General features: G+C 40.0%; 44 protein-coding genes (2 of these 44 only partly in view). 9 read left to right on the forward strand and 35 right to left on the reverse strand.

Annotated features, from left to right (window positions below; all coding sequences use genetic code 11):
- A protein-coding gene (locus ACJVDH_RS10830; protein ID WP_443947583.1) for a lysoplasmalogenase crosses the window boundary here: on the reverse strand, window positions 1-598 show its 5' portion. Its footprint begins 80 nt before the window's first position; the window shows 598 of its 678 coding nt (coding positions 1-598); the start codon lies at window positions 596-598; its stop codon lies beyond the left edge, outside the window.
- Between the two features lie 445 nt (window positions 599-1,043).
- On the opposite strand from ACJVDH_RS10830, the gene ACJVDH_RS10835 reads away from it, so the two are divergent.
- Window positions 1,044-2,306, forward strand: coding sequence for an NUMOD4 domain-containing protein (locus ACJVDH_RS10835; RefSeq protein ID WP_443947584.1), 1,263 nt, complete (start codon window positions 1,044-1,046; stop codon window positions 2,304-2,306).
- Window positions 2,307-2,493: 187 nt separating this feature from the next.
- On the opposite strand, the gene ACJVDH_RS10840 is transcribed toward ACJVDH_RS10835, so the two are convergent.
- The 3 genes from ACJVDH_RS10840 to ACJVDH_RS10850 form a co-directional block, all read right to left on the reverse strand.
- A complete protein-coding gene (locus tag ACJVDH_RS10840) occupies window positions 2,494-3,390 on the reverse strand; it encodes a glycerophosphodiester phosphodiesterase family protein (protein ID WP_443947585.1) in 897 nt (298 codons plus the stop codon).
- A gap of 85 nt (window positions 3,391-3,475) precedes the next feature.
- Window positions 3,476-4,999 (reverse strand): RagB/SusD family nutrient uptake outer membrane protein, encoded by a 1,524-nt coding sequence (locus ACJVDH_RS10845; RefSeq protein ID WP_443947586.1) that lies wholly within the window; start codon window positions 4,997-4,999, stop codon window positions 3,476-3,478.
- Window positions 5,000-5,032: 33 nt separating this feature from the next.
- Window positions 5,033-8,302, reverse strand: a complete 3,270-nt coding sequence (locus ACJVDH_RS10850; RefSeq protein WP_443947587.1) for a SusC/RagA family TonB-linked outer membrane protein — start codon at window positions 8,300-8,302, stop codon at window positions 5,033-5,035.
- A 414-nt stretch (window positions 8,303-8,716) separates the two neighbouring features.
- On the opposite strand from ACJVDH_RS10850, the gene ACJVDH_RS10855 reads away from it, so the two are divergent.
- The 3 genes from ACJVDH_RS10855 to ACJVDH_RS10865 all read left to right on the forward strand — a co-directional run bounded on the left by ACJVDH_RS10855 (window position 8,717) and on the right by ACJVDH_RS10865 (window position 10,995).
- A complete protein-coding gene (locus ACJVDH_RS10855; RefSeq protein ID WP_443947588.1) occupies window positions 8,717-9,121 on the forward strand; it encodes a DoxX family protein in 405 nt (134 codons plus the stop codon).
- A 130-nt stretch (window positions 9,122-9,251) separates the two neighbouring features.
- A complete protein-coding gene (locus ACJVDH_RS10860; RefSeq protein ID WP_443947589.1) occupies window positions 9,252-10,496 on the forward strand; it encodes a YdcF family protein in 1,245 nt (414 codons plus the stop codon).
- 169 nt (window positions 10,497-10,665) lie between these two features.
- Window positions 10,666-10,995: an RNA recognition motif domain-containing protein gene (locus tag ACJVDH_RS10865; protein ID WP_443943422.1), complete on the forward strand. Its 330-nt coding sequence runs from the start codon at window positions 10,666-10,668 to the stop codon at window positions 10,993-10,995.
- 2 nt (window positions 10,996-10,997) lie between these two features.
- Here the strand turns inward: ACJVDH_RS10865 and ACJVDH_RS10870 are convergent, their stop codons facing one another.
- Both ACJVDH_RS10870 and ACJVDH_RS10875 read right to left on the reverse strand, forming a co-directional pair.
- On the reverse strand, window positions 10,998-11,309 hold the full coding sequence (locus tag ACJVDH_RS10870) for a hypothetical protein (protein ID WP_443943423.1): 312 nt from the start codon (window positions 11,307-11,309) through the stop codon (window positions 10,998-11,000).
- Between the two features lie 148 nt (window positions 11,310-11,457).
- On the reverse strand, window positions 11,458-13,734 hold the full coding sequence (locus tag ACJVDH_RS10875; protein ID WP_443943424.1) for a GH92 family glycosyl hydrolase: 2,277 nt from the start codon (window positions 13,732-13,734) through the stop codon (window positions 11,458-11,460).
- Window positions 13,735-13,954: 220 nt separating this feature from the next.
- Between ACJVDH_RS10875 and ACJVDH_RS10880 the strand changes: the two genes are divergently transcribed.
- Window positions 13,955-14,152 (forward strand): hypothetical protein, encoded by a 198-nt coding sequence (locus ACJVDH_RS10880; RefSeq protein WP_443943425.1) that lies wholly within the window; start codon window positions 13,955-13,957, stop codon window positions 14,150-14,152.
- A gap of 91 nt (window positions 14,153-14,243) precedes the next feature.
- Here the strand turns inward: ACJVDH_RS10880 and ACJVDH_RS10885 are convergent, their stop codons facing one another.
- The 6 genes from ACJVDH_RS10885 to ACJVDH_RS10910 all read right to left on the reverse strand — a co-directional run bounded on the left by ACJVDH_RS10885 (window position 14,244) and on the right by ACJVDH_RS10910 (window position 19,649).
- The gene (locus ACJVDH_RS10885; protein ID WP_443943426.1) at window positions 14,244-14,603 is read right to left on the reverse strand and encodes a response regulator transcription factor; all 360 of its coding nucleotides are present in this window, start codon (window positions 14,601-14,603) and stop codon (window positions 14,244-14,246) included.
- 137 nt (window positions 14,604-14,740) lie between these two features.
- Window positions 14,741-16,963: a peptidase domain-containing ABC transporter gene (locus ACJVDH_RS10890; RefSeq protein WP_443943427.1), complete on the reverse strand. Its 2,223-nt coding sequence runs from the start codon at window positions 16,961-16,963 to the stop codon at window positions 14,741-14,743.
- Window positions 16,960-18,165, reverse strand: a complete 1,206-nt coding sequence (locus ACJVDH_RS10895) for an HlyD family secretion protein (protein WP_443943428.1) — start codon at window positions 18,163-18,165, stop codon at window positions 16,960-16,962. Before ACJVDH_RS10895 ends, ACJVDH_RS10890 begins: the two co-directional genes overlap by 4 nt.
- Before the next feature lie 86 nt (window positions 18,166-18,251).
- Window positions 18,252-18,458 (reverse strand): hypothetical protein, encoded by a 207-nt coding sequence (locus tag ACJVDH_RS10900; protein ID WP_443943429.1) that lies wholly within the window; start codon window positions 18,456-18,458, stop codon window positions 18,252-18,254.
- 72 nt (window positions 18,459-18,530) lie between these two features.
- A complete protein-coding gene (locus ACJVDH_RS10905; protein WP_443943430.1) occupies window positions 18,531-18,764 on the reverse strand; it encodes a hypothetical protein in 234 nt (77 codons plus the stop codon).
- Window positions 18,765-19,007: 243 nt separating this feature from the next.
- Window positions 19,008-19,649: a response regulator gene (locus tag ACJVDH_RS10910; protein WP_443943431.1), complete on the reverse strand. Its 642-nt coding sequence runs from the start codon at window positions 19,647-19,649 to the stop codon at window positions 19,008-19,010.
- A 315-nt stretch (window positions 19,650-19,964) separates the two neighbouring features.
- Here ACJVDH_RS10910 and ACJVDH_RS10915 point away from each other — a divergent pair, with 315 nt between their 5' ends.
- Complete coding sequence (locus tag ACJVDH_RS10915; RefSeq protein WP_443943432.1) at window positions 19,965-20,471, forward strand: RNA polymerase sigma factor; 507 nt, start codon at window positions 19,965-19,967, stop codon at window positions 20,469-20,471.
- Window positions 20,472-20,528: 57 nt separating this feature from the next.
- Here ACJVDH_RS10915 and ACJVDH_RS10920 read toward each other — a convergent pair whose 3' ends face one another.
- The gene (locus ACJVDH_RS10920; RefSeq protein ID WP_443943433.1) at window positions 20,529-20,696 is read right to left on the reverse strand and encodes a hypothetical protein; all 168 of its coding nucleotides are present in this window, start codon (window positions 20,694-20,696) and stop codon (window positions 20,529-20,531) included.
- 154 nt (window positions 20,697-20,850) lie between these two features.
- Here ACJVDH_RS10920 and ACJVDH_RS10925 point away from each other — a divergent pair, with 154 nt between their 5' ends.
- Entirely contained in the window at window positions 20,851-21,282 is a 432-nt protein-coding gene (locus ACJVDH_RS10925) for a DUF1810 domain-containing protein (protein WP_443943434.1), read from the forward strand.
- Window positions 21,283-21,422: 140 nt separating this feature from the next.
- On the opposite strand, the gene ACJVDH_RS10930 is transcribed toward ACJVDH_RS10925, so the two are convergent.
- The 12 genes from ACJVDH_RS10930 to ACJVDH_RS10985 form a co-directional block, all read right to left on the reverse strand.
- Window positions 21,423-22,202: an SDR family oxidoreductase gene (locus ACJVDH_RS10930; RefSeq protein ID WP_443943435.1), complete on the reverse strand. Its 780-nt coding sequence runs from the start codon at window positions 22,200-22,202 to the stop codon at window positions 21,423-21,425.
- A gap of 3 nt (window positions 22,203-22,205) precedes the next feature.
- Window positions 22,206-22,976, reverse strand: a complete 771-nt coding sequence (xth, locus tag ACJVDH_RS10935) for an exodeoxyribonuclease III (RefSeq protein WP_443943436.1) — start codon at window positions 22,974-22,976, stop codon at window positions 22,206-22,208.
- A 234-nt stretch (window positions 22,977-23,210) separates the two neighbouring features.
- A complete protein-coding gene (locus tag ACJVDH_RS10940; protein WP_443943437.1) occupies window positions 23,211-23,672 on the reverse strand; it encodes a hypothetical protein in 462 nt (153 codons plus the stop codon).
- Between the two features lie 65 nt (window positions 23,673-23,737).
- Complete coding sequence (locus tag ACJVDH_RS10945) at window positions 23,738-24,742, reverse strand: LLM class flavin-dependent oxidoreductase (RefSeq protein ID WP_443943438.1); 1,005 nt, start codon at window positions 24,740-24,742, stop codon at window positions 23,738-23,740.
- 96 nt (window positions 24,743-24,838) lie between these two features.
- Window positions 24,839-25,498 (reverse strand): hypothetical protein, encoded by a 660-nt coding sequence (locus ACJVDH_RS10950; RefSeq protein ID WP_443943439.1) that lies wholly within the window; start codon window positions 25,496-25,498, stop codon window positions 24,839-24,841.
- Window positions 25,499-25,657: 159 nt separating this feature from the next.
- The gene (locus ACJVDH_RS10955; protein ID WP_443943440.1) at window positions 25,658-26,572 is read right to left on the reverse strand and encodes a DUF4886 domain-containing protein; all 915 of its coding nucleotides are present in this window, start codon (window positions 26,570-26,572) and stop codon (window positions 25,658-25,660) included.
- A gap of 6 nt (window positions 26,573-26,578) precedes the next feature.
- Window positions 26,579-27,724 (reverse strand): glycoside hydrolase family 88/105 protein, encoded by a 1,146-nt coding sequence (locus ACJVDH_RS10960; protein WP_443943441.1) that lies wholly within the window; start codon window positions 27,722-27,724, stop codon window positions 26,579-26,581.
- A 27-nt stretch (window positions 27,725-27,751) separates the two neighbouring features.
- Window positions 27,752-29,950, reverse strand: coding sequence for an alpha-galactosidase (locus ACJVDH_RS10965; RefSeq protein ID WP_443943442.1), 2,199 nt, complete (start codon window positions 29,948-29,950; stop codon window positions 27,752-27,754).
- 79 nt (window positions 29,951-30,029) lie between these two features.
- Window positions 30,030-30,911, reverse strand: a complete 882-nt coding sequence (locus ACJVDH_RS10970) for a glycoside hydrolase family 16 protein (protein WP_443943443.1) — start codon at window positions 30,909-30,911, stop codon at window positions 30,030-30,032.
- 13 nt (window positions 30,912-30,924) lie between these two features.
- A complete protein-coding gene (locus ACJVDH_RS10975; RefSeq protein WP_443943444.1) occupies window positions 30,925-32,037 on the reverse strand; it encodes an alginate lyase family protein in 1,113 nt (370 codons plus the stop codon).
- A 522-nt stretch (window positions 32,038-32,559) separates the two neighbouring features.
- Entirely contained in the window at window positions 32,560-33,462 is a 903-nt protein-coding gene (locus ACJVDH_RS10980; RefSeq protein WP_443943445.1) for an ATP-binding protein, read from the reverse strand.
- A 223-nt stretch (window positions 33,463-33,685) separates the two neighbouring features.
- The gene (locus ACJVDH_RS10985) at window positions 33,686-34,018 is read right to left on the reverse strand and encodes an AlbA family DNA-binding domain-containing protein (protein ID WP_443943446.1); all 333 of its coding nucleotides are present in this window, start codon (window positions 34,016-34,018) and stop codon (window positions 33,686-33,688) included.
- 283 nt (window positions 34,019-34,301) lie between these two features.
- Here ACJVDH_RS10985 and ACJVDH_RS10990 point away from each other — a divergent pair, with 283 nt between their 5' ends.
- Window positions 34,302-34,478 carry a hypothetical protein gene (locus ACJVDH_RS10990; protein WP_443943447.1) on the forward strand — a complete coding sequence of 59 codons (177 nt, stop codon included), beginning with the start codon at window positions 34,302-34,304 and terminating at the stop codon, window positions 34,476-34,478.
- 237 nt (window positions 34,479-34,715) lie between these two features.
- Window positions 34,716-35,369 carry a DUF6266 family protein gene (locus tag ACJVDH_RS10995; RefSeq protein WP_443943448.1) on the forward strand — a complete coding sequence of 218 codons (654 nt, stop codon included), beginning with the start codon at window positions 34,716-34,718 and terminating at the stop codon, window positions 35,367-35,369.
- A 66-nt stretch (window positions 35,370-35,435) separates the two neighbouring features.
- Here the strand turns inward: ACJVDH_RS10995 and ACJVDH_RS11000 are convergent, their stop codons facing one another.
- The 10 genes from ACJVDH_RS11000 to ACJVDH_RS11045 form a co-directional block, all read right to left on the reverse strand.
- The gene (locus ACJVDH_RS11000) at window positions 35,436-36,815 is read right to left on the reverse strand and encodes a glycoside hydrolase family 28 protein (protein ID WP_443943449.1); all 1,380 of its coding nucleotides are present in this window, start codon (window positions 36,813-36,815) and stop codon (window positions 35,436-35,438) included.
- Between the two features lie 1,693 nt (window positions 36,816-38,508).
- Window positions 38,509-40,248 (reverse strand): RagB/SusD family nutrient uptake outer membrane protein, encoded by a 1,740-nt coding sequence (locus ACJVDH_RS11005; RefSeq protein WP_443943450.1) that lies wholly within the window; start codon window positions 40,246-40,248, stop codon window positions 38,509-38,511.
- A 10-nt stretch (window positions 40,249-40,258) separates the two neighbouring features.
- A complete protein-coding gene (locus tag ACJVDH_RS11010; RefSeq protein ID WP_443943451.1) occupies window positions 40,259-43,366 on the reverse strand; it encodes a SusC/RagA family TonB-linked outer membrane protein in 3,108 nt (1,035 codons plus the stop codon).
- Between the two features lie 78 nt (window positions 43,367-43,444).
- Window positions 43,445-45,133, reverse strand: coding sequence for a RagB/SusD family nutrient uptake outer membrane protein (locus ACJVDH_RS11015; RefSeq protein ID WP_443943452.1), 1,689 nt, complete (start codon window positions 45,131-45,133; stop codon window positions 43,445-43,447).
- A gap of 10 nt (window positions 45,134-45,143) precedes the next feature.
- A complete protein-coding gene (locus ACJVDH_RS11020; protein WP_443943453.1) occupies window positions 45,144-47,927 on the reverse strand; it encodes a SusC/RagA family TonB-linked outer membrane protein in 2,784 nt (927 codons plus the stop codon).
- 2,692 nt (window positions 47,928-50,619) lie between these two features.
- Entirely contained in the window at window positions 50,620-52,020 is a 1,401-nt protein-coding gene (locus tag ACJVDH_RS11025) for a sialate O-acetylesterase (RefSeq protein ID WP_443943454.1), read from the reverse strand.
- Window positions 52,017-53,711: a sodium:solute symporter family protein gene (locus ACJVDH_RS11030; RefSeq protein ID WP_443943455.1), complete on the reverse strand. Its 1,695-nt coding sequence runs from the start codon at window positions 53,709-53,711 to the stop codon at window positions 52,017-52,019. The genes ACJVDH_RS11025 and ACJVDH_RS11030 overlap by 4 nt, the downstream gene beginning before the upstream one ends.
- 16 nt (window positions 53,712-53,727) lie before the next feature.
- Window positions 53,728-56,010 carry an FAD-dependent oxidoreductase gene (locus ACJVDH_RS11035; protein ID WP_443943456.1) on the reverse strand — a complete coding sequence of 761 codons (2,283 nt, stop codon included), beginning with the start codon at window positions 56,008-56,010 and terminating at the stop codon, window positions 53,728-53,730.
- 212 nt (window positions 56,011-56,222) lie between these two features.
- Window positions 56,223-57,248, reverse strand: coding sequence for a LacI family DNA-binding transcriptional regulator (locus tag ACJVDH_RS11040; RefSeq protein WP_443943457.1), 1,026 nt, complete (start codon window positions 57,246-57,248; stop codon window positions 56,223-56,225).
- 114 nt (window positions 57,249-57,362) lie between these two features.
- Window positions 57,363-57,671, reverse strand: the 3' portion of a protein-coding gene (locus ACJVDH_RS11045) for a S41 family peptidase (protein ID WP_443943458.1). It continues 981 nt past the right edge of the window; 309 of the gene's 1,290 nt are visible here — the last part of the coding sequence; the start codon falls outside the window, past its right edge — the gene reads right to left on this strand; the stop codon is at window positions 57,363-57,365.

The raw sequence follows: 57,671 nt of genomic DNA on the forward strand, positions 1-57,671 counted from the left end.
CAAGAATAAGCGTAGCTGCGTTAGGAATTACATATACAAAACTGTTTAAAGCCAAAAATGCATTTGAACACAGCAGAAAAAAAACCGCTGCCAAGGTAAATTTAAAACTAAGCAAATTTACACGTCCAAACCGGTTAACGGCCATGATTGCTAAGAATACCATCGCAATTAGATACATCAGCACCGGAAATTGAAATGGCCCTAAGTTGGGTTGCAGGTAGAAAAAGAACCCCGAACAAAATACAGCTAATGCGATGGTAATATAAAGGAAGTAAGGAATTTTAAAATCGGGGTTTGATTTGTAATCCAGGGAGAATGCGCGTATGTAGAAAACAACATTGAGAAAAAGTGCAGCTGAAGGATAAAGGAAATGATTGGGGTATACTGTTAATAATATATCTGCGATCCATGCGAAAACCAACCCGATCATGATTCGTTTATGGAAACGTCCCTTGAGTTTTGTTTCTAAAATGAGGAACGTGGCAAGTACAGGAACCGTCAGTAGTTTGGTTATTGAGCGAAGTATGGCAACGTCCATAAACTCGGCAAAGCACTGTAGAATACTTATAATCAAAAACAGTAATAGTAGGGGTTTCACTTTCATAACGGTTGACTATGTACGCGGCAAATTAAGGGATTAATCAACTAAGACGCGACACAATTTTAGCAAATGTTAAATATAGTGTTAAAATAAGTTAAAGTTTCCAGGTCAGATTTACATGCTAAGAGCAGAGGGTTTGAGCATAAAATACGGCAGTAAAAGCGTCTATTTCCAATTTTAATGATTTAAGCACGCATTTTTACCCCTGACAGGTATGTTAAATATTGAATTTTCAACAACCTATCAATTTGTTAAAAAATGTTAAACTCGTTAAATAAAGTTAAAATATTCGTGTTTTAACCACGATGTTTTGCGAATCAACCATACCATTTGTTAACAAATTCTTAAGGGCGTTAAATTAGGTTAAAACTTTGCAGGTTGAACTAAAAGTTGCGTTATATGCATACAAATTACAAGACGATTAGATTCATATAAAACGTTTATGAAAGCATATCCTTATCAAGACCTCGAATTAACAGACGGAAAAAATGAAAAATGGAAAGACATTTCCGGATTGGAAGGAATGTACCAGATATCAAATCAAGGGAGAATTAAGCGACTCCCGAGGCAGTGGCACGACAAAAACGGCCATTTGCACAGCCGTTCAGAAATGATCATTACGCAAACGCCTGCCAAAAGCTTTAATGCCTATACCGGAGATTATAAATGTTACCTCAGAGTTGCGCTTACGGTGAATGGAAAAGTTCACAACATCAGTGTTCCGCGCATGGTTTACCATACTTTTGTGGAAGAAATTGATTTAAGTGATCGCAATCTCTTCATTTTCCCTATAGATGGGGATACGATGAATGCTTCACATGACAATCTGGTAGCGGGTAATCAAAAAGATAAACAGAAAAGAATGGAAACTGCGGGAAGGCGCGGAACGCCTTTCTTGGATATTACTCCCGAAAAACGTAAAGCCACTCAGGAAAAAATCAATGCAACCCGTGCCAAAAAAAATGCGGATCGCATCAGCCGGTATTCTTTGAGTGGAAAATTACTTGAAACCTATCACAATGCTGTTATTGCAGCGAAAGTATTTAATAGCAATGCCAACCTACTTTCTAAAGCAACACGAGGAAAACCACTTACCTACAAAGGATATGTTTGGCGTAGAGGTAGCGAAAAAGAAATTAATCTAAGCCATTTGAATGGAATTTCCGGAATTTGTTATTCGCCTTTATCTAAATTCGTAAAACGAATTGGCCAGTATAATATGAATGGCGAATTGGTAAGTACTTACGGAACGGTAAAGGAAGCAGCACAGGCCTTACACCTCACCTACTCTAATCTATCAGATGCTTTAAATGATCGTCATTTAACCTGCGGTGGTTACATCTGGAGATATTCTACAAAACAAAAAATCAACTTAAAAAACCTTAAAACACATTCTGGATATACGCATTCTCCGTTATCTGCTGAAGACCGTAAAATTAGCCGATATGACTTTAATGGAATCTGGCAGCAAACTTACGATCACATTTCAGATGCATCCAGAAAAACAGGTGTAAATACAAAAAGCATTTCTATGGTTATTAAAGGAAAAGCCATTACTGCAGGTGGTTTTCTGTGGCAAAAAGGACAAAGTTTACGGATTAACCCACATAGCTTTAAAAATTTCCCAGGTTTTGACAACTCGCCATTGGGCCGATTTTATAAAAAGCGCAGATCAAACAACGCACAACCCGCAGTTGCAATTTAGCCGATTTTACAAACCTCAACCAAGAAGAAAAACAATTAAAAAAGCCCTGACATCCATCAGGGCTTTTCCTATCAACTAACCTAAACTTTTTAAATACTAACCAAATATTTAATGACACAAAGTAACAGTTGCTGCGTTACCATAATATTAAGTTGGTATTATAATTTAAAGTTTATCGTTTTACCAATCACTTATGCAGCGATTTACTTTTTAAATATTCTATGAGCTGCACAGGTCTGTCTGTTTGAAGAAAAACCGGTTTTTTATTAAGCAACCAACCCCAGGTTTCGTCTTTCTTACCCAATTCTACAGCCGTATCGTCATCATGCCCACCATTTAAAGAGGGCCATAAACTATTTAACCAAATGACTTGTTGAGTAGAAATTGTAGACAAGCTATTCAGGTTTTCTAGTGTATCTAAGTCAAAAATAGGCTGTATTACACTTCTCCTAATGTTTTCATAGCCTTTAATTAAGTCTAAAGCATTAGCGTTTTTCATGTTTACAACAACCATGATACTGGCCCTAGCAGGCAGCCCGACCAATTCCGTTGCCGGCACATTGTCGCCAATATTTACAATGGTTTGCTCTGTTGTTCCTGTCTGTTTAAGAACAGCAAAAACAAGGTCTAAATGATCGTTGCCTTTATCTACATTAATCAGGATTTTATTCTTTGCTACCTGCATCATTTCAATAAGCGTTGGAATTTGATGAGGCGTAACTCTGCCCAAACCGTTTTTTAATCTCAGCATTTTCAATTCAGCAAGCGTAAAATCGATCACCTTTCCTTTTCCATTTGTAGTGCGGTCTATGGTATTATCGTGCATGACAACCAATTGACTGTCTTTAGTCATTTTCACATCAAGCTCCATCAAATCAAAACCTTTTGCAATGCAGTTTTGCAAAGCCTGAATAGAGTTTTCTGGCGCGTTTCTCCAGTCTCCCCGATGGGAGGCCACAATAATTCCTTTGTAGTTGTGGTTGAAAATCTGATTCAGTTTTGCTGAAACCTCTTGTGCTTTTGCTTGAAAAGAAAAGGCAACAAACAAAATCATTAACGCAGATAAATTAGTTTTTTTCTTCATTTTATACTTTCAATTAATAAAAAAATGGCGGTTGAAACATCAACCGCCAGAGAAGGAATTGAACCAGGAAAAGTTCTATCCGCTTTTAGTATCCTGGATTCTGGTACATTTTTGCCGGGTCTAACTGAACTTCATCAAAAGGAATCGGGAAATACCGGTCTTTTGTGGTGAAGTTGCTTAAACGTGCATTACCAAAATTGCTTTGAGATTTTGCTTTGAAATACGCCACCAATTCTGGAGTTGTAAAAAAGCGCAACAAATCAAACCAACGGTGGTGTTCAAATGCAAGTTCTACACGTCTTTCGTGTAAAATTGCTAGTTTTAATGTTGGATATTTGCTGTTGTAGGTTGCATCAAGGCGAGCGGCAGCATACAAAGGTACACCCGCTCTGGCGCGCACCATATCTAAATATTGGATAGCAACAGCATCATTCCCTTGTTGCATATTTACCTCTGCAAGCATTAAAATAATATCTGCATAACGCATCAATACACAATTGTTGCCACCGTAACCATTTGCGGTTGCCGCTGCACTTGCGTCTCTGAATTTAGTGATAAACCAATCCAACACACGTGTATCTGCTGCGTATTTAATCGAATATGTTTTTCTCGGATCGCTGGTTTCATAATCCAGGACCAAATCCGGAGTTACATTGCCACCAACACCTGTAGGCGCTTTTAGAGAATTGATCGTTTCGCCGAAAGCCTGATTATTGGCAGCGATACTAGAGCTATAGTTGATATTGCCCTGAATATTTACAATTTCGAAAATCGTTTCAGCATTGCTCGTCTTTTTTGCTACATCAAATACATCTGCATATGGAATAGCAGATAATGTAGTAAAGGATTTCATGTTGTAACAAGCCAAAAGATACGTATTTGCATTGGCAAGATTTTCAGTTCTATTGTTGTCAAATGTGCTGGCCATTGTCAGATATACCTGACCTAACAAACCATTTATTGCCGCTTTAGAAACCCGGCCCGCATTTGCACCTGTTTGGAAGTTTGGTAAAGTACTGGTTAAGGCATCTTTCAAATCGCTTACAATTTGTGCGTAAACTGTTGCTTGTGGCTGTCTGAAAGTATTTTCTGTAACTTCTGCCGCACTGGTAAGTTGTTTAGTAACCAATGGTACATCGCCCCATTTTCTAACCAAATGAAAATAAATCATTGCACGTAAGAATTTCGCTTCGGCCATAGACTGGCCTTTTGAATCCTGACTGCTAAAGGTTACTTTATCGATATTAGACAATACAATATTACAACGCGTAATGGTTTGATAAAGGCTTAACCAGTGGCTTTTTAAGTATGTATTACTCGGCAGAATACTAAAATCATTAAACTGAAAAGGTTCGCCGGCATTAGATTGAGAATCGTTTGTACCTGTATCGTCAGATCTTTGATCGGTATATAAACCGCTGTTCTCACCAATATTGTTACTGCCACGTAACGATTCGTAAATTCCGTTTACAGCAAGCTGTACGTCTGTTGGTGAAGTGAAATACTGATCTACTGCAACTGCATTCGGATCTCTCTGATCAAGAAATTCTTTTTTGCAGGATGACAGAGTGATCACTCCGGCAAAAAAAAGAGTTATATATTTTTTCATTTTGATATTTTTAAAGGTTTGCATGCTGAGAAATTAGAAAGTTAACCTAACACCCAAATTGTATGCGCGTGCCAATGGATAGTTACCGTAATCTACGCCGGGCGATAAATTGCTTCCGCCATTGTAGTCTACTTCTGGATTGTAACCTTTGTAATCCGTTAATGTAAAAGCATTATCTACACTGCCAAAAACGCGTATATTTTCTACATGCAATTGTTTCGAAACTGCTTTCGGGAAATTATAACCCAAAGTGATGTTTGTACATCTTAAATACGATCCATCCTGAATGTAGAATGATGATAAACGTGTACTGTTACTTTGGGTACCGGCACGTGAAGGACGATAATTTAAACCGCTTCCTGGTTGTGCAGCAGAAACATATCTGTTTGCAACATCAGCATATTGATTACCAGAACCTTCAAAATTATACAAATAATAATCTTGACCGTCTAACACATCATTTCCGTAAGATCCGTTAAATGATGCACGAATATCGAAAGCTTTGTAACTCGCATTTAAAGCAAAACCGTAAGTAAAATCAGGATATGGACTACCGATAATGGTTTTATCTGCGTCATTTACTACGCCATCGCCATTGGTATCCTGAAAATATAAATCACCAACTTTAAGCGGATTAGAAGACGCAGAAGATTGCGCTACTTTACCCAATAATTCTGGTGTTACCCTACCCAGAACTTTGAAACCATAAAACATCCCGACAGGCTGGCCTTCTTGTGTGATGTGTGTACGGTAAGATCTTTCAGCACCGGAAGTTAATATAGTACTTGCTCCACCAAGGTTTAACACTTTATTTTGGTTAAAGGTAATGTTGCCACTCACGCCGAAAGTAAAATCTGCAGTGTTGATAATTTTCGCATCAGCCTGAAAATCGAAACCTTTATTTCTGATTTTGCTATCCTTTAAGTTTGTTAAGATTGATGAAGAACCCGAAATTGCCGAGATTGGCTGATTAAACAATAAGTTGTAAGACAAACTGTAATAGTAGTTAGCAATTAATGATAACCTTCCGTTAAGCAAACTGATGTCTGTACCAAAATTGTATTGCGAGGTAGATTCCCAGCCCAGGTTTTGATCTTTAAGTCCGGATGCCCAGATGGCCGTAGAAATTGCACCTGCACCAAAAACTGTTCCGCCAGGCGCATTCATGGTTTGTAATGAGTTGTAATTTCCAATGTTGTTGTTGCCGCTTAAACCCCAGCTTGCGCGAAGTTTAACACCAGAACCATTTCCTAAGAAGTTATTGTACCAATCTTCCGAAGATAAATTCCAGCCTGCAGCCACCGATGGAAAAATCCCCCATTTGTTGTTCGGCCCAAACCTAGAAGAACCATCGGTACGGTAAGATCCCGTTAAGAAATATTTACTGTCATAATTGTAGCTGAAACGACCGAAATAAGAAATCAAAGTGTTTACAGATTTTGCAGCAGACGAAAGTACAAAGTTGGCATTATCTCCGCCTTTGTCTGTAATCTCACCAATTTTATCGCTTGTAAATCCTGTTGCGGTAACTTTCAGCAAATCACTTTTGGTGTACTGAGCAGAATATCCACCCAAAAGATCAAAACTGTGTTTGCCTATTTTTTTGTTGTAGTTCAGGGTAAATTCTGCCAGTTGATCAACTTGTGTTAAGGTTTGTGCAACTGCATTTGCTGCTGCGATAGACGATGCAGAATATGGTGCATTTCCACCACCATTACTTAAACTTGTTGGGCGGTAATAGTCGTATTTTTCGCTATAATTTGTTGTTCCAAGGTTGGCTTTAAATTTCAAGCCATCTAAAATATCGTAAGTTGCAAAAGCATTATAGTAGTTGCGGTTGCCCAAACGGTTTATTTTCATTTCGTTCATGGTAGCCAAAGGATTTTCCAAGCCCTGGTATCCGTATTCATTTGCCAAGGCAGCCATTCCGTATTTAATTGGACTTCCATTAGCATCTACTGCTGGTAAATAAGGCAAGTACAACAACGCAGACATCATCGGACTGAAACGTCCCTCTCCTACTTCTTTATTGTTGTTTTGCGTAAGCGCAATGTTTGCACCAACCCTTAACCTTTTGCTCACCTGTGCATCAATGTTAGATCTGAAATTAAGTACACGTGCAGCAGTATTGGTTACAATACCATCCTGATCCTGGTAACCACCACTTACGTAATACTTAATGTCATTGTTTCCGCCAGAAAAAGACAGGTTATGGCGTTGAAAAAATGCATTGCGGTACAAAACATCTTGCCAATCGGTATCATAAGCAGGTGCTATAGCTTGCTGCGTAGAAAAATTGTAAATATCAGAAGGGATACTCACAGAAGAACCATTACCTACATTGGCAATACGTGTAGTATTGTTGTCCGAAAACATGGCATCGTTCCAGGTTTTGCCAGAGTTTACAACCAAATCTTTGTACGCGTTATTGCGGCCATCAATCATCAATTGGATGAATTGTTCGGCATTCAGTAAATCTACTTTTTTAGAAAGTTGCGTAAAACCGGATTGAACATCATATTCAAACCGTCCTTTTCCATCTTTGCCTCTTTTCGTGGTAATCATGACCACACCTCCTGCACCACGCGATCCATAAATGGCAGATGACGCGGCATCTTTAAGGATATCGATGCTTTCAATATCTTCAGGATTGATGAATACATTGTTTCCCGCCGGATAACCATCAATAACATATAAGGGATCTGAACTGGCATTGATTGATCCTACACCACGAACACGGATTTTTGTGCTGGAATATGGAGCACCTGATGTTTGAGATACCTGAACACCGGCAACTTTACCAACAATTGCCTGGCCAACGCTTGGTGAAGTCAAGTTCATTTCTGCGGCTTTAACACTACTGATAGAACCCGTTACATCAGACTTTCTAATCTTTTGGTAACCGATAGCAACAACTTCATTTAAGGAGTTACTGCTCTCTTTCATAGATACGTTAATCGTTTTACTAGTGGAGACTAAAATATCTTGGCTATCAAAACCGATATACGAAAAAGTTAAGGTAGAACCCTCAGTCACGCTAATAGAAAAGCGGCCGTTAGAATCTGTAGAAGTTGTTTTTTTGGTGGCTTTATCTTGCACGCTTACGCCAGGCAAAACCTGTCCTTTTTCGTCGGTAACACGCCCGGTAACAGTTGCCAAAACTGCACTACGGTTTATAGATATAGAAATGCCATTTGTTGTAGCCGCTAAGGCTGCAGAATTGCAAACTGCCAGTAACCCAATGGGCAAAAGCAATTTCCTGCAGGTACTTTGAATACCCGATGTTGGAAAAAATGAAATCATCTTTTTGTTCTTGATAAAGATTGAGAAATAAATAGTAAGTATGTTTTGGAAGGGATGTAGAGCTCAGTTTTACATAGGCGTTTGTTTATGGGTTAATGGTTCAATTGAGCGTTACTGACGCGGCAAAGGTATCCTGAACAGTTTAAGTCTATGTTTAACAAAAATTAACAGAACAAGAATTTTAAACGCCAAATATTAAAATTATGTTAATGCCATAAGACCAAAAAAAAGATAATAAACTTGTAATCAGGCAAATCATGGTAAATGTCATTAAAGCTGTTGATCGGTTGTACAAATAATGTCATGATCAAAGGACCACAACTGGTTGTTTAGATAAAAACCTGGTATAAATTGCATTTAGCTATGATATTCATCAGTTTTGGTTCTATCGAAAACTTTTAAAGACAAACGATTATGTTAAAAGACGATTTACCGAAGCTGATTCTACGCTTTCTGGTTGCCGGATTATTGCTGCCACACGGAATTCACAAAGTTATTACCGGGCACGGTTTTATTATCAAAACACTTAAAGAACATGGTTTGCCCACATTTTTGTGGGTTGGCGTGCCTGTAGCAGAAGTACTGGCGCCAATTTTACTCATTTTGGGCATTTTTACCAGAGCGGCCAATTTATTAATTATTGCCACGATGATGTTTGTAATCGGAATGGTATTCGGCATCCGGATTTTTGACCTAAATGACTATGGTGGTTTTAGCGGAGAAGTTATTTTATTTTACATCTTTGCCGCATTGACATCGCTCCTGCTCGGTCCAGGAAAAATCCGCATTTATCAAGGCGAGCAGAAATACCTCGTTTAATTCCTATTGTGTAGTTGCACAGCCCATGTACAACTTTTTATGCGCTACATTGAACCTGGCTTAAACCAGCGTTAACATAAGCTTAATTTTCAATTCATCTTGCAATCGCAATTTTGCCGCAAAACAATTCATGAAACAAACTGCATTTCTTTTGCTGTTTTTTGGCTTTAGTTTGGCCATTCAGGCGCAAAGAAAACCTGATCAAGCTTATCAGAAAATTAAACTTGCAAGTCCGGTACAATACAAAAATTTCTATCTCAGTTCCCTGTTTATAGAACTTCCTGAAGTGAAAGCATGGCTGAAAAAAGATACTGTTTTTAAAAAAGTACTTTTAGAGAAAAACCAAAGTATAGCAGAATCCATAAAGAATTGTGGTGCAAATGCTTCATGCTTTGCAGAAGCACTTCGATTTACACCAACCGAGCTTGATCAGATCAGTGATCAACTCCAAAAACGGTATACAAAAGAGAATGTTTTAGGAAAATTGCTATACCAACATCTTATTCCTTCGGGCACATATCAATTTTACGACAAGGGCAACGATGCTGAATTTCTGGCGCAAGCCTGGTTACAAGATGCGCGTGCAATAAACCATACGATTGGCGTATATATTGAAGGAAAGAAACCAAATTATCCTAAGATCGATTCTATTTCTTTCGATCAGAACAATAATTCTTTTGCTGAACTGGCCAGAACCTCTGCACAATTGTCTACCCTTTCATCAACAGTTTTTGTAGAGCCAAGTTTAAAATTTGCACTTGAAGCGCTTGAAATGAACGGCCGCACAGACGCTGCAGATTTTGAACCTATGGAATCTGGCGTAAACTTAATGGCCATAAAACGGATAAAAAACATCGATTGGAAAGCATTTCCTTATTCCGTAATTCTGGTACCCGGCGAAGGGCCAGAAGATAAAGATACCGAACTGAGCGCTGGCGGAATGCTACGGTGCCGACTTGCAGCCATACAGTATAAAAAAGGGATGGCTCCTTTCATTGTGGTTTCCGGTGCGCGCGTACATCCTTACAAAACAAAATATAGTGAGGCCTTTGAAATGAAGAAATTTTTGATGGCCCAATTGCACATTCCGGAAGAAGCAATCATTATGGAGCCGCATGCACGCCATACCACAACCAATTTGCGTAACTGTGTGCGGTTAATGTTTAACTACGGCATGCCGATGGACAAATCGGCTATTACTTCTACTATAAAATCACAAAGCGATTACATTACCGGAATTTTGAAAGCACGTTGTATGAAAGAACTTGGTTATTTTCCTTTTGAGAATGGCACACGCCTGAGCGAAACTGAAGCGGAGTTCTACCCCAATACAATGTCGTTACAAATTGATTTTGATGAACCTTTAGATCCCTGATCAATTTTAGTACTTACTGCGAAATTTTTTGGCGCAGTGTGCTAATATCTAAATTATTCTTAGCAAAAAACATCAGTTTTATATTTAAGATATCCACAACTCCGTATTATTCAACATTATTGGCACAAAAAACAGACATTTAATATATTGTGATCAATCAAACATCCCAATGACGAGAATTTACATTAACCAACTTTCGCCAGACATTACTGAGACTGATTTATTTACGATTTTTCAAAAATTCGGTGATGTGTTGGACATTCGGATACAACGCCATCCAAAAACAAAAAAATGTACCGGTAAAGCTTATTTAGAATTGCCAACAACAGAACAAGCTCAGAAGTGTATTCTGGCTTTACATTTAAAAACCTATAAAAACAGTATTCTGGATTTGGGTTTGAAACCACACCAAAGTGAGGTTTATTCTTTTGCAAGTGCAAGTGGGCCAGAAGAAAATGCCAGTGAAAACAGCCAGAAAAACTTAAATTTATTTGGCTAAAATTAGCGCTTGTCTATAATGTGCATTACAGATACGCGCCATGGGATGTAACCTAAATTGCCACAAATTGTAGAAACCGCATTTTCAATATCGGTTGGCACATCGTTAACAACCATGTACCTGATTTTATATTTTGCATTATAACTCAGGTAAACCACTAAATCATCTTTACGTTCGCCTTTTTCTGCAAGTTCTGCCAAATGACCATCTTGCAACTCTAATGCAGCTGCTTTTAGTCTTGCATCCATTATTTTTGTCAAACTTGCCGATTGCCCAAATTCATTTTCCAATATGGCAACTACCGTAACCGTCATGCGCCTTCAAATTTAAACGCTGATACCATCAGCTGTGTACAGAAGCAAAATTATACTAATAAATTTAGCAAGCAAATTTATCCAAAAAATTAAAGGCAAGTCGCTAATTTTGAAGGAGATATTTTTTGCTTGCTAAATCATTTTTTGCTTATTTGGAGGCATTCATTTGAAATGAAGGCGGAATAGCCTGCTCATCTGCAGCCCAATCTTTGTTCGGTTGTCTTCCCATAACCAACTCCAGTCGGCCACCTTTCATCAATTCTTCATGAGAAAACCATGATTTGTTCCAGACTTTACCATTTAGTTTTGCAGATTGGATGTATTTATTTTCAGGAGCATAATTCTGGCAATACACTTCGAAAGTTTTTCCGTTGCCAATGTCTAATTTCACTTGTTGAAAAACCGGACTTCCAATTACATACATAGGCAAACCTGGCGTAATTGGATAAAAGCCCATTTCAGAGAAAACAACGAAAGATGTTAAACCTCCGCCATCTTCATCGCCAGGAATACCCATTAAATCATTCCTGAACCATTCTTTAAGCAAATTACGTACACGTTTTTGCGTGCGCCACGGTTGGCCAGCGTAATTGTACAAGTACGGAATATGCATGGCAGGTTCGTTTCCCATAGAAAACTGGCCTACATTACCGGTATGATCACCAAATTGATGGTAAAAATCCGGGCGACCTTTACCTAGCGGCGTGCTAAACATGTTTTCCAATCCATCTACAAACGCCTGTTTTCCGCCAATTAATTTCACCAAATCGGCTACATTGTGTGGTACATCCCAACGGTATACATACCCGTTATTTTCATCATATGCTTCGCGTGCCCCAATACCGCTTGAGTAACGATAATCAAAAGGTTCAATAAATTTACCTGTAGAATCTTTCGGGTGGAAAAATTTGGTTACCGGATTAAAGACTTTACGGTAATTTAAACTTCGGTCAAGAAAATATTTTGCATCGTCTTTTTTACCCAATTGCTTTGCTATACTGCCCAGGCACCACTCATCATAAACAGTTCCTAAGGTGACAGCAACTGGTTGGCGCTTTTCCCATCCATGCACTTCCGGTACGGTTTCGGTTTCGCCTATGGCAAGTGCAGGAAAATAACCTTTATCTTTATAAAAACGATCCAACACGCCGGCTTTTTTGGCAGACCAGGGCGCAAGTGTTTTCTCTGTTATTCCGGCTTTACAAAATTCGTAAGCTTTTTCCAGATCAAAAGAGCGCAGGCCTTTATTGTACGCATCAATCACGGTGGCAACACCGTGGTTTCCGTTCATACGGCGACTATCGCCGGTTACCTCCGGAAATGTTGGCATCCAATGGTCTTTCATCTGTTCTGCCATACGCAGATAAGAATTGATCATATCGCCTTCCATCTTGGGTTCAATAATTACTCTTAGCGGATGTGTTGCACGGTACGTATCCCAAATCCAATCGTCGGTGTAAAATGGTTTTCCGTTATCGGCATGGATTTTCCCATCAAAAGCACTAAAATACTGGCCATCTTCTGATAAACAGATCATCCGTTCATATGTGCGGTAAAGCGATGTATAAAAGGTAATTTTGGCATTTTCATCTGTGCCAGAAACTATAATTTTACCTAAAGTATTGTTCCAGGTTTCTCTTCCTTTGGCTTCTACAGCGGCAAGATCGTAACCAGCAATTTCTCTTTTTAAATTCTTCTGTGCCTGCTCTGCACTGATGAAAGAAATGCCGTAACGTACTTTAATCTGTTTGGTTTTTGCCGGAAATTTCAACACAAAAAACGCATTTTTCCCTTCAAGTTCTTTGGTCTGAACATCAATTGCTTTCCCATCCAACTTTCCAATTTCCAATGCTTTTACATCTGTTTCCAGGTAAATAAATACTTTGGTATTGTTGTCAAGCTTCTGGTAACCGCTTATGGCATTTTCTGTACGCGACAAACCACCGTTGCGCGTATTTAGAATAAGATATGGGTTTTCATTTTTGCTGAATTGCAGTTCATAAATCCCGGACTGGTGCGAAGGTGCAAATTTAACGCCGATTCCATAATCATCCAGATCTACAGCGTAATAATAAGGTTTAATTGTTTCGTTATCATAACCAAAGTCAATTGTATTCTTTATACCCGAAATTTTGCCCTGATACGGACTTAAATTGAAAGCCGAGCTGCCGCGATGGCTGGTAATGATTAGCGGAAGTCCTTTAATGGTATTGCCGGTAAAATTTTCGCGTTCTGGATAAACCCTAAGCATGCTATTGGGCAAATGCACGGTTGGATAGGTTGGCACCAGCATGTGGCTGATGTTGCCGATGTAAGGGTTAACATAATCAACCGGTTGTTTTTCTTGTGCTGTGGCCGTTGTTGTTAGCGCACCACACCAGAGTAAAACTTTTAAAGCATACAAGCCTAAACTTTTCTTATTCATATTTGGGAGTATAAGTTTAAATTAAACCGACATAAATCGATTTAATTGAAACCGCAATTTAACAGATTTAAAATTAAACGTGGATGAAAAACGGAATTAAGCGGATATTTTACAATTGACGCCACCTGTCAGATTCTACATTGCAGCGCTTTTAAAAAAAATATTTTTAGTTAATCAAGTTTGACTGTGAATTTCGACCGATGTTATTATTTTTGTGGTCATGGCACAGAACAACATCAGCAAACTCTTACAAAATAAGGTAGAAACCTTAGAAATGGAAGTCGAAAACGCACAAAAGGAACTTAAAAGATGGCAAGACATAACCGTTGATTACAACAGCAACCCAGAGAAGTTTGATTTGCTTGCAACTTTGCTTATTGCTGAGGCAGGCGAAGCAAGAAAAACCAGAAAAAAATAAGTTTAAACAAACAGATTAACTAAGCTACCTATTATATGGGTGGCTTTTTTTGCTTCCTGTTTAGAGACAAACCAAACAGGAAACCGAAACTTTACTGTGCGTATTGCGCGATAAGATGATGAATTTTTGCAGAAAGCTCATCCAAATCGAAAGGTTTTTCTACAAAAAGATCGCAATGTGCATGATCTGCACCAACTTGCGATTTTGGGAACGCTGAAAACAAGATAACCGGAAGGTGAATGCCAGCCTCTTTAATTTCGCGGCAAATTTTTGCGCCGTTTTCTTCCGGTAAATGGTAATCCAGTAAAACAAGATCGGGTTGGTAGGCTGTAATTTTAGAAATGATATCTCCAGCTGAGGGAAATACAATTCTGCTGTAGCCTTCTAAAGCCAGAAATTCTTCTAAGATGTCGGTGAGGGCGCTATCATCTTCAATAACCAGAATTTTCATATGTTTTTTGATAAAATTTGCTTGTTCAACTGCCCCGCAACAGCAAAAATGGTTACTGTTAAAAGCTGTTCACTATCAACACCAATTAATTTTAAAAGTTTGCGATTTTAGAAAATATTTTGAGCTGCAAAACCGGTTTATGCCAGAGGTTCTGTAAGTGGGAATTGTTTGCGCCACATGGTATTGTAAGCGCCCTTTTTTTGCAACAGTTGCTGGTGTGTACCTTCCTCAATCAATTTACCTTCTTTAAGTACAACAATTTTATCGGCACCAACAACGGTACTTAACCGGTGTGCAATCAGAATGATTGTTTTCCCGTTTTTGCGCAACAAATTTATTGCATTCTGAATGTGTTCTTCTGATGCAGAATCTAAAGAAGAAGTTGCTTCATCCAGAATTAAAATTTCGGGTTCGCGGTAAAGTGCACGTGCAATAGCCAATCTCTGGCGTTGCCCGCCAGAAAGCGTCATGGCGTTTTCGCCTAAATACGTATCAAAACCATTAGGCAAGCGCTCTATAAAATCCATAATTTCCAATTGGTTGCAAATTCGGATTATGCGTTTTATATCTGGTTCCATATCGCCAACGGCAATATTCTCAATAACAGAACCGGCAAACATATGCACATCCTGAGGCACCACGGCAACCATTTTCCGCAAGCTCTCATTGGTGATGTAGTTGATATCAAATTCGCCAATCATAATATGGCCAGACTGCAATGGATATAAATTCTGAAGCAAAGAAAGTAAGGTTGTTTTTCCAGAACCACTCTCGCCGGTAATAGCCGTTATTTTTCCTTTTTCTACTTTTAGATCAAAACCATCATACACCACAACGCGTGTTCCATAACGGAAATGAACATCTCTAAACTCGATATTGCCAATCATGTCGCGCGTTAATTCCATGCGATTTTCAGTTTTCTCCCGCTCCAGATCCATAATTTCAAACAATCGATCAGCAGCAATACGAGCATCCTGAAATACTTTGTTCATACCAATTAAACTGATTACCGGACCGGTAAAATATCCAATAATAGCATAAAATGATAAAAGTTCGCCCGGTGTAATCAGATTTTGCAACACAAAACTGGCGCCGGCCCAAAGCAAAATGACAGCAAATATGCTGGATACAAAACTGCTTGAATTCCCAACAAGCAAAGAATTTGTTCCGGAAGTGTACACCGTTTTTAATAGATTGATGAAGCGGATTTCTGTTTTTAAATTGGCAAAATTCTCCAACCCGAAACGTTTTATGGTGCTTACAGAATTAACAGATTCTACCAATTGGTTCTCTAACTCTGCACTTCGCTCCATTAATTGACGCTGGGTAGTTTTGTTTAATTTGTTAGAAACGTAATAAATTATTGCGTACAAAGGTACTATGGTAAGCATAATTAAGGCCAGCTTCCAGTAGTAGGTAAACATGAGTACAAATGAAAATATCAGAATAAACACGTTTACGGCAAAGCCGATTAAAACATCGTTAATGAACGCCCTGATTTTAACCGCATCATTCATTCTCGATATAATTTCGCCTACGCGCATGTTGTCAAAAAACTGTTGTGGCAATTTTAACAAATGTTTGTAATAGCCTAAAATTAAGCGCGCATCAATCTGTTGGCCGGTTTTAATTGTCAAAAGCGTTTTCGCATAATTGATAAAAACCTGAAGTAAAATAATGACCACCATTACGCTACCCATTAGGTTGAGCAAGTTGGTGTTTCCTTCTGGGAGTACGTTATCTACAATCTTCTGGAGGAAAATAGATGTAGACAATCCCAGAACGGTATAAAATATTGCGCCAACCAAAACCTGTATCAATACCGATTTATGTGGCATAAGCAAGTAAATAAAACGCTTTTCTAAAGAAATGCGTTCCGTGCCTGCGGTAAAATCATCTCCGGGTAAAAGCAAAATGAGTACGCCTGTCCATTTCTGGCGAAACTCATCGTGACTCAGCTTTTGCATTTCCCCATAAGCTGGATCCATTACTTCAATAAATTGTTCGCTAATTTTGTAAATCACGATATAGTGCGCCATATTTTGGTGATTTACGTGTGCAATAATCGGCAGAGGAATATTAAACAGATTTTCGTATCCGGCTTTTACGCCTTTTGCAGAAAAGCCCAAACGCCCTGAAGCTTCAATTAAACCGAGTACATTGGTTCCTTTTTTATCTGTAGATGCATACTGCCGAATGCGTGCAATTGGCAAATCCAGCCCATAATGAATGGATATAGATGCCAGACATGCTGCTCCGCAATCGGTTGCGTCATGCTGTTTAATCAGCACGCGTTTATTGCCTTTATTGCGCTTAAATTTTGCTGTTAACGTAGAAAAAAAATTGGAGGATGAGCTCATAGTGCGCTAATTTGTGTGTCTTTGTTTTCTGGAATTACATTTGGGTTTAACCAATCATCGGCTTTATCATACAGCAATTGAAAGAGCGTACGGCGGGTAACGAAAAAGCGTGCCTGCAAAGTCATTCCCTTTTTGATTTTCCCTACATAGCCATTGCGCAGTTTCAAGCTGTTGTTGTCGAGAATACAACGAACTTTAAAAAAAGGCTGACTATTATTTTGCATAAAAACATCGCTTGAAATAGAAATCACTTTTCCTGTGGCCATTCCCCATTCGTTGTAATTGTACGCATCAATCTGAAAACGTGCTTTTGTACCCAATTTTAATAAACCAATATCTTTTGGTTGCACGTAGGTTTCTGCAATCAAACCAGAATCCGGAGAAATTTCACCCAAAATCTCATTTGCAGAAATGCTGCTTCCGGCTTGTATTCCTTTTAACTCCTGAACGGTGCCGCTCAAAGGTGCTTTTATAGTATAAAATTCTTTCTCTTCGTTATACTGTTTATCTCTGGCACTCAATTGCTGGCGTTGTATGGTAAGCTGATTTAATTCGCTTTGCCACTTACTGCCTTGCTCCTCGCCAATCAATGACAATTCATTGAAGACATTGTCTTTTTTAAGTTTTACCTCATCAAATTCTGAAGCTGAAACCGCACGTCGTTTATACAAATACGCATAACGATCATAATTTTTAAATGCAAGCTGATACCTGGCTTTTGCCTCGGTAACGCGCTGCATAAATAAACTGTATTGCTGGCCATATACACCAGATTTTAAATGGAGGCGTTTAGACCAATCGTTTCTTTTGTAGGCATTAATCAGTAAAGACAGATCACTTAGTTGATCTTCAACATCGCCTTGCTGAAACTGATTTAAAGCATCTTGACTTTCTATATTTTCTTTACGGATGGTGAGCAAAACCTGGCCCGCCTGTACATGCATGTTTTCTTTAATAAATAAAGAATCTATCCGACCAGAAATCAAGGGTTTAATTTCATTTCTCTCTGCCGTTGGCCGAAACAGTCCGGTGCTTTTTACATTTACATCTACACGTACCACAAACATAGCGACAAAAGCCACCACTAAAACCAACAGTAGCAATTGATACAAAATTTGAGTACGGGAGTTGTGCGAATGAAAATGATATTCGGCGGTACTCTCAATAATCTCCTGAGGAAAAATATACTTGTCGCTATCCATGGTGAAAAAATATTAGTGTAGACAATTATCCGCGTGTTAAGTTTTTTACGATAGAAAAAAAACGACCATGGTTGGTCGTTTTCAAATTATTTGGATGTTGTGGTAAACCAACTGCTTAAATCTAAGTTGATGTTATTGCCAATTGATAAAGTTGTGCTGCTGTGCCTTTCGCCATAACTAGATTCAAAAGTGAGCTTGAGCAAGCTATCTGCGCTGCTGGTTACAGATAAGGCGATTCCGCTGGCGTTTCCGCCGCCAATGGCAATCATTTCTTTTTCCGTTAAATTTTTCATGGTGTAGGTATGAAGTGAACAAGAAAAGGAGAGGTTAATCCTCTCCTTTTGCAAATCTTAAAGATGTTTTTTTTAGCTGGTCAGGCTATCAAACAATCCTGCTAAACTTCCTGTAATGTTATTACCTAAAGATAAAGTGCTTTCGCTTGATTCATCTCCATCGGTACTTGAGGTATGGAAGGTTAACAAATTACCAATGCCCAAGGCACCGCCCAATCCACCTGAATTAGATGAATTGCTGCTGCCAAAAAGGCCACCACCATTAATTTCTCTCAGTTCAGTTACATTCAACTCTTGCATTTTCATAATTTTGAAGTTTTCTGATGCCTACTCTATTAAAGGTTTTCGGCTTTCCCTAAATCTATCGCTTGCTGCGATCTGCTTTTATTAACGAAAGGGAAACAGCAATAGATTTAATTGGGAGCGAGTTTAGCACGCCAGAAAAGAGTACATTAAACAGTGGTGTTGTGGCTATCTTAAAACAAATCCTAAAAAGAAGCCCCGAGGCAAAATGAATGCAGATTTTTTGCGTTCAAATTTTATACTCCATTAAGCTATAAGTCCGGATTTAAAAGCAAAATAAATTAAAGCTGCTGTATTTTTTGCCCCACTTTTCTCCAAAAGATTTTGTCTATGGCCTTCAACTGTGCGTTTGCTGATGAATAATTGATCAGAAATTTCGACGTTTGTCAATCCTTTTGCAATTAGAGCAAGAACTTCAGCTTCGCGCCCAGACAATTCAAGATCTACATGCTCAAAAGGCCTGGAAAACAAACTGGCATTATCCATCAAACGCATAGACAATTCTGCACAAAGATATTTACCTCCGTTATAAACGTGTTTTAAGGCAAAAACCAATTCATCGGTACTGATATTCTTAAGCAGATAAGCTGCACAGCCGATGTCAAAGGCTTTAAGTACATACTTTTCGTCATCTTGCATGGATAAAATGGCAACTTTAACTTCAGGGAAACGTACTCTGGTCATGGCAATCATTTCCAGTCCATCCATTCCGGGCATGTGAATATCTGCAAGTACAATGTGAATGTTTTGATGAGTTGAGAGCGCATCGATAACATCACTTCCATTTCCTACCTCACCCACAATATTAATTTCCGGAAAGGCGCTAAGCAGCATCTTTAGTCCGTTGCGCACAAGATGATGATCTTCGGCGAGTAAAATATTGATCATATTGATATTAATCTAGAAAGTTTTGAGTTAGGGCTAATACATTTAAAAATTCTAACCAATAAACCCAGAAGTGTAGATAAAGTTTCTTAAATGATCAAAAAATGAAATATGAAGAGTAAAGCATACAAAAAAATTAAGCATATCTCAAATACCAGAAAGAAAAAAATCGCAGAACCAACGGTATAACTACCGTTTCTTGCGGGTACAAATACCCGAAAAAAGCCTTAATTAGCCTTCATTGCTCTATTATTAACAAATTGCCACGGGTTGGTATATGCTTTGTGTTCGTACACATACATCTTAAATACTAAAACTATGAATCAACTTGAATTTAGCGCCATGGTAAAACAATATGCGCCTTCGCTTAAAGCACACGCTTTGAATTTTACAAAAGATTTCGAAGATGCTAACGACCTTATTCAAGACACTTTGGTCAAGGCCTTAAGATTTTATAACAATTTTGAAGAGGGTACAAATTTTAAAGGATGGTTGTTCGTGATCATGAAAAACACCTTTATTAACAATTACCGTAAAGAAAGTAAAACACGAGGAATTTTGATTCAGGATGAAGAAATTTCTTATGCAAATTTAATGACCAGTGCCCAAACCAATGGCGCGACAAGTAAAATTGCCATTGATGACATTACTAAAGCACTAAATTTATTACCAGATGTATACCGTATACCATTTGTAAAATATTTTGAAGGTTACAAATATCATGAGATTGCAGAGGAGTATGACATTCCATTGGGAACGGTAAAAACAAGAATCCATATGGCGAGAGAGATGTTGAAAAAACAACTTAAAACGTACGCCAAATAATATTAAAGTGATAACCGTTATAAAGAACTCCGACAACAAAATGCCGGAGTTTTGTTTTTAATCTTTTTTTTGTTGTGGCTCTTTCTTTTCTTCTTCGGCAGGATTTTCAGTATCCGCATCTACATCGGCATCGCTTCCCTTTAAATCCTTTTCATCAACCAGTCCGGACACGAGTTTGCGTTTCGCCTCAGTTCCCTCTTCGTTTTTATCTTTTTCTGTATTCATCTCGTTTAATTTTAGATAGGCAACACCGCCCGTTAATACAACCAATTTCGCCTCTTATGGTTTAATGAATCTGCCTTAAAAAAAAATAAACTTTCATTTAAAAACCTTGTTATCTGAAATATAGGTTAACCATTTCAACCGCTACTGTCTACCCATGAGCAACAAAAAAGATTTAGATCGTTTTTTATCCGCACAGGAAAAGGATTACAGAACTGCAGTCACAGAACTGGAAAAAGGAAAGAAGAAAAGCCATTGGATGTGGTACATTTTTCCGCAAATTAAAGGCCTGGGGCGGTCAGAAGTTTCGTTATTTTATGGTATTAATAACCTTTCTGAAGCAGAAGAATATCTGCATGATCCGATTTTAGGAAGCAGACTAAAATACTTGTGTGGTGTATTGCTTAAATTGGAAGAATTAAGCGCCACGGAAATTTTTGGAACACCAGACGATTTGAAACTTAAGTCGAGCATGACTTTATTCGCCTCCACTACAGCTGCCGATCCCATATTTGAGGAAGTTCTGGGTAAATATTTTAATGGAGAAAAAGATAAGTTAACAATAGAACTTCTGGGAAGGCTGTATTAGAAAAAAAGGGCATCCAAATCATGTTTAACTAAGGCAGATTAAACAAAAGTAGATAGATACCCTCCTTTTTAATAGGTAGATATTTTCACAACACAGTTTTTTTTAAAAAGTTTTTATTAACCAGAATTTATGTTTTTGAATTAAAGCACATTTCTGCCTGCGCCGCCATCAACCTGAATGGTGGTTCCACTTACATAAGACGCTTTTTCTGATGCTAAAAATGCAACTACAGCTGCAAATTCTTCTGGTTTACCAATTCTTCTTAACGGAATATTTTTAGATTTTTCTGCTAAGGCTACATCGGTATCTACATCCGGATTGAGTGTATGTTTAATGCGATCGGTTAAAATTGTTCCCGGACAAACATTATTTACCGTAATGTTATAAGGGCCAAATTCATCGGCCATTAATTTTGCCATACCTACAACACCCAAACGCATACTTGTAGATAAGATAGATCTATCCAAAACAGATTTTACAGAACCGCTAATGATATTAATAATACGCCCGCTTTCTGATTTCTTTAAAAGCGGCAAGGCTAGTTTACTTGTTCTGGAAACGCTCAGTAAATTCATCTCGAAAGCTTTATACCAATCTTCATCGCTAAAATTTTCAAAAGTATTAAAAGGCGGCCCGCCGGCATTATTAACCAAAATATCAAGCTGGCCAAAATCAGTTGAAATCAGTTGAATCAGCTGTTCCAAATCTTCAGGTTTAGAAACATCCGTTGATTTGGAATGCACACGTATCGTACCAATTTGGTTGTTAATTTCATTAGCGGTTTGCTGTAATTCTTCCGCATTGCGGGAAGCTATAATAACCTTCGCGCCTTCTTCGGCAAGCAAAGTGGCAATTGCTTTGCCTAAACCTTTGCTTGCAGCAAGTACCAAAGCAACTTTATCAGACAGTTTTAAATCCATTTCTTATATGTTTACTGTAATCCAAACCGGACCATGATCGCTACTTTTTTCCCATCCGCGTACATTTCTGTTTACGCCGGCATCATTGAGTTTCTCCAAAAGAATCGGGTTTAGCAAAAAATGATCTATACGCAAACCCGCATCTCTCCCATACGCATTGCGAAAGTAATCCCAGAACGTATATATTTTTTCTGCAGGATATAACCTGCGGATGGCATCTGTCCAGCCTTGTGCCATAATCTGTTCAAAAGCTTCGCGGGTTTCTGTTCTGAACAAAGCATCTTCTACCCAACGCTCTGGCTTGTACACATCAAATTCTGTCGGGATCACATTATAATCGCCGCACAAAACCACGGGCAAATCTCTGTCCATCAACTGCTGGGCGTGTTCCGCGAAGCGCTTCATCCAACTCAGTTTGTATTCAAACTTGGGGCCCGGAGCCGGATTTCCATTGGGCAAATACAAACAACCAATAACCACGCCTTCTATAAAGGCTTCAATATAACGACTTTGAAGATCTTCATCGTCGCCAAGTAAGCCGCGGCGGGTTTCCTGAATTTCGTGTTTAGACAAAATGGCTACGCCATTCCAACTTTTCTGTCCATGCCAAATGGCGTTGTAACCAGCATCATTAATTGCCTGAAGTGGAAACTTCTCATCCGGCGCTTTCAATTCCTGTAAACAGGCAACATCGGGCTGTTCTTCCTGAAGCCATCTTAGTAAAACCGGCAATCGGCCATTAATGCCGTTTACGTTATAGGTTGCTATTTTCATCGTAATCGAAACAAAACTTAAAGCGGAAAGTTACAATAATTCTCTCTTTTTCGGGTCAGAAAAAGGCTTTTTGCTGGACATCAAGACTTATTTTACCTTGAAAGCGAATTGTTTTATCGTACTAAAAACCAATCAAGCATATGATGAAGAGATTGTATCTATTGAAATTTAATACCAAAAAAAAGGATTCTGTTTCATTGAATCAGAATCCTATCAAAAAGCAATGTAGTTATATTAATCTATTGCCAGTATTTTATTGAAACGCGCGTGTGTAGGAACCGGGCCATCAGCAGGATATGTGATGTAATCAATATCCATCTGAATTTTAGTTTGATTTGTAAATTTAATTACGGCATAATCAAATATCTTATAATCAACCGCCGTTTTCACTTGTTTGCCGTTTGCATTATCTACCGATTCTAAAATGCGTACCTGAATGCTGTCGCCCTTTAGTACATAATTTCCATTAAGTGTACCAAAAGTCGCGGCGCCGATACTATCTGTCAATTTCATAGAAAATTTCCCACCAGTACCAAATGACAGGGTCCGAAGGCTGTTTGAACCATTTCGTGCTTCATGCCAGTTGCCATATAATACATCTTTAGGGCCATCTTCTTCTATTGATTTCTTTTTACAGGCAAGAAAAATACTGGCCAGTAAGAGACTAAATAACAGGGTTTTGATTGTAGTTTTCATAAAGTTTGAGTTCAAGGTTTATATTCCCGAATACGCAAAACTTTCTGAAAACGCTACACCAATAACTAAGAAAATATAGAGGCAAATAAGGCATTTGAATGCAAGCTGGCTTGTTGATCAAAAATATGCGATGTTGCCATCACTTCGTCCACCCCAAATTCTTCGACAAAGGCAGATAATCTATTGTGAATGGTTTGTCTGCTGCCTACAAATGAATATTTAAGCATACTTTCTACACCTTGTTCTTCCATTTCATCCCAAATTCTGTCCATATTTTCTACCGGAGGCTGTAATAAACTGCGTCTGCCGGTAATTACGCCAATGAACATTTGTTTTACAGAAGTGGCCAATCGCTCTGCTTCTTCATCCGTATCGGCAGCCACAACATTTACGCAAGCCATAAAATATGGTTTATCCAGATATTTTGAAGGTTTAAAATTCTGTTTATAAACGGCCACAGCCTGTGCGAAATACGTTGGTGCAAAATGACTTGCAAAAGCATAAGGCAAGCCTTTTTCTGCTGCAAGATAGGCGCTGTCTAAGCTTGAACCAAGTATCCAAATCGGAACTTCTAAGCCTTCGCCCGGATTTGCACGTACATTGCTGTTGCGGTTATCATGAGAAAATAAAAGTTGAAGGCGTTCAATATCTTTCGGAAAATTGTGAACTGCAAACATATTCTCACCACGGATGGCCATTGCCGTAACCTGATCTGTGCCCGGCGCGCGGCCTAAACCCAAATCAATACGATTCGGGTAAAGAGAAGCGAGTGTGCCAAATTGTTCTGCGACAATAAGGGGTGCATGGTTAGGCAACATTATTCCACCAGAACCTACACGAATGGTTTGGGTATTTCCGGCTACATAGCCAATTAAAATTGCCGTTGCAGAACTGGCAACACTGATCATATTGTGGTGCTCGGCAAACCAGTACCGGTTATAACCGAGTTTTTCTGATTGTTGCGCAATAGCAAGTGATTTTGGAAAAGTTTCTGTTGGTGTATCGCCATGCCTTACACTGGCAAGGTCTAAAACAGAATATGGGATATTTTTAAGGGAAAATGTGCTCATGTACAAATGTTATTTGCCAAAAGTACACCTAAATCGATCATCCCATATTCTATTCTGAAAGATATGACGGTGCCAAAACATTTCAGTTTTTTAAATTTACTTCAGTGTTTTAAGTTTCTGGCTATATGTTTCGCCAAGTACTTTTAATCCGCTATGCGAGGATTGCGCTGCCTCTGCCAGCAGAGCGGCCAAACGTTGATTATCTGTTTTATATTGTTGTTGATAAGCCTGATCAAATGCTTTTCCTTTTAATTTATTGAGCTGCAAAATTGAATCTGTTGTTGGTTTTTCTGCGAGTGGCGTTTTTCTGTTTGCGGCTTCACCTGCACTTTGTTGATTTCTGGTCGTATCTTGAAGCGTAACTGGCGCAGAATCTACACGCCCATCGGGTTTTTGTCCGCCTTCAGGTTTACTCATTGGCACTTCAATATTTTTTGCCTTCGCCAATGCAACGAGCATAGAATCCATTTCGGCAAAGGTTTTACCAGATGTTTCTGCCATCCGTTTTACTTTACTGTCTGACGATTGAGCGGTTGCCAATCCGGCGGCCTGCTGTTGTCGGCGCTCAGTTAATATAAGTTCTTTGATAATCCGTGCATCATTGGTACTGTCGGCCTGCAAAAAAGTGACACTATTGATTGCGCTATCGGAAGAATGTACAGTGGCTAATCGCGCTGTTGCTATGTTCGGACAAGCAAATACAGCAACCATCAAAACCGTTTTTACAGTTGCCGAGATAAAAAGAGAGTTTTTCATAACCTTGGAGTTGTTTGTTGTAACAACCTGATTTTCCGTACAAAGGTTTTAAAAAAACAAAGACCGTGGGTTTCAATACAATCGAAATAATATTGATGCGCTCGTTAGAAACGAGCGCAAGGGGAAAGGAATGAAAATTAAAAGCAAGAAGTGAAAAGATTATAAATGTTTCGCGGCGATATTCTTCAGATACGCAGCAAAATCGGTATCCACCTCTTTTGGAACAAAAGTGACTTTTTTGGGCGAATCTTTAAATAAAATCGCATACCAAATTAGTCCGCCTAAGTATCTTCCAGCGGCGCTGGCATGGTTAGGATCAAAAGCCAAGGTTTTTTTATTCCATGAATATCCAACGTTTAATGAATGTTTCTGATTGGGAAGGTTCGGATATTCCGGATGCTCATAATTAAAAGTACTGTCTACTTTAAATCCCATGTTCGGATCTGTATTGACCTGTTGAAAAGCATCGCCAACGGGCAGAATTTTCGCATGCAAAACCTTCGCTAAATGATGATAAGCGGCTCTTGAATACATCCACATTTCCTTCTGGTCTTTGGCCAGCGTATTCGTCCCAATCTGTCCAAACTTCTTTGCATCTACCCGATATGCCCAGGTTTGATGAATCAATATTTTCGCCTTAGGCTGCAGTTTTTTTATAAAAGCGTATAGCTTCCCGGCGTAAGGACTATAACTGGCAGAATCGCTAGAAAAATATGAATATTGCTGAATGGTGATTACATCCCAAACGCCGTCACTAAGCAACATTTTTAAGGATTTGCCGCCGTAAGGTTTTCCTTTTGGATCTTCTGGATTCGCCTCTGCCGCTGCAACATAACTCCAATGCTGCGCTAATGAATGACCGCCCAGTTCTGCACGTCCAATTTCGAGTTTTTTATTTCTGGAACGGGCAATTTCAGGAAGGTAAGACGTGGCGTTTTGCGAGAAACTATTTCCGATTACAAACAAACGTAGTGGTTTATCTGATTTCTGGGCAACAGAAATCCGCCCGAACAACAAAGCAAGAACCAAAAAAAACGTATGCAAACGCCAACTGTTACTTTTTAAATCTTTCATAAATCTCTATTTTGAAGCGTTAGGATGTGTTTTAAAAAAATTATACAACTGAACGCCGCTTAACAAAAATGCACCAACTCCGTAAACCTCTGTACTGTTTGCATCAACTTTATCCGGACTGGCACCGATGGCCTGTACGTAGCCTAATTTTCCATCTGCCTGTACCGCAGAAGTAAGCGCTTTCCAGGCTTTCATGGTAACGGGAAGATATTTCTGTTCGTTTAACATTTTATGATTTAAACCCCATGCCAATGCGTAACAGTAAAACCCTGTACCGCTCATTTCTTTAATCGGGTAACTGCCCGGATCAAGTAATGATGCATGCCAGCTTCCGTCTGGTTGTTGCAGACCCGCAATTCTTTCCATCATATCCAGATATAACTGCTCAAATTTTTTTCTGTCGGGATGTTTTGCCGGCATATTATCCAGCACACGCACCAGGCCGCCTAAAACCCAACCATTACCGCGTGACCAGAATACTTTTGCACCGTTTTTCTCCTTTTTATTGAGATAGGTTTCGTCTCTGAAATACAATTTCTCTGCCGGATCATATAAAAAATCGGTTGTTTTCCACCAGAGTTTGCTGGCCATATCCAGATATTTTGGATCTTTCGTTGCTGTTGTCAGATACGCCAGAGCAGGCGGCCCCATAAAAAGTGCATCGCACCATGCCCATTCCCGGTTCTGAATACTGTTTTTCCAATTCAATGGCTCGTCATGAGACCTGTTCACAATACTATCTGCCAGTAAAATAAAAGGCGCAATCATTTTCTTTTCCTTAAAACTAAGGTAAAGCTGTGTGTAAGTTTGGGCGATACAGTAATCATCTGCGTAAAAGCGTAAATGACCAGTATTCCATTTTAATTCGTCGCCAATTTCAACAAGTGGTTTTAAATAACGTTGCTGGCCTTTCATCGCGCCGAGCGCATAAAATCCCGTGTAACAAACGGCATTTGTCCAATCGGGTTTACGGTGATTAAAACCTTTGGTTTTCCAGGTATTGAGTTGCCAATCCGCTACTTTTTGCGTTACGGCTAAAATTGCTTCTTTTTTAAAAGTAGAGTCTTGAAAGGTTTCTGCGCAACTCAACGCGGGTTTGAGTAGTGTTGCCGTTGCAAGCACACAGATGAACGTGAGGTTAAAAAATTTCATAAAATCCTGAATTATGCTAAGTGATGATTATTTTGCTTCTTCAATTTTAAGTACCACACTTTTGTGGTTGCCATCTATTTTCGGGTTAATTCCAACGGTCATTAAAAAATCTCCGGAGTAAATGGCATCTTTTGGCAATGCACTTTTCCATCCCGGATAAAGATTGATTTCATTTACGCGATAGTTTTTTGCGGCATCGAGGCCTTTTAAAATAATCGGGTTTTTACTGCCGGTTTCGTAGCGGTTACTTACCAAGTAATTGAACATTACTGCGGCTGTTGCATCGCTATTACTATATACTACCGCAGCCACGTCATTTTTCCATGGATCTTGTAAACGATACTGATTGCCGTGCAACACCAAATCTTTGAAACTGTTGTAGGTGGCGATGGCTTCTTTACAAAACTTCAAATCGTTTTCATTAAGCTTGGCAATATCTAAATCAAAACCAAGTTTGCCCATCATGGCGACATCTGTTTTAAATTTTATGGCTTGTTTGCCCCAATCGGTTACATGGTTTGCTGTTGCCATGGCCGGGAAGAAATATGAATATTCCCATTGGATGAAAATCCTTTCCAGCGGATCTGTATTATCGCTCGGCCAAAATTCTGTAAAATACTTCAGCGCGGCGTAATCTACACGGCCGCCCCCGCCAGAACACAACATGATGGGCACCGATGGATATTTTGCGCGTACACGTTCCAGCACCGCATACAAACCCTTCACGTACTCGTAATATACGTGCGTCTGGTTGCTTAAATGTGCAGAATATGCGTTGTAAATTACCGCATTGCAATCCCATTTTAGGTAGGCCAATCCGGGATTTTTGGTAAACAGACCATCAACAATTCCATACACAAAATCTTGCACTTTTGGGTTGCTCAAATCCAGAACCAGCTGGTTTCTGTATAAATGTTCTGGTCTTTGAGGTTGTTTAATAATCCATTCCGGATGCTGTTTATACAGATCACTTTTTGGGTTTACCATTTCTGGTTCAATCCAGATTCCGAATTTTACATCGTTTGCCGTGGCTTCCTTTACCAGTGCACTTATGCCGTTGGGTAACTTCTTTTTATTTTCCTGCCAATCGCCCAAACCTGCATTGTCGCTATTGCGTGGAAAATTATTCCCGAACCAGCCATCATCTAGCAGAAACAAATCCACACCCAGATTTTTAGTGTCTTTTAAAAGCTGGGAAAGTTTTTGTTCGTTAAAATCGAAAAATGTAGATTCCCAATTGTTGAGCAATGTTAAGCGATTGCCTTTTCCGTCTAAAATGCGGTAATTGCGCGCCCAGTTCTGCAGCTTTCTGCTGGCATCTCCAGTTCCATGATCAGAAAAAGTGAAGAGAAACGCAGGCGTCGTAAAATCAGTATTGGGCTTTAAATGATAAGCAGAAGCGTGGTTATTCGCGCCTGCAATAATGCGCAGATTATTTAGAGGATCAACTTCCAGATCGATTCTGAAATTTCCAGACCATTCCATAGATCCATAAAGGACTTTTCCATAATCTTCGCCAGCTGGCCCATCCAGGGAAACCATAAAAGTTGGTGGCTGGTAAATATTTGCACGTGTACCCAACTTACTGTCCAGTACTTTTATACCATGTGTTAAGCGACTTTCTTCCGGTTTCATTTCCTGCGCCCAATCTCCGTGGTATTGTTTAAGCCAAAATTCCTTGCCTTTCACATACAAATTTGCTGATGCATATTTATCCAGCCTGACTTCCTTTTTCTCCGCATGGCGGATGTTGGTCCACTGCTCAATTACATCTTCATTTTTATACACTTTGTAATAAAGTGTTACCTCAAACGGATAAACAGGATCTTTCAGCTCTATAGAAATGAGGTCTACATTTGCATCTATTGATTTCTGTGTATGGCGCACATACCGTAAATCAAGCGAGGTATTCCCATCTGCGTGTACCACAGTAATGGCGGGCTCAACTAAATTACTCGAACCAGATGGTGTATATGCCGCATTTAAAATACCAGAATAATCTGTTCCCTGATTGTACATTTTTGAAACTTTGGCATAATCCTCAACATGATTGAGTTTTTTGCCGAAATATACCACACGTGGAGTTGAACTTGTATTGGCTTCCAGTACGAGCGCCTGACTACCGCTCAAAATTGGGATGTAAATATTTTGTGCGATCAGTATTTGGGAAGCAAATAACAGGCACATGGCCATGCAGCCGCGCAGCAAATAGAAGTGTTTATTCATTCTGATTTAGATATTGGTTAGATGATTTACATCTAAACTAAGCATTTACATTCAGCGTTTTACACGCGATACAGTTTCGTTACTTTGTGCCGGCCGATTTTTGATATACACGCACATAATCGACTTCAAACCGTCGTGGAAAAGTAGTTTTCTCCGGATTGCCACCTTGCTTGCCACCAATTGCCAAATCTAAAAGCATATAATGTGGCTGCATAAAAGGATTTAAACCCGCAGCATCCTGATTCACCAATTTATTCATAGGTTGATGATTTAAAAGCTGATGATCAACATAAAGTGAAATACCGTTTTCATCCCAATCCATCCGCCAGATGTGAAATTCAGATGCCCATTTTTCGCCACCCAAAGAATCGATATTGGTTTCCGTACTAAACCAGGCATCTTTATGATCTGCGCCCATGTACGCAATATTTGCCAGGAGTTTTTTGCGGTAATATTCCATAATATCAATTTCGCCGGTTGCCGGCCAGGTTCCTTTAACGCCAAGTGTCCACCAGGCTGGCCAAATACCAGCGCTAATATCAATTTTACCGCGCATTTCAAAACGGCCGTAAAGCCAGCCTTTTTGTCGCGACGTTTTAATACTTGCAGATGTGTAAGTTGCTTCTTCCCTATTTTTCTTCCAATCGTTACTACCCGACTGATACTGCGGATTGGATTTCTTTTCCCTGCGGGCTTCTAAAACAAGTTTGCCACCTTCGCACCAGGCATTTTCTGGCTGATACCATTGCAATTCTTCATTGCGTTCGAAACCGCGTTCGTAACTCCATTTGGTGCTGTCTGGTGCACCTTTATAATTAAATTCATCTGCCCAGACCAATTTATAACCATTGTCTGTAATTTTTGGCAGTTGGGTTGTTTTTTGCGCGCAAGCATTGCCCGCAAGAAAAATTGTGCAAAGGCACGCCATGCCAACCAGTTTATGTACAGTTGTCTTCATCATTAAAGTTATCGGCTTATTTGTAGTTGGTTAAACTTAGCGGCATTAAGGTTGGGTACGTCCAGGCGTAATCATGGCGCGGATATACTATTGGGCGATAAGGTTTTACAAAATCTCTATAAGGCTCGCTATTGTAAATATTACTCATGGCTTCAAGTAAATTGGCTGGCCAGAAACCTGTTGCAGTATCTACCTGACCCGTTACAGGGTTTTTAAACCATTTCCATTCTTCCGGATGTCCGTTTGCATACAACAGAAAATCCAGCGCTTTTTTTACAGATGCGCCATCTTTTTCCAGAGTGAAAAGGTTTTCTCCGGTTTGATTGTAAATTACCCAAAAGGATGCGGTTAGTGGCGCAAGTGAAAAATATGTGTACCAGATGCCATTTCCCTGTCTTTTTACTTCCTCTACCATATGTCCATCAGAAGCAATTTTCTCAAAAAGATCTTTCTTAATCAGTTTTACATTCTCCTGCAAATCGGCCTGATCGTTTAAATAAACATCGGCAAGTATAGATGCATAACGAGACCAATCGCCAGAGTTGTTGTTGCGAAACCGGATGCTATTGGCCGCATGGCGGAAAACATTTTTTGTCCACCCGGCAAATTGCTGCTGATCTTTTGCTTTCCATCCGGGATAATTCCGCAGCAAATCTGCAGCAATCATAAAAGTTGTTCCAGAGTATGACATCACCAGCGAACCATCGAGCTGAGAATATTTTGTATTTATACTTGCCCAGGCATTCAAAAAATAGGCTGCTTTATCTGCATAACTTTTCTTACCCGTAAGCTGATAGGCCAATGCACAGGTGTATGCAGAAAAACCATCAATCTGTATTGCAAGTGATTGTTTGCGGTGACCATCTTTATCCTGATAAAAGCCAGGCACACTGAAATCTGCAACAGCATGTTGTTCTACCAACAGTGCAGAATCTGCTTTTATAATAAAGGCATTGAATGCAGAAAGAAATAGTTCTTTTTTAAGTTTGATTTGTTTTTTTACAAAATCGATCTGACTTTGAGTATGATAACCTTTTAATATTTCTTTAGAAAAAGAGGATTCTACGTGGAAACTGCATATGAGCACTGCAATTAAAACGATAAGATATGGCCGTTTAATGGGATTCATTTGGTTTTATATTTGGTGGTTTCAAACAGTGGTTGGAAAGGTACCGATGTATACCTTTTCCAAACCAACCATTCGTTAGATTTCCGAAGATAAGCGCAATGTTATAAAGCTGGGCAGCTAAAGTTAGTGTATTTGAATGGAACCGTTCCCATTTTTTGGGAACGTTTTCATAACGAGAACAACGTCCGCGTCAATTTCTTATCCCAAATTAAATATATTATATGGTTTGGCTCGTGAAAGGTTAGTGATTGCCCCACCTTCACCAGACGATCAAATGGTCGGTAAATTAATCCCCAGTTTTTACACTCTGTAGTAAGCATCTATTGCAACTCTCTTATTGATAATGGTTTTTAAACTAAACTCAAAATCAGTGACATTTAAATCAGGATAAATAATGAGACAATCTATTACGGCGTCTTTTGTTTTACCATCAACAACAGTTAATGCGCCTTTAATGAACTATGTTTTTCTCCAGCAATGGTGTTACAAATTGTGTTCTAGTTTAACTTCTGTAAATTCACGCTATTGAAAATCGTTTATTAGTATAGTGACGTGGCCGATTGCTGTAGTAAAATATTTCTGTAATGGACTATTTGGCACCTTAGGAAGCGTTCTGTTTAACAACTTCAAATTTATTAAGGGTTCCAGATATCGCTTAAAATTGTCATTATGCCTTTTTAAACCCAAACCATCTTCCTGAATCTCTTTTTTTGACCTCGGCTGAGTTGAAAACTTTAGAATCTCAATTTGTTCTGCTGTAAGTTCTGCAGCTAAATGGGCATATTTTTCAACCTGCTTTTCCGTTGGCATTTTAAATTCAGACCATAGCTCCTTTTTAACTTTACCTAATTTATTCAAGTGAAATTTTAAGTAATCGACTAGATGCTCAGCTTTAGCTTGGTCGTTAGCTTGGTCGTTGATTGGAAAGTTCATTCTCAAAAAATGATCAGAGAATGTAAAACAATCTTTAGGGTAACTTTCTAAAATACGCGGAATACCAGAACCCAATCGTTCTACCAAATCTAAATCTTTGTAGATGCGCATGATTTCTTTATTTCTTGGCACAGAGAAACCCTCAAAAAACTCCTCCTGGCTTAGTCCATCTGGTAAACTACCCGTAGACGTAATCTCTATCCGATCGTCAAACAGTTCAAATTTGGGTGGCACTTCCGTTGTATAATCATTGTGCACAAAAGCATTTATAATCGCTTCACGCAAGGCGATAGCATCCCAATAACGGATTTCTTTACGTTCTTTTGAAGTAATTTGGGTAATGGTTTTATTTTCTAATTCTGATTTATCTAAAATCTGTTTGGTCGCTTTTACCAGAGACTCATAGCCATATTCATTATTTTCAACCAAATTTACTCTGTTGAGCCCCTTATATTTTGCCAGCTTAATGGAATTGCTATTTTTATAGGCCATTAAATAGGCCACGTAGTTATAGTTTTCATCCTCATTGAGCAATTCTAAATTGCCTGCGAATTTATCATTCAGTCTTTTGCCAACAGCATCATAGTAAATTCTTAATTGCTAAAAGCTTAAATCTTGGTGATTGGATTTAATTTTACCAATAGAGTTTCTTGTTCTTTTGCAAATAATCCATCTATCATTTTTTGCGGCATAGGCTCTGCTGCTGTGCCAATTCTTAAGAAGGTACCTTTCCTGTCAAACCATATTTTTTAATAAAATATGCCTTTTCACTTCCGCTGGCTATAATAAGTTTAATTATTGCTAAACCATCTTTTTGCTCGCTCACTAAGTCAAACAAACCCAAGCAAAAGGGCGAAATATTGTGCTTTAAATGGTCTTTTATTTTCAACTGCCCACCGTCGATGTCTACCAGGCCCGTGGTTTTACCAACTTTATTAATACCAAAATAGATTACACCGCCTTCTCTATAATTTAAAAAAGCAATAACTTCCTTTTCTAAAGAATCGGTAAGTTCTTGTTTGTATTCTATACGGTTGGTTTCGGACATTGTTGTTTAGCGCTGACAAATTAATCTGACAAAATCGTTATCAACGATAAAACTAGTAAAACCTTTTCGATAATTAAATCTATAATCCGTATCAATTCACGTGATGTGATTTATGAAATGAGGCAACCATGAGAGCACCTTCCCTAAAAATTTCACCAACCTCAAAACCATCTGTCCTTTCCACTGTTTATTCTCCGTGACCATCTACCAATTCGCCATAAAGCCCCTTGATTGTAGCTTCAGCCAAAACTGTAGGGTTTATCTGCAAAATGACATCTACCACGTGCATATAGAAGGCAGTTATATTGGTTCTATGATCAAAATTGCCGGACAACTTTGCACTGGAAACCGTCAACTGGAGGTGCTTATTCCCGATTTGACCTTTCACTTATTCACAGAAAGCTCCAAATCTGAGTTTATCGGACAGATGAAACCAGACATGCGAGACAATCAACTTTAAATCTTCAAAATTTGCCTTCTTAGTATCCCTGATGTAATAGCCTCGCTTGTAGCATTGTAGTATTTCGCAGGGTGTTTAGACATGGTTCAGTCGGGCATAAGACCGATTTATGACATTTATCCCCGAATGATTCAGCTCCCAATTACAACCAGACAAAAACACAATATTTGACCCAAATCTTATTAATTATCAGTACATTAGAACATCATCCCCGTAACATTTAAAATGTAAATTGATATGGCAACAATCGAAAACGGGATCAATGGTGGTTTTAAAGGAACAATCGGTAATGTAGTTGGTTATCAGCTCAGGGGAAAATGGGTTGTACGCTCAAAACCTAAAGCCAGTAAGAAGAATAAAATTGGTACGAGCAGTCAGAATGCCAACCGTGCAAAATTCAGCAGTGTTCAGCACTTTCTAAGTCAGGTCTTGAGTTTTATCCGGGTAGGCTTTAAGGCGGAAGCTCAACTGCGCAATATGAGTGCACATAATGTAGCGACCAGTTACAATCTTCAAAATGCAATAGATGTAAATGGTCTTTTAGATTATTCGAAAGTTTGTGTAAGCTACGGCACATTGGAAAATGTACAATCGGTTAGCGCCAAAATGGAGGATCAGAATTTGAGGATCAATTGGAAAAACCTGCCCTATTCTAACCCCGAAAGAGTGAATGATCAGGTGATGGTACTGGTATATACGATCAAGCAGCAGCTAAACTTTCAACTCCTAAGCGGAGCCAGAAGGACAGCAGGTACAGAAATTCTTCCCTTATCCAGCCTTGCGGATGACGATATGCTGCACTGCTGGATTTCTTTTATCAGCGATGACAGAACTGACATTGCAACGAGCCATTATATCGGGTTGATTAGTAACAATAACATCGAAATATAGGCAGACGCAAAATCGGAGTAGAAAACCGTAAACACCAGCGAATTATGCGCATCCGTAAACGAACAACTATCTCGTAGTTCCTGAGCCAATCTTACCACTATTTACCGCCTTAACTTCAAGTGTATTGTCGTCGCTAAATACATTTGTACGACTAAAAACAGGGAAGGCAATATGATCCAATTGAACTGCTGTTTGAGGTTTACTGCCACTGGCAAAAAACTTCACATTCTGTAAAGTCAAGTGTTCTACATTTGATGCACCCAATGCCCAGGGTGCCTTTGTAGACGAATTGGTAACAAATTGAACTGTAACGTTTTTAAAAATGATGTTTTCGTACTTAAACCCAGCCTCACTATGAATAGCAATGGGATTTTTAATAGAATCTGCTTTAATATCTTTTACCGTAATATCTTGAACATTGTTTCCTTCGTGCAGTTCAAAAATGAAAGGATTATTCATATTGTGCATCTTAAGCTTAGAAAGATAAATCCCTTGCAAATCGCCTTTTACCAATCCCCAACCGCCCGGTTGGATATAAATACCGGCCAGCATATTGGTACGATGGTCGGCACCTGAAGTGCGATGAGGGAATTTACCCGGACCAATAAACTCAGAGTCATGCACAAAAAAATCTTTTACGGGCATGATCACGCGGATTCCATTACAAGATGAATTGATCAAGCAATTTTCTACATGAAAATTGTCCCAAAAACCACCGGCAATCGCATCATCTCCGGTTTGTAAATCGCAGCCTTGTAAACGGACATTTTTACCGCCGCGGATGTGAATTCCATCCCATCCTTCTCGAATCTTTACGTTTTTAAATACTACGTTTTCCAGATTGTATGCCAGAACTGCATAATTTGCGGCTTTCTCAATTGTGATATCTTTAAAAACAAGGTCTGTACAATTCGCCATAATCAGGGTATGCGGACCTCTCATACCTTCTTCGCCTTTTGCATTGATTACATGTTCGCCGTCTATCCGACCCTGCCCTGAAATCGTTACATTTCGTACGCCTTCAGCAATAAACATTGCTCTGGTCCACTCCCGGTCGTACGCGCTATTGCCGTTATTGCCATCACTACTCATCGTACTGTACTTCGTAAGGTCTGTAACTGGAATAAAAGAATGATATTGTTGGGCATCCGCGACACCTTTTAAAACCGATCCTTTCTTGAGTTCAATATTTACGTTGCTTTTTAAATAAATGGTTGATGTCAGGAAAATACCTTCCGGCACTACAACGGTTCCTCCCCCTGCCTGAAAACATTTTTCAATGGTCTGATTGATGACGGCTGTATTTACCATTTTATCATCGCCTTTGGCACCGAAATCTAGGATATTGTAATTTTTCTGTTGAGCGAAACTTAATATTGGCAGAAGAACAAGAATTAGTTTGAGGCAAATGGAAGAAAAGCAAGTCCGGATGGTACAGAAAATCATGATACTGGGGATAAATCTACAAGTCTTCAAATGTAGAAAAAAGGATAATATCCGCGTTGAAAAAGGGTAATATTTCATCAGAAAAATAGAGGGTTTGCCACGGAAGCACTGAATACACGGAGAAATGAGTAGAAAATGCAATAAAGATTGCTTCAGACCATTACACAAAACCAACCCTTCAGCTCGCAATGACGGAATGTGAGCGGAAAAGTATAGCCACGGAAGCACTGAATACACGGAAAAATGAGTAAAATAATATACTGGTTTAAGGCGATTTCTACGGCCAAACCATTGTTTCTCCGTTTTGCTTTTTACCGGCCTAGGGATTTTTTGGGATACACTGGCCCAGCCTGAGTACAAACTTTCATAAAAAAATATCAGCCGGCAGTTTTTGGTTCTTTTTGCTGTCAAAAAGAAGGAGCCAACGCGGCGATGAGCGGAAAAATATAGCCACTGAAACACTGAATACACGGAAATAGCACATCGAGAATACGACAAACCCGTCATTGCGAGGAGGAACGACGAAGCAATCTAGTCTATCAATTCACCAGACAGATTGCTTCACGCCATTACACAATAACCACGCTGCTGTTCGCAATGACGGAATGTGAGCGGAAAAGTATAGCCACGGAAGCACTAAATACACGGAAATAGCACATCGAGAACACGACAAACCCGTCATTGCGAGGAGGAACGACGAAGCAATCTATCCTCTCAATTCACCAGACAGATTGCTTCACGCCATTACACAATAACCACGCTGCTGTTCGCAATGACGGATTTTCTATATTCCTCGTCGTACTGCATGTTACCAGAAAAACAGGCAAATCGCCACGGAAGCACTGAATACACGGAAAAATGCAATGAAATAACACACCTACCTAGGCAATTTTTAAAGCCAAACCTTTGTTTCTCCGTTTTGCTTTTTACCGGCCTAGGGATTTTTTGGGATACACTGGCCCAGCCTGACTACAAACTTTAATAAAAAAATATCAGCCGGCAGTTTTTGGTTCTTTTTGCTGTCAAAAAGAAGGAGCCAACGCGGCGATGAGCGGAAAAATATGGCCACGGAAGCAATAAATACACGGAAATAGCACATCGAGAACACGACAAACCCGTCATTGCGAGGAGGAACGACGAAGCAATCTATCCTATCAATTCACCAGACAGATTGCTTCACACCATTACACGAAAACCCATCGGTTCAGCTCGCGATGACGGATTTTCTATATTCCTCGTCGTACTGCATGTTACCAGAAAAACAGGCAAATCGCCACGGAAACACTGAATACACGGAAAAATGCAATGAAATAACACACCTACCTAGGCAATTTCTAAAGCCAAACCACAGTTTCTCCGTTTTGCTTTTTACCGGCCTAGGGATTTTTTGGGATACACTGGCCCAGCCTGAGTACAAACTTTCATAAAAAAATATCAGCCGGCAGTTTTTGGTTCTTTTTGCTGTCAAAAAGAAGGAGCCAACGCGGCGATGAGCGGAAAAATATAGCCACTGAAACACTGAATACACGGAAATAGCACATCGAGAACACGACAAACCCATCATTGCGAGGAGGAACGACGAAGCAATCTATCTTATCAATTCCCCAGACAGATTGCTTCAGGCCATTTGCGCCCTGTACCGAATGTTCAGTTTGCAATGGCGGTCCTCCAACTAACCAACTTTAAACCAAATTTAATATCCTGGATTTTGCTGCATCAATGGCATTTTCTGAATTTCACTTAATGGAATTGGCAGCAGATACATGGCATCGCGGAAATTCAAAGGTCTTGGTGCACGACCAATAGAATGCACATAAGTATTGGTTGCAGTTCTGGTGATTATGTCAACAGAATTGTATCCTTTAAGTACCGTTGATGCAATTTTCCATCTGCGAATATCGTAAAAACGATGATCTTCAAAAGCCAACTCTACGCGTCGTTCATTCTGGATTACATTGCGCATTTCTGCAGTCGTCATATTTGCTTTTAAACCGTACAAACCATCAGATCCGGCAGTGATTCCGGCTCTTGCCCGCAATAAAATCAGTTTGTCGTATGCTTTTGCCGGTTGGCCCGCCTCGTTAATTGCTTCAGCATAATTGAGCAAAATTTCTGCATAACGAATGAGCGGCCATGCGCGTTCTGTATTTCCACTTGTTGCATTGGTTAAATTTTCATCGAGCATTTTACGTGAAAAATATCCTGTAAACTTATTGGTAGACGTATAGGCATCAGATGTTGTATTTGCAATTGTAGATCCGGTGCTGGTATACGTCAGAACCGTGGTTTTTACGCCAGTATTTCCCATGTAAGACAAGCCATTGTAAATCACCGAATAATCAAAACGCGGATCTCGGTTTGCATAAGGATCGTTTGCGTTATACAAACTACTTTCCGTAATTGATTTTCCATCCTTCATTCCAAAAGCTTCGATCAGATTTTGTGTTGGACGCATTACAGAACTTCCGGAACGTGTAGGTGGCAAATAAAAGGTTTCAAATTCTTTTTGTGCCGGCCGGTTATACGCAAAAATATATTCACTGTTTACTCTCTTTAAAAATAACTGATAAAATCCATTTCCTGGTCTGGTTGCATTGTCTACATTAAGACTGTATAAGCCCGTATTAATAACTGCTTCTGCCGCATTCGCCGCTAATGTCCAGCGGTTTTGATTTGCTGTTGGATAACCCACAAAAGCATCGGTTGTTACACCGCCACCATTAAAAAGCGGACTTGCGGCATACAACAGCACGCGAGATTTTAAAGCCAGACAAGCGCCACGCGTAATGCGTCCGTAATCAATATCTTTATACACTACACCTGCCAGATCGGTAGCGGCAGCGTCCAGTTCTGCTGTAATATACGAAATGCACTCTGCATAGGAATTTCTTGGAATATTGATGATGTCATTAATACCATAAACCTGATCGCCAACTATTGGCACACCACCAAATACAGCAATCATATTGGAGTAATAAAAAGCCCTCAGAAATCGTGCTTCTGCGCGCATACGTTTTCTGGTCGATTCTGCAAAAGGTGCTTCAGGCAATTTGGCAATCAGTAAATTTACTCTTCTGATATTCTTGTATGGTGTATTCCAAAAATCCTTATCGGTACCAAAACCTGTAAGTACATTGGTTGGCCCAATAACACCTTGTACATATGCGTCTGCCCAAACTGCCAGGTTATTTTGCCCTTCGGCATTGTCTGTTGCCAACTCTGTATTTCCAGAACCTCCGGCAGAATTAAACCGTTGCGGACCAAAGGTGTAACCGGCATCTACATATATCTTATTTAAAAAACTGGTGGTTTGAACACTGTCTGTAAATACAACTTCTTCTGTAAGTCCGTTAGTTTTATCATCGAGGAAAGTTGATTTTTTACAAGAAAATATCACTCCCGAAAGCACTATAATGGTTAATATCTTTTTCATACAATAGCGATTAAAAGGTAACATTTACGCCCATGTTAATAATTCTGGTTGGTGGATATGGCAGGTCGGCAGCCGATTCAACAATCTCCGGATCTACATTATATAACTTATCCAATTTGGTCTTGGTGAACAGGTTATATCCGTTAGCATAAATCCTCATTGCTTTTACTTTAAGTTTACTAAGCAATTTCGGACCGGCAGCATAGCTGATTTCTGCGGTTTTCAATCGGATATAATCTGCGGGAATGGCCCAGAAATCTGAGTAATAATCTCGCGGACTCTGACTCAGCGCAGTGGTATACAACTGAGGATATTTTGCGTTATTGCCCAATTCTGGTGTCCAATGTTGCTGGTGGATTGGCAGCTGATTACTTGCATTGTGATGAATTACTGCACCTTGCGCACTTGCTACAAAATTTGCTGATCCTTGAAAAAGTAAGGTGATATTAAAGTTTTTATAACCGGCACCTAAAGTAACACCATAAGTGGTAGTTGGAAAATTAGTATATCCAAAATACGAACGGTCGCTTGCATCTATTACACCATCATTGTTCAGATCTTTATATTTGAGATCGCCGGGGCGACCGCCAATGGTAGGTTTAGGAACCGCCGGATTGGCAATATCATCAACAGAATAAAACTCGCCGGTCCAGTTGTATTTCAATACAGAACCAATAGCCTGACCGGTTTGACGTTGATACGCATAAAGCGGATCAGCTTCATCCATAAAATCTATCCGGTTTTTGGCCAGAGAATAGGTTCCTCTAATCATATAATTCCAGTTTTTACCGATAGAATTGTTGTATCCAATTTCTGCTTCAAAACCTTTATTATTGGTTTTACCAAGATTTACATTTGGTAATGATTGGCCAAACACAGCAGAAACAGTACCGCGGGTAGTTAAAATATCATAACGGTGGTTATTGAAATAACCGAAAGTTGCCGTTAATTTATTGTTTAAGGCAGAAATATCTAAACCAATATCCAGCTTTTTTTCTTTCTCCCAGGTTACTTCATTATTGCCCAAGGTTCCCTCAGTCACAACTCCGTACGGATTGTTGGTTGCCAGTCCGAATAAACCTGTACCGCTTCCTGAAGTATAACTTTGCAGGTAAGAATACACGCCGTTCGTATTGTCTACCCCAACCAAACCGTATGAACCACGCAGTTTAAATAGATTCAGGAATTTGAGATGGTCTTTCACCAATTTTTCCTCGGCGATATTCCAGCCTACGGATACAGCAGGGAAAAATCCGAAACGGCGATCGGAAGAAAAACGGTCTGTTCCGTTGTAGGCTCCGCTAAATTCGATCAGATAGCGTTGTTTATAATCATATCCAATCCGGGCGGTGTATCCTCTGAAATTTTCGGGAATAAAGTTATAATCTGTATTCGTAGTATTTTGGGCTTTTTTACTGTTCTGATTGTATAAAAACAATCCCGAAACATGATGATCGCCGAAATTGCGGTTATAGTTCAAAATGGCCTGCATGGTAAGTGCGCTGTTTGTACTGCCGGGTGCATATGTGATGTTTGGCGTACTGATGCGGTAAACGTTATCACGTTGTCCAAATCCGTAAGTGCCTGTTACAGGATCGTAGATGTAGGAAATAAATCCCGTTCCGCTAACGGGGCGTGTGAGCGAACGAGAATAGCTATACAGATTCCGGTAGGCTAACGTCCCTTTCAAAGACAAGCCTTTGGTAATAAAATCGAGCTTTTGCGTAGCTGAGGTAGCCAGGTTAATGTTATTGGAGAAAGTGCGGTAATAACCGTTGTACATCAAACGACCGATGAGGTTGTTATTGTTACGGCCGGACGCATTTCTCTGCCATGAACTGTAACCAAGGCTACCATCTGGATTGTAAATTGGGTAGTTGTAGGGTGCGGTTTCTGCGGAGCGACCTAAATCACTGAAAATATTATTGTTTGCACTGGCGGCATTTGCATTGGTTTCATCAACACTACCAAAAAGATCAAAACGCACATCGAGGGTTTTGGTTACTTTTAAATCTACGTTAGAACGATAATTGTAACGGTGATAATAAAATTTGCTATTCAAATCTTCACTGTAGTCTTTTAATTGTCCGCCCTGGTTCAGGTAACCTAAAGACACAAAATATTTGGCTTTCTCCGTTCCTCCGGTTACGTTGAAATTGGCACGCGCCTGTGGCGCAAATTGCTTCAAGATTAAGTCTGCCCAGTTGTTATCCGGATGGCCGTAAGGATCTGTTCCGTTGCGGTAAAGTTCAAGATCTGCATCAGAAAAAGTCCGCACAAAACTCGGATTCGGGTTTAAGTTATTGGTATTTACCTGGGCTTCGTTAACTAATGATGCAGATTCATAAGCATTTAGATAATTGGGTCTTCTGGTCAATTGATTCAAACCATACTCAAACTGAACGCCAATTTGTGGTTTCCCAACTTTTCCGCGTACGGTAGTGACCAATATTACGCCGTTTGCGCCTTTTATACCGTAAATAGATGTGGTTGATGCATCTTTCAAGATACTTACCGATTCGATCTCGTTGGCGTTTAGCTGCGAAAACTGATCGTAAGTAAATTCAATATCATCTACCAAAATTAAAGGATTATTGTTTCCGGTATAAGAACTTACGCCACGTACGTTAAAGCTTGCACCGTCACTTCCTGGTTGGCCACTACGCTGTTGACTTGTAAAACCGGTAACTCTACCCGCCAAAGTATTTTGCAAACTTGGCGATGGGCTTTGGCGAAGGTCTTTCCCGCTTACGGCACTTACTGATCCTGTAAGGGTAATCTTTTTCTTCTCGCCATAACCAATTACCACAACATCTTCTAATGCAGTCTGGTCTTCTGCCAGCGTAACATTAACCACTGTTTGCCCTTGCAAAGAAACCTCTTTAAGCACGTAACCAACAGTTTTGAACACAAGTACATCACTGCTTACGCTTAACGTAAACTTTCCATCACCATTTGTGGTGGTTCCGTTTTTCGGATTATTTTTCTCCATTACGGTTACGCCCGGAAGCGCTCCATTAGAATCGGCTACGGTACCACTAACCTGTTTTTTCTGTGCAAAAACCTGATGGCTAAGCAACAGAAAAAACATACAGCATAAGTATATCAATTTTTTCATCTGTATAATATTTTATCTGAATGGATGTTGCACAGCGATTTGCACATGCAACCCAATTTTAAATTCTGTCTGTAATGCCTAGTAATACCCTTCGTTTTGAACAAGCTTAGTATTTCTTGTCATTTCGAGATATGGGATCGGCATATGATAATACTTATTCTGGAAAACCATTTTACCAATATCCTGAACGGCATAATTTAGTGCTGTTCCATTTTGGGTAATTTTTAATCCGGTTAACGTTGTGGCCAAAGCAGCGTCCATTTTCCACCTTCTCAAATCATAAAAACGGTGCTCTTCAAAAGACAACTCTATACGGCGGTCATTTTTGATCAGCTCGCGTAGATTTGCCGGAGAAATTCCTGCTGCAATGCCATATCGTCCGTTGGTACCAGCAGTTATCCCGGCACGTGCGCGCACCAGATTGATCTGTTTTACAGCATCTTCAGTACGGCCAACTTCATTCAATGCTTCGGCATAAGTGAGTAAAACTTCGGCAAAACGGAAATACGGGAAATTGTGGCTTTGGTTAGAATATGTGGTTGATGTAGAAAAATCGGCCATAAACTTACGCAGGTAATAACTGGTTTTGGTTTGCGTTTTAAACGCTTGGTTTGGTTTATCTAAACCTCCTTCATACGTCTGAACTGCCCTGTTTAACCATTGTACACCATTATAAAACAAAATGGCTTTAAGCCGCGGGTCGCGATTTTCATATTGAGCGGCTACATCTGTAGCACCCGTATATGCAGTTCCATCTAATTTTGGGAAAGCATTCAAAAAATTCTGCGTCGGACTGGTACGGCCATTACTGGCAGTTGGCGCCACAAAACCTACCGGCGCATTTGCATTTTCTATTACCGTAGAGTTTGCAGATTGCTTAGACAAAATAATATCTGTATTGATTTTGGTAGTAAATACAGATGTATACACGGCTTGTCCCGTTCCGGCGGGCAATTTGTAATAGCCTTTTGCAATCAATGTTTCGGCTGTAGAAATTACGCGTTGCCATCTGCTCGCATCTGCCGTGGGGTAACCTGTAAGCGCTTTTACCTGTGCATTACTTTCAAAACCGCCGCCATTAAATAACGGACTTGCAGCATATAAATATAAACGCAGTTTAAGTGCCAGTGCTGCTTCTGATGGGATTCTGCCAAATTCTGCCGCTGTTATGGTAGATCCATTTGGCAAATCTGTTGTAATGGCATCGCATTCTGCAGCGATATAATCTACACATTCTGCAAACGTGTTGCGTGCAAGATTCAAATCGTCATCCAGACTGAATACACGATCGCCAACCAACGGAATGCCTCCGTAGCGTTTAAGCATTTCAAAATATGCAAATGCACGCAGAAAACGGGCTTCGGCAACTTGTCTTTTACGAATATCATCAGCAATAGGAACTACAGGCAGATTTTTTAGAAAAATATTGCTTCTGCGGATGATTGTATAACTATTAGACCAGCTATTGTCTGGATAGTTTGTGGCATTTAGCTGCCCGTTTGTAAACAATAAAACGCCTGATCGTTCTGAAGATGCAACGGCATCATCCGTAGCTGCATCCAGAAAATCGCCATCAACGCGGTTAAATCCGGTAGGTAAAAAAGAGTAAATGCCAAGTAAATAGGCTGTAGATTGTACACCAGCTTGATCCGTAGGATCAAAAACATCAGTTTCTGACGTACGTTCATCTGGCTCTGTTTCGAATTTCTTACATGATGACATGGCGAGCATCGATACGATGATTATAAAATAGAGAGATCTTTTCATATCCAAAATGCTAAAGTTGAATGTTTATGCCCATAGTAAATACGCGTTCGATTGGATAGGCACCAGTATAATTTTCGGGATCGGCACCGTTAAATGTTTTAGATCCGAAGGTGTACAGATTTAATCCGTTAACAAATAAACGGGTAGATTTTAGTCCGATTTTTTGCGTTAATGCTACCGGAAAACGATAGCCCAATTCTACGGTTTTCAGGCGGATATAATCTCCGTTACGCAACCAGAATGTAGAATTTACAAAGTTATTTGTAGCGCCATTCCGCGGACCAGAATTGGTAGTCAGACGCGGATATTCTGCTGTAGCAGCCGTGGCAGCCGTCCATCTGCCCAATTGCGTTTCGTAAGCCTGCGCAGTTCCGCCCTGAAACTCCCAATAACTGTTTCCGGAAAGATATACCTGCTGATTTACAGCGCCTTGAAATAATGCACTGAAATCAAAACCTGAGATATTAAATCCTACTCTCGCGCCCAAAAACAAGGTTGGTTTTTGAGAACCAATAGTGGTTTGATCGTATTGATTGATTATCCCATCGCCATTCAAATCACGGTATTTTATATCTCCAGGTTGTGGTGTGTATCCTTCAATTGTTGGGTAACCGGTAATTTCCTGCTGGCTTTGAAACAAGCCTTCAGCAATGTAACCATAGGTTTGCCCTACCGGATGACCTGTACGGTACATCCAATTGTAGCGTTGGCTGGCTTCTGCACTGTATAGCAGCTTAGAATTTTGCAAACTGACATTAAACGTTGCGAAATAACCGAAACTTTTCTTCTGCTGGTTCCAATTGATTTGCGCTTCCCAACCGTAATAACGTTGCTGACCAATGTTTTCTGCCGGATAAGAAATCCCCAGCATGCTACCGCCATTGCCGCGAACGATACTGATATCTGTATACTTATTGTTGTAATATTCTACGTTAAACGTAAGCTGATCTTTTAAGAAACCGGCATCAAAACCAACATTAAGCATATTTGATTTTTCCCAGGTGATGGCTGGATTCGCAAGGTAAGATTCTCCAATCGTAGTACCTGCAGTACCACTTGAACCAAAATAGCTCGTCGGACTTGCATTATATACTTGCTGATAAGTATAATAAGCACCATTATCTCTACCTACTCTACCGAAAGAACCATAAAGTTTAAGGTGTTCTAACCATGTACTGGATTTAAGGAAAGATTCTTCAGAAATATTCCATCCCAAACCAATTGCAGGGAAAAATCCATACTTAAATCCACCTTTGTCTGGATAACGGTTTGCTCCGCTTTGAGAAAAGGAAAGCTCTGCCAGATATTTTTCTTTAAAGTTGTATGCGGCATGCCCAGAAATTCCTTGAATGGTATACGGCAAATTTGAACCGTTAACCAGATTATCGCGGTTGGCAAGTAAAGATGCCGTTACGCCGTGATCGCCAAACTGCCGATCATATCCTAAAGAAAATTCTTGAAAATCAGACCGGTTTTGGAAACTGATGCTATTGGAATTTCCTTGCGCACCATTGGTTCCAAACTGGCGATATGTTGCAGGCATACCAGACGCACCAATCTGCTCGAAAACGGCAAATGTTTTCGCTCTGACGATATTCTCGTTCAGATTGCTGAAGAAAGATGCCCGCGCTTTAATCCATAAACCTGGAGTTACCTCATCTAAAGTATGTTTCAAATAAAAATCTGTCAGTACAGTACGCGTATTACTCAATGAATAACCCGCGCCAATGTTTTGTGCAAGGATATTGTTTTGAAACAGTGTGGAACCTCCATAAGTTCCGTTTGCGTTATAGATTGGATATGCGCTGTTTGGCGTAGCCAGAATTGCATTAAACAAATTATCAGCTGCATTATTTCCAGGGTTTGTGGTATTCAGGATTCTTCCCTGTATATAAATTCCGGCGCTGATTTTATCCGTTAGTTTTAAATCTACATTTGAGCGGATAAAATAACCCTTCAAATCTGCATTGGTATTGTATTTATTCATGTCGCTGGTTTTCAGCAGACCATCCTGACTAAAATGTTCAAGGCTTACAAAATACTTTACGTATGCATTTCCACCGCTGGTATTTAGATTGTAACGCGCCACGGCAGATGAATTGTCTAAAATCTGATCTGTCCAGTTTACATTCGGATAACGCAATGGGTCTGATCCGGTCTGATACGCATTCAAAGCGACTTGGCTAAAACCATTGTTTGCTACAGACAAACCATCGTTAGCAAGTGCTTCGTTGTATAACATACCGTAGTTGTAAGCATCAAGCGGTTTCGCGATAAGATTTTGTATGGGTTTTTGAATCCCCCACTGACCGGTAAAATTAATGGTTTGTCCATTTGCCGATCCTTTTTTGGTCACTACAGAAACCGCACTGTTTGCGCCTCTGATGCCCAACATGGCAAGGCCAACGGCATCTTTAATTACGGTGATGGATTCGATCTCTTCCATCCCGATTTCTGCTACAGAACGTGGTATTCCGTCAATAAAAATAAGCGGCGTTTGTCCACGTAATTTTAAAGAAGCGCCTTCGCTCAGTGGCTGTCCATTTGTTTGTGAAACAGTTAAACCTGGTAATCTGCCAGATAATGTGAGTGGATAAGAGGCAACCGGCGTAGAAGAAATTTCTTTACCCAGTATTGTTGCCGAAGAAGTGGTCGACAATTTTTTGGGTGTATTGAAATAAATCAACTGTTTAATTTTTTTAAGTGAATCCTCTGGATTCAAGCTTTTTATGCGTACAGTATCCTGATAATTTGTGCGTTTAATTGTGGATGCTTTTGCAACGTTAATCAACATCAAACAACTGCATAAGGATACGAGACGTATTTGAGTGTAAACCGACATTTTTTTAAATTAAGGTGTTAACAAGAATTCTTTTTGGATGGCATAAAATTGCCCAATCGCAAGGAAGGATACACTAGTTTAGCGCACTGAAAAAAGTGTCGGGTACGGAATGACAATAGGAAAATTTTCTCATAATAATTTGGTTAAAAGTATTTGGTTGTGTTCTTAATCAAAGATATTCAGGTTTTGATTGGACGCATTATAATGGTGCTACAAATTTCAATGAGAACGTTCCCATAAAATGGGAACGTTCTCATAACTGCTTAAAACTATAGAAATAAACCTTAATTGCGTGAAATGTGAGGAACTTTGCTTAATGTTTTGTTACGACTTTGTCCCAAGCGGAGTTTATCATGTATAACGACATCCCGAATGGAACTGAAGTGAGAGATCTAACAAAAGATTAACACAAAATATCTCCCTGCGGTAAATATGACGTTTACCGTAAGTACCACTCATTATCGTCATTGCGAGCTAAAGGGTTGGTTTCGTGTAAGGGCATGAAGCAATCTGTCTGGTGAATTGATAGAATAGATTGCTTCGTCGTTCCTCCTCGCAATGACGGGTTTGTCGTGTTCTCGATGTGCTATTTCCGTGTATTCAGTGTTTCCGTGGCTATATTTTTCAGCTCACATTCCGTTATTGCGAGCTAAAGGGTTGGTTTCGTGTAAGGGCGTGAAGCAATCTGTCTGGTGAATTAATAGGATAGATTGCTTCGTCGTTCCTCCTCGCAATGACGGGTTTGTCGTGTTCTCGATGTGCTATTTCCGTGTATTCAGTGTTTCAGTGGCTATGTTTTTCCGCTCACATTCCGTCATTGCGAGCTAAAGGGTTGGTTTAGTGTAAGGGCGTGAAGCAATCTGTCTGGTAAATTGATAGAATAGATTGCTTCGTCGTTCCTCCTCGCAATGACGGGTTTGTCGTATTCTCGATGTGCTATTTCCGTGTATTCAGTGTTTCAGTGGCTATATTTTTCCGCTCATCGCCGCGTTGGCTCCTTCTTTTTGACAGCAAAAAGAACCAAAAACTGCCGGCTGATATTTTTTTATTAAAGTTTGTACTCAGGCTGGGGCAGTGTATCCCAAAAAATCCCTAGGCCGGTAAAAAGCAAAACGGAGAAACAATGGTTTGGCCGTAGAAATCGCCTTAAACCAGTATATTATTTTACTCATTTTTCCGTGTATTCAGTGCTTCCGTGGCTATACTTTTCCGCTCACATTCCGTCATTGCGAGCTAAAGGGTCGGTTTCGTGTAAGGGCGTGAAGCAATCTGTCTGGTGAATTGATAGAATAGATTGCTTCGTCGTTCCTCCTCGCAATGACGGGTTTGTCGTATTCTCGATGTGCTATTTCCGTGTATTCAGTGTTTCAGTGGCTATATTTTTCCGCTCATCGCCGCGTTGGCTCCTTCTTTTTGACAGCAAAAAGAACCAAAAACTGCCGGCTGATATTTTTTTATGAAAGTTTGTACTCAGGCTGGGCCAGTGTATCCCAAAAAATCCCTAGGCCGGTAAAAAGCAAAACGGAGAAACAATGGTTTGGCCGTAGAAATCGCCTTAAACCAGTATATTATTTTACTCATTTTTCCGTGTATTCAGTGTTTCCGTGGCTATATTTTTCCGCTCACATTCCGTCATTGCGAACGGCAGCGTGGTTATTGTGTAGTGGCCTGAAGCAATCTGTCTGGTGAATTGATAGAATAGATTGCTTCGTCGTTCCTCCTCGCAATGACGGGTTTGTCGTGTTCTCGATGTGCTATTTCCGTGTATTCAGTGTTTCAGTGGCTATATTTTTCCGCTCACATTCCGTCATTGCGAGCTAAAGGGTTGGTTTAGTGTAATGGCGTGAAGCAATCTGTCTGGTGAATTGAGAGGATAGATTGCTTCGTCGTTCCTCCTCGCAATGACGGGTTTGTCGTATTCTCGATGTGCTATTTCCGTGTATTCAGTGTTTCCGTGGCTATACTTTTTCGCTCACATTCCGTCATTGCGAGCTAAAGGGTTGGTTTAGTGTAATGGCGTGAAGCAATCTGTCTGGTGAATTGGTAGGATAGATTGCTTCGTCGTTCCTCCTCGCAATGACGGGTTTGTCATGTTCTCGATGTGCTATTTCAGTGTATTCAGTGTTTCAGTGGCTATATTTTTTCGCTCACATTCCGTCATTGCGAGCTAAAGGGTTGGTTTAGTGTAATGGCGTGAAGCAATCTGTCTGGTGAATTGGTAGGATAGATTGCTTCGTCGTTCCTCCTCGCAATGACGGGTTTGTCGTGTTCTCGATGTGCTATTTCCGTGTATTCAGTGTTTCAGTGGCTATACTTTTCTGCTCACATTCCGTCATTGCGAACAGCAGCGTGGTTATTGTGTAATGGCGTGAAGCAATCTGTCTGGTGAATTGAGAGGATAGATTGCTTCGTCGTTCCTCCTCGCAATGACGGGTTTGTCGTGTTCTCGATGTGCTATTTCCGTGTATTCAGTGTTTCCGTGGCTATATTTTTCCGCTCACATTCCGTCATTGCGAACGGCAGCGTGGTTATTGTGTAGTGGCCTGAAGCAATCTGTCTGGTGAATTGATAGAATAGATTGCTTCGTCGTTCCTCCTCGCAATGACGGGTTTGTCATGTTGCCGCGCCAATAACACCTCGCCTATCACCAGTTATCCGTTCTGAATGGAGGCGCTGGCATCCCTTCTGTGCTATACAATTCGCCAACAATCCAATCTTTAAAAGCGTAACGTACAGCGATAGGATTGTGTACCTCGGTGTTAAACACCATAACCTGACTATCTTTAATCTTCGCTTTTGCGGGATGATATACCCGATCAGCGCCAGCAATTTCAAATTGCGTTAAAGTTTTCCCATAACTGGTTAAACCCAAAGGCGTATTCAGAAATTTAAGCGTTATGGTATCTGCTTTTACCTGCATGGAGGCGTACCGCGGACCAACCGCAGCGATTCCTTCTATATGGTAATGCTGCGCTAAAGCAAGTGCCGCCAAACGTTTACTGATCGGTGTTTTATTTGCCGGATGAATATTATGTTCTTCACCTACATCCATAGAAACTGCGATTCCGGTATTGACCAACGAATCGGTTAATTTTACTTGTGCTTCGCGAAGTAATGGAAGTGACAGCGCTGGTTCTTTCCCATAATTCATCGGTGCAATTTGAACGGTATAAAACGGCCAGTCGCCGATATTCCAATGTTTGCGCCAATCTTTCACCATCGCCATTTGCAAAGCAAGGTAATCTGAATTGTTGTGGCGATTTTGTTCGCCCTGATACCAAATTACACCAGCAATGGAAAACCCTTCTAACGGCCGAATCATTGCATTATATAAGTTTCCTGGTGTTTGATGAATCGCTTTGGAAATGGCCCGATCCGTTTTCAAGCGTTCACCCAGAAGATCTTCGAGCACTTTTTTATCCGTCCACGCTTCAATCGGAGAGCCTCCCCAAGTGCTTTGGATTATCCCGACAGGCACACCTAAATGTTTTTGCAACATTAGCGCGAACTGGTAACCTACGGCACTGAAGTTCGCTACCGATTGCGCGTCAGCTACATTCCATTCACCTTTAACGTCATTTTGCGGCTGATCAGAATAGGCTCTTTCGACATGAAATAACCGAAGGTTTGAATTGGGCGATTCCAAAATCAGATCGGCAGAATGCGCTATGGGTAAATTTCCGTAACCTTTAACAGGCATATCCATATTGGATTGACCGGAACAAATCCAGACCTCGCCGATTAAAATATTGTTCAATACAACTGTATTTTTTTCGCTGATGTGCAAGGTATATGGACCACCAGCGGCAGGCGTGTTCACCCAAAGCTGCCAATTTCCGGTTTCATCCGTTTTGGCTTTGTATTTTTTTTCGTCCCAGGATGTTTTAACCACAACAGATTGTCCGGCACTTCCCCAACCCCAAATCTTAACCTTAGTATTCTGTTGGAGCACCATATTGTCTCCAAAAAAAGATGGCAGTTTAACTAAAGCAAAAGCAGAACTACCAACGCTTAATAACAAAATAAACAGCAAATTACGTATCATTTTATATCTGGTTTTGGTGTATTCATAGTTGTTTTACCAATTGCTATGGCGCCAACGATAATTGCTGCACCAACACCTAATATTACCAGAGAAAAACCCTTAGCGAGTGCGCCTAAAATCATAATGCCTACGCCCACCACAGCCATAGAAATGGCGATTACCCGAATCCCAAAAATATTTTGTTTTTCTGCTGCGAAATGCGTTATAACGGCTTCCTCTTTCGGTTGTTTCGATAATCTCTCCTGTTCCGCGTCCATTAGAATTGCTTTTTCAGAAACGAAACCCTTGCTGGAGTAATACAACTCAAAGGCTAGCAAAATGGCAATCGGGATGCCCATTCCGAGCGCTGTTTCAATTGTTCTGCTTAGTTTAATTTCCAGTAATGATGGTGCCAATACTTTGAAAAAAAGGTTAATAGAAAGTGATGCAAGTGTGGCGAAAACCACAGACAAACCCGTTTGACGTTTAGAAAACAACGTCCATATAATTGGCGCAAACAATGCGCCACCAGCAATAGATGCTGTGCTAAGCACCACTTCTACAATTCCGCCGGCACTTGGAATCCACATGGCTATTACAATGGTCAAAATGCCGAACAACAGCGTAAACAGCCTTGCCATCCAAATTACTTGTTTTTCTGAAGCCGAAGGACGGATTAAATTTTTATAAATATCTTGTGCAAAAACCGTTGCTGCCATATTAATGGTTGTATTTGCTTTACTTGACGTTGCAGAAACCATCCCGGCCAAAACCAAACCAATTAAACCGGCTGGCATTACTTTCTGAATGAGCATCATATACGCATCTTCAGTTTCCAACCCTTGTAAATTTGGATTGATGATGCGGTAAATCATTGGCGGCAGCATCCAAATCACTGGACTTACAAAATAAAGTATAGTAAAAATTCCGGCTACTTTTTTAGCATTTTTCTGATCGGCAACGCTGGTATACCGCTGTACGTATGACCAATTTCCCCCAATATAGAACGTTTGGTAAACAATAAAGGCCAGCATAAAACCGAATGTATAATCAGAATTAAAAGGTTCGAAAAAATGCTCTGGCGCTTTGCTGATCAGGTTATTTACACCTCCAATCTCTGCAAAAGAAATCGGAATTACGATAAGTACTGCAGCAGAAAGAATTACAAATTGCACCACGTCTGTAACGAGTACTGCCCATAAACCGCCGGCTGCAGTGTATAAAACAATGATTAAACCAATAATTAAAATACAGGTATTAACGGGCAAATCTGTAGCTACATGAACCATCTTCCCTACCGGATACAATACTGCAGCGGTGGTAAATAAACTGAGCAGCAAAGTCATATATGTATAAAATTGTTTTTCTTTATCGCCGAATCGTTTCCCGATGTATTCTGCTGCAGTAGCTACGCCGGTTTTTTTCCATCGCGCAGCAATAAATAACATCACAATAAAACCGCTGATGGCCATTGTTAATTGAATGGCATTGGAAACTACACCGTATTTATAGGCAATTGATCCCCAAACAACAAAAGTACCTGCAGAGAAATAACTGATGAATAGTGAAAGTCCGTTGATCCACCAGGGCGTTTCGCCACCTGCTTCAAAAAATGCTTGTCCGTTTTTACTGCCTACGCGGGTAAAAGTGAGGCCAATGGCAAAAATTAACAGGGCGAAAATCCCCATTACTATAAAATCTAATCTAACCATTTGTCGTCAATTCTATTTAGTAAGCATAACAGCGCAGGGCGAAAATGGCCGCAGGTACCTGATCAGAAGGATGCTGAAATTCTATCGTTAATTTATTTGTATTAATTTTTTCGTCGAAACGGATGTGGTTTCTGGTTTGGAAGTTATCGTTTTTGGTATAAATTTCCTTGCCTGTATCGTCTTTTATACGATAATTGCGGATTACGAACGGCATCCGGTTTTCTGGATGTGTCATCAAGACAGATTCCATTGGATGATCAAAATCGCTATCAAACCAGATATCTATACTTTTAATTCCCTGATTTTCTGTCCATTGAATCTCTACAGTTGGGTTTGGATCAGAAAAATCAGCAATCCATGCATTTGTTCTTGAAACCGGCCGATCTGTTCCGTTAGAAATGTGAGTAATACTTCCCGGCGTTAGTGCATCCGATAAATTAAGTGCAATATTTTGGCCGTTAGGTCTGCGTTGCGGGCACCAAAACTCAAACTCATCCACGCCTGTTCCTGCCGGTGGTATTTGTTTACCGTTGTTGGAAACGGCTTTATTCTTAGAATTAAAAACGGATAAAAATCCGGTGATGCGTCTTTCGGTATACCCCAAACTCAGTTTTGGATTGGCTGCAAAAAGCAGAAAAACATATCCATCTTCAGCTAAATCTATATCAAAGTCAACATCAACTTCCAGTTGTCCGGCTTCAACGGTTAACGTTTTCTCGCCAAGTGTAACATCAGGCGTAAAACTTCCTCTTCTACTGCAGATACGCAATTCTACCTGCAGATTTGTAGATTCATTTGTTTTAACGGGAACTTTAAATATTGGTACAACTCCCTTTTTAAGCGGCAACATTTGTCCGGATGGAAGATCTAAAGTTTTCCATAATACCGTTTCACCGAAACCTGTAAAATCAATTTCGCTTGAAGCCTTTACTTGCGCGAGATGGAGCAAATCTTTTTCATCTTTGAAAGCCACATTTGGAATATGCTGTCCTTCGCGCATCAGGCGATTTTGCAAATCTTTTAAATGCTCTGCCGCTTTCAATGCTTTCGGTTTTAAGTTTTTAGCTAAACATTCTGCTGCTGCAATACCTGCAACCTGACCAACATAAGCACAGGTAGCCATTACACGTGTTGCGCCAAAAGCAACGTGACTTACACTGATATTTCTTCCCGTGAGGAAAAGATTATTGATGTTTTTACTGTATAAACTGCGGTATGGAATCTGGAAAATACCCTTACTGTGCCATTGATTACAACCAGGACGTTCGCTATAAACGCCATCTGCCGGATGCAAATCTATAGACCATCCACCAAAAGCAACAGCATCTTCATGTTCTCGTTGTTCTACCAAATCTTGCTGGGTCATCATATAATCCCCTTCAAAACGTCGGCTTTCCCGTTTTCCGGGGATGGTTCCTACCCATTCTAAAGTCAGGTTTGCAGCCTCCGGGAATTTGCCGGAGTTTTTAATGTAATTCCAAACGCCATACACCACTTTCCACAGTTCCCATTTTATTTTCTCGGTATCGTGAACGGTATCCAAACGGCCGCCATATTCTACCCACCACAGTTTACAACCAAATTCATTGGCATTAAATTGTTTAAAACGCGGAATGGCTGTAATGTCTTCTAAGGCAAATGATGGTGCAATAAAGTTTACGGGTTTGCCGGTATCTTTGCTATAAAAATATAGGGAATGGCCCAAAAGTTCGCCATATTCGGCAGTTGGAGCCATACCTTCATTAAATTCTTCTTTAGATTCTGCACCCATTCTAAATGCTGCGCCAGCCAAAAACCCAACAATACCATCACCTGTCGCATCACAAAACAAAGGTGCCGACAATTGGTAATTGGTAGAATTCTGACTGCAAAAAGCTTTAAGGCTGGAAATGTTGTTTTCGCTGTCTTTAGCCACCTCATAAACCGCTGTGTTCAGCAAAAGCTGAATATTTGGTTCCTGACTTACTTTATCCAGCAAAATCATATCTAAAATTAATGGATTTCCTTCGGGATTTCTAAAGGTATTTTCGACCAGCAATTCATCTATAAAACCGCCTTCTCTAGACCATCTGTTGTTGTTGCCCATATGTGATGTTGCACCCAAGACCCATAAACGGACTTCGCTCGATGCGTTGCCGCCCAATACCGGGCGATCTTGTACAAGTATTACTTGCAATCCCTGGCGTGCTGCTGTAACGGCTGTAGAGACTCCGGATAAACCGCCGCCTGCAACAACCAGATCGGCAGATAAGGTAATTTGGTTAAGTGCTCTTTCTACCGTCGCTTCTTCTTTTTTCATGAAATATCTTAAGAATATGTAGCCAGCTTACTCATATCACTGTGCCACTTCAAATGTTAAAATGAATCCGAAGATATTTATATTTTATATCGGGTGAATGCGGCAATTCCCGTAAAAAATTTTGGGAACGCTCCCGATAAATAGGAACGTTCCCAAAAACATAATTTAAAACTTTTTGAAAAATAATCTGCGCTTTTAGCCCACTAAACCGATTAAACTTCGCGTACCGTAGAATTGCGAATAACCAGTTCTGCATCTAGCGTGCGGATTAGCGGTTTCCATTCGCTGATGTCTTTATCCATAAGTGCCAATAACAAATCCATCGCATTGCGGCCAATTTCTCTTACAGGCTGTGCCAGTGTGGTTAAGCTTGGTTCAATAAAATTTGATCCGTAATTGTCACTAAAACCAACCACAGCAACATCTTCCGGAATGCGTTTGCCGATTTTCTTTAAAACCTGGATGACTTCAATCGCTGTAGGGTCATTTACTGCGAAAAGTGCATCTACAGGATTGTCTAACTCAAGCAAATGTTTCACATACATTTTAACATTGTTGAGCGAAAGATCGTAACTGATGATCAGTTCTTCATCTAAAGGAATATTGTGCTTTTTTAATGCATCGGTATAACCGTTTAACCGTTTACGACTGATGACGAGCGATTTTGGCCCCGCGAGATGCGCAATTCTGCGTTTGCCAATACTGATTAAATGTTCTACCGCTTTAAATGCCGCGTCATAATCATTCACCACCACTTTAGGCACCATCATTTCTTCGCACACGCGATTGAAAAAAACCACGGGAATCCGTTTCCGGATAAATGCTTTCCAATGATCGTAATTTAATGTTTCTTTAGTGAGCGAAACCATAACACCATCTACCCGATTGGCCAGCATAACTTTAGAGTTGGCGACTTCAGTCTCATAACTTTCATTGCATTGCGAGATCAGGACACTGTAACCTTGTCTGGCCGCTTCTTCTTGCGCACCAACCACAACCTGAGGAAAAAATGAAGTAATAAACTCTGGAACAACAATACCGATGGTTTTTGTTTTATTGGTAATTAAACTGATAGACAGCATATTGCGCTGATAATCTAGTTTTTCTGCAAGTTCAAGAATTTTTGCACGGGTTTCTGTTTTCACGCTGGGATGACCGGTGAGCGCCCTTGATACCGTTGATTTCGAGATATTGAGTTCATTGGCAATATCAACGATAGTGGTTTGGTTACTTTTCATATTTGGTTAGCATCAGTTAAGATTGTGCCCGCACAAGGCTTGTGTAAGGGAAACCAAATTAATAAAAAAAGTGAGAAGCAGAAAATGCTTTACGGGTATTGCCGCGCAGTGCGATTAAGGTTTTACTTTTAATCGGTTTTCAATAAATAGAGTTTCGGCATTTGCGACAGCAGGTGCAGCAGAAGAAGATCCGGTTTTAAGCGTACTTAGGCGATCGGCAATTACCAGAGAAGTTTTTGTATTTCCGCCCGCAGCAATATCGTCTAAAACTTTCTTCAGGCAGGCTTCGCGTACGTCGCCAAGCGGATAAGCGCCATCGGCTACCACCGATAAATCCACTGCCATACCATTAAAATAATCACCAGAGCCGCTGCCGTTTTTCAACAAGAAGCTAGACATGTATACCGTATATTTATCCACCAC

Origin of the sequence: Pedobacter terrestris (genome assembly GCF_052343045.1) — a bacterium.
Lineage (GTDB): Bacteria > Bacteroidota > Bacteroidia > Sphingobacteriales > Sphingobacteriaceae > Pedobacter.

What these genes read in the sequence shown, in the direction of transcription:
- ACJVDH_RS10960 (WP_443943441.1), bottom strand. Translation starts at nt 27,724, where the DNA reads ATGAAATTTTTTAACCTCACGTTCATCTGTGTGCTTGCAACGGCAACA.
- ACJVDH_RS10850 (WP_443947587.1), bottom strand. Translation starts at nt 8,302, where the DNA reads ATGATTTCATTTTTTCCAACATCGGGTATTCAAAGTACCTGCAGGAAA.
- ACJVDH_RS10995 (WP_443943448.1), top strand. Translation starts at nt 34,716, where the DNA reads ATGGCAACAATCGAAAACGGGATCAATGGTGGTTTTAAAGGAACAATC.
- ACJVDH_RS10920 (WP_443943433.1), bottom strand. Translation starts at nt 20,696, where the DNA reads ATGAATACAGAAAAAGATAAAAACGAAGAGGGAACTGAGGCGAAACGC.
- ACJVDH_RS10970 (WP_443943443.1), bottom strand. Translation starts at nt 30,911, where the DNA reads ATGATGAAGACAACTGTACATAAACTGGTTGGCATGGCGTGCCTTTGC.
- ACJVDH_RS10880 (WP_443943425.1), top strand. Translation starts at nt 13,955, where the DNA reads ATGGCACAGAACAACATCAGCAAACTCTTACAAAATAAGGTAGAAACC.
- ACJVDH_RS11020 (WP_443943453.1), bottom strand. Translation starts at nt 47,927, where the DNA reads ATGTTGATTAACGTTGCAAAAGCATCCACAATTAAACGCACAAATTAT.
- ACJVDH_RS10895 (WP_443943428.1), bottom strand. Translation starts at nt 18,165, where the DNA reads ATGGATAGCGACAAGTATATTTTTCCTCAGGAGATTATTGAGAGTACC.
- ACJVDH_RS10840 (WP_443947585.1), bottom strand. Translation starts at nt 3,390, where the DNA reads ATGAAGAAAAAAACTAATTTATCTGCGTTAATGATTTTGTTTGTTGCC.
- ACJVDH_RS10945 (WP_443943438.1), bottom strand. Translation starts at nt 24,742, where the DNA reads ATGAGCACATTTTCCCTTAAAAATATCCCATATTCTGTTTTAGACCTT.
- ACJVDH_RS10985 (WP_443943446.1), bottom strand. Translation starts at nt 34,018, where the DNA reads ATGTCCGAAACCAACCGTATAGAATACAAACAAGAACTTACCGATTCT.
- ACJVDH_RS10855 (WP_443947588.1), top strand. Translation starts at nt 8,717, where the DNA reads ATGTTAAAAGACGATTTACCGAAGCTGATTCTACGCTTTCTGGTTGCC.
- ACJVDH_RS10905 (WP_443943430.1), bottom strand. Translation starts at nt 18,764, where the DNA reads ATGAAAATGCAAGAGTTGAATGTAACTGAACTGAGAGAAATTAATGGT.
- ACJVDH_RS10925 (WP_443943434.1), top strand. Translation starts at nt 20,851, where the DNA reads ATGAGCAACAAAAAAGATTTAGATCGTTTTTTATCCGCACAGGAAAAG.
- ACJVDH_RS10955 (WP_443943440.1), bottom strand. Translation starts at nt 26,572, where the DNA reads ATGAAAGATTTAAAAAGTAACAGTTGGCGTTTGCATACGTTTTTTTTG.
- ACJVDH_RS10910 (WP_443943431.1), bottom strand. Translation starts at nt 19,649, where the DNA reads ATGATCAATATTTTACTCGCCGAAGATCATCATCTTGTGCGCAACGGA.
- ACJVDH_RS10915 (WP_443943432.1), top strand. Translation starts at nt 19,965, where the DNA reads ATGAATCAACTTGAATTTAGCGCCATGGTAAAACAATATGCGCCTTCG.
- ACJVDH_RS10885 (WP_443943426.1), bottom strand. Translation starts at nt 14,603, where the DNA reads ATGAAAATTCTGGTTATTGAAGATGATAGCGCCCTCACCGACATCTTA.
- ACJVDH_RS11025 (WP_443943454.1), bottom strand. Translation starts at nt 52,020, where the DNA reads ATGATACGTAATTTGCTGTTTATTTTGTTATTAAGCGTTGGTAGTTCT.
- ACJVDH_RS10900 (WP_443943429.1), bottom strand. Translation starts at nt 18,458, where the DNA reads ATGAAAAATTTAACGGAAAAAGAAATGATTGCCATTGGCGGCGGAAAC.
- ACJVDH_RS10860 (WP_443947589.1), top strand. Translation starts at nt 9,252, where the DNA reads ATGAAACAAACTGCATTTCTTTTGCTGTTTTTTGGCTTTAGTTTGGCC.
- xth (WP_443943436.1), bottom strand. Translation starts at nt 22,976, where the DNA reads ATGAAAATAGCAACCTATAACGTAAACGGCATTAATGGCCGATTGCCG.
- ACJVDH_RS10965 (WP_443943442.1), bottom strand. Translation starts at nt 29,950, where the DNA reads ATGAATAAACACTTCTATTTGCTGCGCGGCTGCATGGCCATGTGCCTG.
- ACJVDH_RS10865 (WP_443943422.1), top strand. Translation starts at nt 10,666, where the DNA reads ATGACGAGAATTTACATTAACCAACTTTCGCCAGACATTACTGAGACT.
- ACJVDH_RS11000 (WP_443943449.1), bottom strand. Translation starts at nt 36,815, where the DNA reads ATGATTTTCTGTACCATCCGGACTTGCTTTTCTTCCATTTGCCTCAAA.
- ACJVDH_RS10835 (WP_443947584.1), top strand. Translation starts at nt 1,044, where the DNA reads ATGAAAGCATATCCTTATCAAGACCTCGAATTAACAGACGGAAAAAAT.
- ACJVDH_RS11035 (WP_443943456.1), bottom strand. Translation starts at nt 56,010, where the DNA reads ATGAAAAAAGAAGAAGCGACGGTAGAAAGAGCACTTAACCAAATTACC.
- ACJVDH_RS11005 (WP_443943450.1), bottom strand. Translation starts at nt 40,248, where the DNA reads ATGAAAAAGATATTAACCATTATAGTGCTTTCGGGAGTGATATTTTCT.
- ACJVDH_RS10890 (WP_443943427.1), bottom strand. Translation starts at nt 16,963, where the DNA reads ATGAGCTCATCCTCCAATTTTTTTTCTACGTTAACAGCAAAATTTAAG.
- ACJVDH_RS11030 (WP_443943455.1), bottom strand. Translation starts at nt 53,711, where the DNA reads ATGGTTAGATTAGATTTTATAGTAATGGGGATTTTCGCCCTGTTAATT.
- ACJVDH_RS11015 (WP_443943452.1), bottom strand. Translation starts at nt 45,133, where the DNA reads ATGAAAAGATCTCTCTATTTTATAATCATCGTATCGATGCTCGCCATG.
- ACJVDH_RS10975 (WP_443943444.1), bottom strand. Translation starts at nt 32,037, where the DNA reads ATGAATCCCATTAAACGGCCATATCTTATCGTTTTAATTGCAGTGCTC.
- ACJVDH_RS11010 (WP_443943451.1), bottom strand. Translation starts at nt 43,366, where the DNA reads ATGAAAAAATTGATATACTTATGCTGTATGTTTTTTCTGTTGCTTAGC.
- ACJVDH_RS10875 (WP_443943424.1), bottom strand. Translation starts at nt 13,734, where the DNA reads ATGAATAAGAAAAGTTTAGGCTTGTATGCTTTAAAAGTTTTACTCTGG.
- ACJVDH_RS10870 (WP_443943423.1), bottom strand. Translation starts at nt 11,309, where the DNA reads ATGACGGTTACGGTAGTTGCCATATTGGAAAATGAATTTGGGCAATCG.
- ACJVDH_RS11040 (WP_443943457.1), bottom strand. Translation starts at nt 57,248, where the DNA reads ATGAAAAGTAACCAAACCACTATCGTTGATATTGCCAATGAACTCAAT.
- ACJVDH_RS10980 (WP_443943445.1), bottom strand. Translation starts at nt 33,462, where the DNA reads ATGGCCTATAAAAATAGCAATTCCATTAAGCTGGCAAAATATAAGGGG.
- ACJVDH_RS10940 (WP_443943437.1), bottom strand. Translation starts at nt 23,672, where the DNA reads ATGAAAACTACAATCAAAACCCTGTTATTTAGTCTCTTACTGGCCAGT.
- ACJVDH_RS10950 (WP_443943439.1), bottom strand. Translation starts at nt 25,498, where the DNA reads ATGAAAAACTCTCTTTTTATCTCGGCAACTGTAAAAACGGTTTTGATG.
- ACJVDH_RS10845 (WP_443947586.1), bottom strand. Translation starts at nt 4,999, where the DNA reads ATGAAAAAATATATAACTCTTTTTTTTGCCGGAGTGATCACTCTGTCA.
- ACJVDH_RS10930 (WP_443943435.1), bottom strand. Translation starts at nt 22,202, where the DNA reads ATGGATTTAAAACTGTCTGATAAAGTTGCTTTGGTACTTGCTGCAAGC.